Raw genomic sequence first — 55992 nt, forward strand, 5'->3', positions numbered from 1 at the left:
GCGGGAAGACCTTGCCGGGATTCAAAAGATGGTTGGGATCGAAGGCGCATTTGACGCGCATCTGCTGGTCGAGGTCGATCTGGTTGAACATCTCCGGCATCAGGTCGCGCTTTTCGACGCCCACGCCGTGTTCGCCGGTGAGCACGCCGCCGACCTTGACGCAGAGCCGCAAAATGTCGGCGCCGAAGCTTTCGGCCTTGTCGAGTTCGCCCGGCACATTGGCATCGTAGAGGATCAGCGGATGCAGATTGCCGTCGCCGGCATGGAAGACATTGGCGACGCCGAGACCGTATTTCTCCGACAGCTCACGCATGCCGGCAAGTACGCGCGGCAGCTCCTTGCGCGGGATGGTGCCGTCCATGCAGTAATAGTCGGGCGAGATGCGGCCAACCGCCGGAAATGCCGCCTTGCGGCCGGCCCAGAAGCTCAACCGCTCCTGCTCCGACTGCGAGATGCGGCAGGTGGTCGAACCGTTCTTGTAGGCGATAGCTTCGACAAGGCCGATCAGGTGATCGACCTCGACGCTCGGCCCGTCGAGTTCGACGATCAGCAGCGCCTCGACATCCAGCGGATAGCCGGCATGGACGAAATCTTCCGCGGCGTGGATCGCCGGGCGGTCCATCATTTCCATGCCGCCCGGAATGATGCCGGCGCCGATGATGTCGGCGACGCACTGGCCACCCTGCTCGCTGGTCGGAAAGCCGATCAGCAGGGCGCGTGCGGTCTCCGGCTTCTTGAGGATGCGCACGGTGACTTCGGTGACGACACCGAGCAGGCCTTCGGAGCCGGTCATGACGCCGAGCAGGTCGTAACCTTCCGCATCGAGGTGACTGCCGCCGAGCCGCACCACCTCGCCATTCATCAGCACCATTTCGATGCCGAGCACATTGTTGGCGGTGAGGCCGTATTTCAGGCAGTGCACGCCGCCGGAATTTTCCGCGACATTGCCGCCGATCGAGCAGGCGATCTGGGAGGATGGATCGGGGGCGTAGTAGAAGCCCTCCTGCTCGACGGCGGTGGTGATGCCGAGATTGGTGACGCCCGGCTGGGCGACGACGACGCGGTTGGGGAAATCGATCGCAAGAATGCGATTGAAACGGCTCATGACCAGCAGCACCGCATCCTCGAGCGGCAGCGCGCCGCCGGACAGCGAGGTGCCGGAGCCGCGCGGCACGATGCGGATGTTGCGGTCATTGCAGTATTTCAGCACGCGGGAAACCTGCGCCACCGTTTGCGGCAGCACGACGACCAGCGGCAGCTGCCGATAGGCGGTCAGGCCATCGCTCTCAAACGCCCGCATGGAATTGGCGGCGTCGACGACGCCCTCGCCCGGCACGATGATACGCATGTCGGCGACGATCTCGTCGCGCCGGCGCATCGTGGCGTCGTCTGGTTTCGGCATGGCCAAGCCGGACATCAGCAGCCTCGTTTTGCTTGACTGGTCAAAATCTTTTACCAGTGAAGCGCGTTGGTTGCAAATCCGGCTTTGGTGGAGATTCCAAAGTCATGGTCAGACAGGCTTCCGCAGCGGCAATCTGCCGCTGCGGATACAGGCTATTCGCCCGCCAGCTTGCCGGGTTCGGAATGCATCCGACGCACGCGGCGAACGCCCCACCAGACCAGCACGATGGCGACCGGTACCGAAGCAGCGGTGACGACCTCCGGCGCGAAGGCATGGCCGAAGATCGAGGCGCCCTTGGCGACATAGCCGACGAGGCCGACCACATAATAGGAGACGGCGGCGACCGAGAGGCCTTCGACGGTCTGCTGCAGGCGCAGTTGCAGGCGGGCGCGGTTGTTCATCGACGCCAGCAGGTCGCGGTTCTGCTTTTCGACCTCGACATCGACCCAGGTGCGCAGCAGCGTCGTGGCGCGGGTCAGCTTGCGCGACAGATTGGCCTGGCGCTCCTCGACCGAGCGGCAGGTGCGCATGGCCGGCGCGACGCGGCGCTGCAGGAACCCACCCCAAGTGTCGTAACCAGGCACGGCTTCTTCCTCGAGTGCTTCCAGCCGCTCGCCGACGATGCCGTCATAGGCGCGGCTGGCGCCGAAGCGGTAGAGGCTCGACGCGGCGTCCGCCTCCAATTCGGCGGCAAGCTCGGTCAGGTCGGCCAGCAGCGTCTGGCTGTCGCGGGTTTCGGCGACCTTCATTTCCAGCGTGGTCTGCGCCAGCCTGTCTTCGATGCGGCGGGCGCGGCCGGACAAGGTCAGCGCCAGCGGCAGGCCAAGCATGCACAGTGTGCGGTAGGTTTCGATGTCGATCAGCCGTTGCGACAACGCACCGGTGCGCGCCGGCGTCAGGCCGCGGTCGAGCACCAGCATGCGGGTCATGCCGTCGCCATCCTGGCGGAAATCGGTGACGATGGCGGCATTGCCGCGTTCGACCAGCGAATAGCACAGGCTGGTAGGGTCAAAGGCGGCGATCAGCCGCTCGCTCGCTTGCGTCCACTTGCGGATTTCGAGCCTGATCCCCGAGATGACGGTGCCTGGTGGCGAAAACCCGTTGCCGAACGGCGAGTCCTCCTGCGCCCGGCCGCTTTCGGAGAGCGGCCCTTCCCACAGATAGGTCGAGAATTCTGTGTGCCGCTCCCAGCGCAGCGAGCCCTTGCCCCACTTCATGGCGTGGTGGCGGGCCTGGCGGTCGGGTGCTGCGATGCCGAGGCGCCGCGACAATTCGGACAGCACCGCATGGTCGACGCCGGAGCCGCCCTCGGTCATGAAGGCAAGTTGCACCAGCACGCGCGGCTTTTCGATCAGCGGATGCGGCCGGGCATGGACCTCGCCAAGCGCGCCGGGCCGGCCCTCATGCGCGGGAAAACCCATGACGCTGCCCTTGGCGCGCGGCTGGAACTCGAGATTGGACGGGTCGTCTGACACGGCTTGTCCCCCGGGGTTCTCTAGACCCTCTTACATTGCGTCCCTCTAGGGCCAATGGCCAGATGACGCAAACAGCAAAGTTTAGCCGAAGACGATATAGCGTCAGGCGGCAAAATCGACCCACTTCGACCAATTGGATAAATAATTTGACCAGTTGGCGACGCAGGCTTTATCCTGCGCGACACCGGTTCACCTTCCAGGCATTCTGTTGAGCGACATTTTTTCCAGGATCGAGCATTCGCGCACCGCCGACGAGGTGGTGCAGCAGATCGAGAGCCTCATCCTCGAAGGCGTGCTGCGCACCGGCGACCGGTTGCCGGGCGAGCGCGAGCTTGCACGCCAGTTCGACGTGTCGCGGCCGATCCTGCGCGATGCGCTGAAGGCGCTCGAAGGGCGCGGTCTTTTGACGACGCGGCCGGGCGGCGGTACGCATGTCGCCGACATCATCGGCCAGCTGTTCACCAAGCCGGTGGCGGACCTGATCTCGATGCATCGCAAGGCGGTGGCCGACTATCTGGAATACCGCCGCGAGATCGAAGGCGTGGCGGCCGAGTATGCGGCGCGACGCGCCACGCCCGAGGATCTGGCGCTGCTCGACCGCATCATGGCGCGCATGGATGAAGCGCACCGCACCGGCGATTTCGACGACGAAGCCGAAATCGATGTCGAGTTCCACCATGCGATCTGCGAGTGCGCGCACAACATCCTGCTCTTGCACACGCTGCGCTCCTGCTACCGGCTGTTGTCGGAAGGTGTGTTCCAGAACCGGCTGCTGGTGTTCACCGTGCCCGGTGCACGCGACGCCCTGCTTGCCCAGCACCGGGCGATCCATGCAGCGGTGAAGGCCGGCGACCCGGCGGCCGCGCGGCAAGCGGCGATGGACCACATGATCTATGTCGAGCGGTCGATGGCCGAGGCTGAGCGCAGCGGCGACTGGCAACGCGTCTCGCGGCTGAGGCTCAGGCAACGCTCTGACGCCGGCCAGATCGAACCCACACGCAGACGCTCCCAGGACTGATAAGCGGGGACCCTCATGAGCCAAATCCTTACCATCGCCGATCTCAAGGATCTCGCGCGCCGGCGCGTGCCAAAAATGTTCTTCGACTATGCCGATTCCGGCGCCTGGACCGAAAGCACCTACCGGGCCAACGAGGAGGACTTCGGCAAGATCAAATTCCGCCAGCGCGTGCTGGTCGACATGAGCGACCGCTCGCTGGAATCGACCATGATCGGCGAAAAGGTGGCGATGCCGGTGGCGCTGGCGCCAACCGGCCTGACCGGCATGCAGCACGCCGATGGCGAGATGCTGGCGGCGCAGGCGGCCGAGGAATTCGGCGTGCCGTTCACTTTGTCGACGATGAGCATCTGCTCGATCGAAGATGTCGCCTCGGTGACGAAGAAGCCGTTCTGGTTCCAGCTCTATGTGTTGCGCGACAAGGATTTCGTACTCAGCCTGATCGATCGGGCAAAGGCGGCAAAATGCTCGGCGCTGGTGCTGACGCTCGACCTGCAGATACTGGGCCAGCGCCACAAGGATGTCCGCAACGGACTTTCGGCGCCGCCCAAGATGACGCTGGCTAACCTTGTCGACATGGCGATCCGGCCGCGTTGGTGCCTGGGCATGGCCGGCACGCAGCGCCGCACCTTCCGCAACATTGTCGGCCACGCCAAGGGGGTCGGCGACGTCGCCTCGCTGGGTTCATGGACGACGGAGCAGTTCGACCCGCACCTGTCGTGGAAGGATGTCGCCTGGATCAAGGAACGCTGGGGCGGCAAGCTGATCCTCAAGGGCATTCTCGACAAGGAAGACGCGCTGATGGCGACCAAGACCGGCGCCGACGCGATCGTGGTTTCCAACCATGGCGGGCGGCAGCTTGACGGCGCGTCGTCTTCGATCATGGCACTTGAGGAAATCGCGGATGCGGTCGGCGACACCATCGAAGTCCATATGGATGGCGGCATCCGCTCCGGCCAGGACGTGCTGAAGGCGCTCTGCCTCGGCGCCAAGGGCACCTATATCGGCCGGCCATTTCTTTACGGTCTGGGTGCGCTTGGCAAGGAAGGGGTTACCAAAGCCTTGGAAATCATCCGCAAGGAGATGGACATCACGTTGGCACTGTGCGGAAAGCGTCTGGTCACCGACATGGGCAAGGACCAGCTCCGACGCTAGAGGTCCGTGACGGCCTGACCATGGAGACGGCGCAAAGTTGGCAGAACCCGGCATCCATTTTCTCGACGCGCATGGGCCGGAAGGGGTGCGTCTTTATGCGATTGGCGACGTGCATGGCCGGCTCGACCTGCTGGCCGCCATGCATCAACGCATCGAGGCCGAGATCGAGCAGGAGGCGCCTGCCGACTGGCGTGTCATCCATCTTGGCGACTATGTCGACCGTGGACCGGACTCCAAAGGCGTCATCGACTTCCTGATCGAGGCGCGAGAGCGCGACCCGCGCCATGTGATGCTGGCCGGCAACCACGACGTTGGCTTTCTCGACTTTCTCAAGAAGCCCGACCCGGAGGGGCTTTTCATCCGTTTCGGCGGCATCCAGACGGCGCTGTCCTACGGCGTGGCGATCAGTGAAGGCACCAGCATGTGGTTCGGCACAGCCGAGTCCGCCGTGCGCAAAGGACATCAATCCCTGGTCGAGGCGGTGCCGCAAACGCACATCGATTTTTTGCGATCGCTGCGGCTTTCGCTGACGCTGGGGGATTTCTTCTTCTGCCATGCCGGCATCAGGCCGGGCGTCGCGCTGGCAAGGCAAAACCCGCAGGACCTGATCTGGATCCGCGATGTCTTCCACAACTATCCCGGTCTGTTCCCGAAGATCGTCGTGCACGGCCACACGCCGGTGCCGGAGGCGGAGGTGATGGCCAACCGCGTCAATGTCGACACGCTTGCCTGGCAATCGGGGATGCTCACCGCACTCGTCGTCGACGGGCCGGACAAACGCATCCTGACGATCACGATCAAAGAGCCTGGGACGACAAAGGAAGCTTGAGCGCGGCGCGTCCGAGGACGCGAAAGACGCTTCGGCTTTAGCGAAGCGAGGCGGTGACGCCGTAGCCGTCGACGGCGTTGTGGTTGTTGGCGGCGTCGGCGGAATAGATGCCGAGACCGCACAGTACGATGGCGGACAACATGGCAAAGGACAGAAGCGCTGCTTTCACGGAGGTCATCTCTTGTTGAGCTTGCTGCATCTGTGCACCAGGCGGTTACCAATGGGTTGAAACGGAGAATTCGCTTCAAAGTTTCGACGATTTTGCGCTTCTAGGCATATTCTGTATCGGCGGTGTGTCGCGCGGGTCACACAAAAGGTTCAGCGCGGTTGCACAGCCGATGCAGAGCGCGCGCCTTCTAGGATGGCGGGCGGACACAAGCCAAGGATGAAAGGTGTTTTCCCAGACGGTTTCACCGCCGCGTGCCAATTATGTCACGCGGCAGGGCATCGAGGGGCGAACGCTCAGAGACTGTTTCGAAATTCGCTCTGGCGCGTCAGATGGTGGTGGTTTTGAGAACCGTAGCGCAGCGGACATTTGGTCCGTGAGCAACGGAAGCGCAGAAAACGCCATCAGATGGCCGCCAGAGTAGAATTTCGAAACAGTCTCTCAGATCGTCGCCACCCAGGCGCGAGCAATGGCGAGGCCGGCAGCATCTGCGTCAGGTCCGTTGCGGGCCATTTCGCCATCGAGCTTGCCGGCCCAGTCGGGATGGCGCGCGGCGATGGTCGGGGCAAAGGATGTGCTCCAGTCCTGCACCATCGGCCGGTCGGCCTCGAAATGGAACTGGAAGCCGTAGACGGCACGGCCGACGCGAAACGCCTGATTCTCGGCGACATCATTGCCGGCGAGCCGCACGGCGTTTTCAGGCAGCACGAACGTGTCGTCGTGCCACTGGAAGATCGGGAATTTTTCCGGCAGCGCGCCCAACACCGGATCGGCCTTGGCGTCCGGCGTCAGCGACACGCCGCGCCAGCCGAACTCGTTGGCGCCGCCAATGCGGTTCTCGCCGCCAAAGGCGCGGGCAACGAGCTGGCTGCCGAGGCAGATGCCGAGCACGGCGCGGTCCTTGTCGGCGAAATCGCGGGTCAGTTCGAGCAGTGCCGGGAAATAGGGATAGTCGTCGTCGGCCAGCGCATTCTGGCCGCCGCCGAGCACCACCATGGCATCGTGCCCGGCCGCGTCATCCGGCAGGTGATCGCCCTTGTAGGGCAAGCGCAGATCGAGATCGGCACCCGCTTCCGCAAGGGCCGCGCCAACCTGGCCAAGGCCGGTATTGTCGTAGTTCTGGACCACCAGTACCCGCATGAAAAACCCTGCTGACATGAAAATGATGTGACGAGCGATATCATGCAGCCAGCATTGCAGCCAAGATGCGTGTTGCGGGAGAAAGCTATGCCACTGCAGAACCGGGTCGATCCGTTCGGCGCCATCCATGCCGTGCCCGAGCGCGGGCTATTTACCGGCAATCGCGGCATCATCCACGATCCCGAGACAAAGACGCTTAAGAAAAAGCGCTGGGCGCTTCCGGCCTGGATCATCTGCGTCTGCAAATTCCGCAATGTGCGGCGCGAGCCGATGGGCCGCAACCGGAAGAGCGACGACCATTTGGGTGGCAAAGCGGGCTGGACCGAACTGTTCTTCCTCGACGAGGTGACGGCGCTGGCGGCCGGGCATCGCCCCTGCTTCTATTGCCAGCGCGAACGAGCCAAGGATTTCGTCGGCCGCTTCGGCGAAGCCTTCGGCATTGCCGAGCCGCGCGCACCGCAGGTCGACAAGCGGCTGCACAAGGAGCGGTTGGCCTCCGGTGGCAAGCCACCGATAGTGGCCCTTGAGGACCTTGCCGGTCTTCCCGAGGGTGCGATGGTTGCGGATGGCGGTAACGCCTATGCCTTGCGCGGCGGCAAGGCACTGTGCTGGTCGTTCGCCGGATATGGCCCACCCGCCGATGTCGGTCTGCTCGAAGGCAAGTCGCTTGCGCTGCTGACGCCGGCCACGACGCTGGCTGTCCTGCGGCACGGCTTTCGACCGGTGTGGCATCCATCCGCCGAGGCTTGACGCCGACGGCCGGCTCGCTCATTCCTCGGCCATGCGCCCCAATTACAAGATGCAACGCCTGTTCGTGCCTGACGATCTCGGGCCAGATGTCGAGTTTGATGCCGGTCAGCAGCAGAGCCACTATCTGCTGCATGTGCTGCGGCTTGGCGAGGGCGCCAAAATCCTGGTGTTCAACGGCCGCGACGGCGAATGGTCGGCGGCCATCGCCGCGAAATCAAAAAGGGCGGTGCGGCTTAAGGTGCTGGCGCTGCAACGGCCGCAGCCGCCGTTGCCCAATCTCATTTACTGCTTTGCGCCGCTGAAGCAGGGGCGGCTCGACTATCTCGTGCAGAAGGCGGTCGAGATGGGCGCCGGCGTCCTGCAGCCGGTCATCACCCAGCACACGCAAGTGGCAAAACCTTCCATCGATCGCTTGCGCGCCAATGTCGTCGAAGCCGCCGAACAATGCGGCATCCTGGCGGTGCCGGAGGTGCGCGAAGCCGAAAAGTTCGACCGCCTGCTGGCCGGCTGGGACAAGGAACGCCGGCTGATCTTCTGCGACGAGGACGCCGCTACCAACAATCCGCTGCCGGCTCTGCAGGCGGTCAAGGAAAAGAAGCTTGGGCTGCTGGTCGGGCCCGAAGGGGGCTTTTCCGACGACGAGCGCAAGATGCTGCGCGCCCTTCCCTTCGTGACAGCCATTCCGCTCGGACCGCGTATCCTGCGCGCCGATACGGCGGCGGTGGCCGCACTTGCGGTGATCCAGGCAACAGTCGGAGACTGGTGAGACTTCATTTCTTGCAAGGGACGACAGGGCGGTATCGTTCAATTCCTGTTGACCTGTGGCTCAGGATTTTTCGCTTGATCGACTACTGACATTTCGTCCATCTAGCGCCGGCGGTCGTCCGGCCGTCCTACAGCGCCGCACGTCCTTTCGGACGCGCAAAGGACGCTGTAGCATTTTGAAGGGGCACATGATCCTTTCCGAAAATCGAAAGCCGATTTTCGGGATCATGTGCGGAGGGCTTTATCATGGCGCGCGATACTACCGATTTCCGCCCGATCGAAGGCATCGATGAACTCGTCGAGCATCTGGCCGAAGGCAACAAGCCGCGCGACAAGTGGCGCATCGGCACCGAGCACGAGAAATTCCCCTTCTATGTCGACGGCAACGCGCCTGTGCCCTATGGCGGCGAGCGCGGCATCCGCGCCATCCTTGAAGGCATGCAGCAGAAACTCGGCTGGGATCCGATCATCGATGACGGCCGCATCATCGGCCTGGTCGAGCCAACCGGCCAGGGTGCGATTTCGCTGGAGCCGGGTGGCCAGTTCGAGTTGTCAGGCGCGCCGCTGGAGACGATCCACCAGACCTGCCGCGAGGGCAATGCCCATCTGGCGCAGGTGCGCGAGATCGCCGAGCCGATGGGCATCCGCTTCCTCGGCCTCGGCGGCAGTCCGAAATGGTCGCTGGCCGAGACGCCGAAAATGCCGAAGTCGCGCTACGAGATCATGACGCGCTATATGCCCAAGGTCGGCACCAAAGGCCTCGACATGATGTATCGCACCTGCACCATCCAGGTGAACCTCGACTTCGAGAGCGAAGCCGACATGCGCCGCAAGATGCAGGTGTCGCTGAAGCTGCAGCCGCTTTCGACGGCGCTGTTCGCCAACTCGCCATTCACTGACAGCCGGCCGAACGGATTGCAAAGCTGGCGCGGCGACATCTGGCGCGATACCGACAACCAGCGCTCGGGCCTGCTCGAATTCTGCTTCTCGCCGGAATTCGGTTTTGCCGACTATGTCGAATGGGCGCTCGACGTGCCGATGTATTTCGTCATCCGCGACGGCCACTATCACGACATGACGCACATCACCTTCCGCCAGTTCATGGCGGGGGCTGCCCGCAACGAAGTGCCGGACGGGCTGCCGACAATGGGCGACTGGGCGAACCATCTATCGACGCTGTTCCCGGACGTGCGGCTCAAGCGCTTCCTCGAAATGCGCGGCGCCGATGGCGGACCATGGCGGCGCATCTGCGCGCTGCCCGCCTTCTGGGTCGGGCTGCTCTATGACGAGGCCGCGCTCGATGCGGCGGAGGCTTTGACCTCCAGCTGGACGTACAAGGAAGTGCTGGCGATGCGCAACGCGGTGCCGGAACAAGGCATTTCCGCACCCTTCCGCAACACCACGCTGCGCGAGATCGCCCGCGACGTAATGGTCATCTCGCGCATGGGCCTGAAGAACCGTGGCCGCAAGAACCGCGACGGCTATGACGAGACCTCGTTCCTCAACACGCTCGATGAAGTCGTCGCACGCGGCACCACCAGCGCCGAGGAGATGCTCTCCGCGTATCATACGCGCTGGGGCGGCTCGATCGAGCCGGTTTTCATGGAATACGCCTATTAACCCTGCGGGTTTGGCGCGGCCAATTGATTGGCAAAAGCCACTTCAATCGGTCATCGAAACGAATTAGGCTCTCCACCCTAGGATTTCCCGGAGGAGAAGCCGATGCCTACCTTGTTCGATATGCTGGCGCAGGCCCAGAACGGCAACGGCATGCAGGCCCTTGCCCAACAATACGGGCTTTCGATGCAGCAGACACAGGCGGCCGTTGCCGCTCTGCTGCCGGCCTTTTCGCAGGGGCTGCAGCGCAACACTGCCGACCCCTATGGGCTCGGTGCCTTCATGACGGCAATGGCAAGCGGCCAGCATGCCAAGTATTTCGAGGACGCAACCCGAGCCTTCTCACCGCAAGGCGTCGATGAAGGCAACGGCATTCTCGGGCACCTGTTCGGCTCGAAGGATCTGTCGCGCGCCGTGGCCAGCCAGGCGGCGCAAGCGAGCGGCGTCAGCCAGCAGATCCTGCAGCAGATGCTGCCGGCCATCGCCTCGATGGTCATGGGCGGACTGTTCAAGCAGACGACAAACCAGATGCAGGCCGCAGGTGGTTTCGGGGGCGGCGGCAACAATCCGCTTGGCGAGATCATCGAGCAGATGATGCGACAAGGCGGCATGCAGGCCCCGGCCCCCCAGCCACGCCAGGCACCGCAGCCCCAGAATCCGATGGACAATCCGCTCGGCAAAGTGCTGCAGGACATGTTCGGCGGCGGTGCGCCGCAGCCGCAAAGCCAGCCGCAGCCGGCACCCAATCCCTATGGCGACAATCCGCTCGGCAAGGTGCTGCAGGACATGTTCGGCGGTGGGGCGCAGCAGCCGCAGCAATCGCAACCGCAGCAGACCCAGAGCCCCTATGGCAACAACCCGCTCGGCAAGATCTTCGAGGAGATGTTGCGGCAAGGCGGCGGTGGCGGCTTCGGCGGGGGTGGACAGCCGGCGCCGCAACAGCCACAGGCGCCACAGCAGCGTCAGGCGCCACAGGCGCCGCAACCGCAGGCCAATCCGAGCGGCCGGCCGAGGAACCCGTTCGACGACCTGTTCGGCAAGATGTTCGAGACCGGTGCCCAGCAGCGTGACGAGTACCAGAAGGGCGTGGAAACGATCTTTGACCAGTTCAAGCGGGACATGGACAGGCGATAGCACCGATCGGCGCTTCAAAAGAAAAGCCCGGTCCTGGGAGGACCGGGCAGAGTGCAGGCGGGCCGGCGGGGATCCGGCAGGGAGTGGGGCCTGCATACTCGTCAGTCGCCTCGAACCTTAAAAAGGTTCACGGCAACCGATACGACAAGCAACCAAGCCAGGCGATCAGGCGACCTTGCGTGCGAGATCCTCGATCGTTTCGACGCGATCGCTGGCGATTTCGCGCAAGATCGCCGTCGGGTCACGGCCAAACGGCACGTCGATGGCGACATGCAGGTCGGCGCGCGTCAAGCCGATATCGGCGAGTTCGGAATCCGACATCTCGCCAAGGCGATAGAAGGCGCGGCGGTTTTTCCAGGCGCGGTAGACATTGGAGACGGTGTTTGCCACGCGCGTCGCAACGGCCGGACGCGAGGTGATGCGCGAGGTCTCGGTGGCGAAATCAAACGTGGTCATGTCGGTCTCCTTCAGACTCGAACGGACAAAACCAGACGATCGGCGCTGGCGTCAGCGGCCGTTCCGGCTTCGATTCACTTCGGTGATGCATGTCGTTGTCCCAAAACCGGTGTCCACTTTTGGGCGACATGCATTGGCTTCATGTGGACAATGCCAATTTGCCATCAGCCGATTGATTAATCCAACGAATGTTTCTAATCTTTAGCATCAACACTAGTGATGGATCACGCCGATGAAAGCGCCGCTCGATCTCGATCAGTTGCAGACCTTCATCTCGATTGCCGATACCGGCAGCTTTACGCGGGCGGCCGAAGAGGTGCACCGCACCCAGTCGGCGGTATCGATGCAGATGCGGCGGCTGGAGGAACGGATCGGCAAGCCATTGTTCGAGAAGGACGGGCGCACCAACAGGCTGACCGAGGAAGGCGACAAGCTGCTCTCCTATGCGCGGCGGCTGCTCTATCTCAACCGCGAAACACTGGCCGCCTTCGACGACCGGCGGCTCGAAGGCACCATCCGCATCGGCACGCCCGACGACTATGCCGACCGCTTTCTGCCCGAGATCATGGCGCGGTTCACGCGCTCTAATCCGCGCGTCGAACTGACCGTCATCTGCGAACCGACCCCAGGGCTGGTCGAGCATATCAAGCGCGGCAATCTCGACCTGGCGCTGGTGACGCACAACGACACGCGCGGCCAGTCGGAGGTGGTGCGGCGCGAGCCGCTGCTGTGGGTCACCTCCGCCAACCATGCGACGCACGAGCAGCAGACGCTGCCGATGGCCTTTGGCCGGCCGAATTGCATCTGGCGGCGCGCCGCCGTCGATGTGCTCGATCAGCAGAACCGCGACTATCGCATCCTGTTCACCAGTTTCTCGGCCACCGTCATCACCGCAGCGGTGCTTTCCGGCCTGGCGATCTCGGTGCTGCCGGAATGCGCGCTGAGGCCCGGCATGCGGGTGCTGGGCGAAGCCGACGGCTTTGGCGCCCTGCCCGATTGCCGCATCGGCATCATGCGCGGCCAGACGTCGCGACCGGAGATCGTCGATGCGCTTGCGCGCCATATTTCGGAAAGCCTGGACAATATTTCCGTGCCGATCAGCGAAGAGACCGGGACATTCGACTTCGCAGCACTCGCTTTCGCCAAGATGAGGCGAACCAAGCCGAACCAGATCCTGCCGGGCTGGTAGGCAGGCCGCGCGCAACGTTATGAGTGGCTGGGCTGAGACGCGTACCTTGACGTGGAACGCTAGCCGTTCCCCAATCGGCCGATGAGCGAGTCAGCATCCGAATCACGCACCAACGCCACCGAATACACGGTGAGCGAGATTTCCGGCGCGCTGAAGCGCACGGTCGAGGACGTGTTCGGCAATGTTCGGGTGCGCGGCGAAATATCCGGCTATCGCGGGCCGCATTCGTCCGGTCATGCCTATTTCGCGCTGAAGGACGATCGTGCCCGGCTCGACGCCGTGGTGTGGAAAGGCACGATGAGCCGGCTGAAATTCCGCCCCGAGGAGGGGATGGAGGTGATCGCCACCGGCAAGCTCACCACTTATCCCGGCAAGTCCAACTACCAGATCGTCATCGACAATCTGGAGCCCGCCGGCGCCGGCGCCCTGATGGCGCTGCTGGAAGAGCGCAAGCGCCGGCTGCAGGCCGAGGGCCTGTTCGACACCGGCCGCAAGCGGTTGCTGCCGTTCATGCCGCGCGTCATCGGCGTCGTCACCTCGCCGACTGGCTCCGTCATCCGCGACATCATCCACCGCATCAAGGACCGCTTTCCTTTGCATGTGCTGGTCTGGCCGGTGCGCGTGCAGGGCGAGACGGCGGGAGCGGAAGTGACCGCGGCGGTCAATGGCTTCAACGCGCTGGCCTGGGATGGCCTCATCCAGCGCCCCGATCTGCTGATCGTGGCGCGCGGTGGCGGCAGCCTCGAAGATCTCTGGGGCTTCAACGACGAAGCGCTGGCGCGTGCCGTTGCCGCGTCCGGCATTCCAGTGATCTCGGCCGTCGGCCACGAGACCGACTGGACGCTGATCGACCTCGTCGCGGATGTGCGGGCGCCAACGCCGACAGGTGCCGCTGAAATAGCCGTGCCGGTCAAGGCCGACCTCGAAGCGACGCTTGCCAGCCTTGGCGCGCGGCTCAAGGCGGCGGTCTTGCGCAATTTCGAGCGCAAGCGGCAGGCCGCCCGTGCGGCCGCTCGCGCGCTGCCCTCGCCCGATCAATTGCTGGCGCTGCCACGCCGCCGCCTCGACGAAGCGACAAGCCGGCTCGGCCGGGCGCTGTCCGTCAGCGTCGACCGCAAGCGGGCACGGCTTCAGGGCCAAAGGCTGACGCCGGCCACCCTGTCGCGGCGCATGAATGAAGCCCGCACGCTGACTGGCCGCGACCTCGCCCGCGCGCAAGCGGCGTTTTTTGCCATCGTGCGCGAACGTCGCGCGCGATTTTCGCGCACCGCGACGCGTCTGTCGCCCGCACCGATCGCGCGACGCCAGAAACTGCAAGGGGACGCGCTGGCAGCACTGGCGCGCCGCCAGGATCGGGTGATCTCCGTCCGGCTCGAGCGCCTGCGCGGACAATTGAGCCAGGCCGACCGCCTGCTGACCACGCTTTCGCACAAGGCCGTCCTGGCGCGCGGCTTCGTCCTGGTGAAGGACGCCGATGGGGCGGTGATCAAACATGCGGCTGAGGTGGCGTCGGGAATGGCGCTTTCGCTGGAGTTCGCCGACGGCACCGCCGATGCGATTGCCACCAGCGGCACGGCAAGACCGAAAGCCGTAGCCAAGCCGGCGGCCAAGGCCAAAGAGCCCGGCAACCAGGGATCGCTGTTCTGAGACCATGACCGACAATCCGCACCATCTGGCAACGCCTTCCGGCAAGCCGCGCGCGCGACGTTTCGGCATCGGTTTCGACGGGACACCCGGTCCGTTCAACGCGATCACCGATGTGCCCGGCGTTGCGGTCGGTTACGCGACGCTGATTTCAGGCGACGGCGCGCTCGTCGTCGGCCAGGGACCAGTGCGCACCGGCGTGACCGCTATCCTGCCCAGGCCGCGCGCCGATCTGGCGACGCCGGTCTTTGCCGGCATCTTCAGCCAGAACGGCAATGGCGAGCTGACCGGCTCGCACATCGTCGAGGAAACCGGCGCTTTCAACTTCCCGATCACCATCACCAACACGCATTCCTGCGGCGTCTCACGCGACGGCACGCTGCGCTGGATGCAACGCGTGCTGCCGGCGGCACTCGACAGCGGCTGGGGCCTGCCGGTGGCGGCGGAGACCTATGACGGCTTCCTCAACGACATCAACGGCCACCATTTGACATCAGAGCATGTTGCCCAGGCACTTGACGGTGCGGCCAGCGGACCGATCGAGGAAGGCAGCGTTGGCGGCGGCACCGGTATGATCACTTTTGGCTTCAAGGCCGGATCCGGGACAGCGTCACGCATTGTGGAATGGCAAGGCCGCGCCTACACGGTCGGCGCCTTCGTGCAGTCGAATTTCGGCAAGCGGCACAATTTTGCGGTTCGCGGCCTGCGCGCCGGGCCGGAACTTGCCGAGCCAGCGATCCGGCAGGGCACGCCGCGCGCCGAAAAGGGCTCGATCATCGCCGTCATCGCCACCGACGCGCCGTTCCTGCCGCACCAGATGAAGCGGCTGGCTCGCCGCGTGCCGCTTGGTGTCGCCATGACAGGCGGCTTCGGCTATCACAGTTCAGGCGACATTTTTATCGCCTTTTCGACCGCCAATGCGAGCGCGGCGCTGGCACCATCCGGCCGCATCGCCAGCGCCGATTTTGTTCCGGACACCGACATCGATCCGTTTTTCGATGCGGTGATCCAGAGCATCGAGGAATCGATCCTCAACGCCCTGGTCGCCAATGACGACATGAGCGGGCGCGATGGCAATTTCGTGCCGGCGTTGCCGAAGGCGTGGTTGAGAGAGAAGTTTGGCTGAGGGATAGCTGATACGAAGACGCGGGCCGAACAGCCCGCGTTTCAGACAGTTTTCCTGGAATTGCTCTATGCGGCTATTCCGCGGCTTTGGGGGCCTGCTGCTGCTCGTCGGCCTCGGCCGCTTCCTCGAGCCGGGAGGCGATCAGTTCCTGAATGTCGCCGACTTCTTCCTGGATATCCTCCAGAGGGATGCCGACTTCTGCCGCCTTGGCAGCGCACTCCCTGGCCAGAGTCTCGGCCTGCTTGTCGATCCTGGCCTGGGATGACTGGCAGTGGACCTTTTCGCCAATCCATCCCCGCAAGAACTCGATCGCGTGTTCACTCATACTGCTGTTCCCTGGCGGCAAAGCCGGTTGGTAATCATAAACGCCGACATCCCGCAAAGGATGCATGTCCCCATACGAGCCGAGTCGTCGCCAACCGGCAAGCCGATCTTGTCCAAGGTCCACAGAGCCAAAGGAAATCGAGGGGGCAAGAGCATTTTCTGTTTCTGAGGGGTCGGTACCGTTGGCTGGGATCACGCCCAGCTTTGCGCCACTGTTTCTATTTGCTTTTTTCCGGTTTTCGAGCCGATTTTCGTCACAATAGATGGCGCAATCCGTAACACATTTACAATCGCTTCGGGGGCGCAGCCGTTTGGCGCGCGGGTCGAAGCCGCCGGTATATAGTGACATCCTCACGCAATGTCGACTCTGCGCGCCATCCTGCTTCTTTCCGCCGCGCCAAAGGGCTCCGCGAGACGGAAAGCAGGCGAGGACGCAGCAAGGTTTCGGCACCGCCCGGAGCGGGCCCGGGGCGGAACGCTCAGACGTGCACGGCGACCACCGCCGCGCAGTCGCCGGTCTTGACCAGGCCCGGGAAATGCCGCGCCGCCAGCATGCCCGACATTTTTGCCCTGATTTCCTGCGGGGCGATGCCAGTGCGGCCGACTGAATGGATGCGGGCCAGCACCGCGCCTTCTTCGACAGGTTCGCCAAGATCGACCATGGTTTCGATCATGCCGTCGTCCTCGGCGAAGGAGAAACAGTCGCCGGACGGCATGTCGAGCCATTGAGTTGGAGCCCTCTCGACCGCACCATCCACAATGCCGGCATGACGCAACACGTTGAGCACGCCGCGCCGCGCGATCCGCACGGTATGCGCGCGCGAGGTGCCGCCACCGCCGAGTTCGGTGGTGATGAACAGTTTCCCCATCTCCTCGGCGGCGGTATCGAACATGCCGACAGCATCTATCTCCAGCATCTTCATCGACCAAGGTGCGGAAAACGCTTCGACCGCAGCGAACCCTTGCGCCTCCAGCCCCTTGTCGGGCCGGATATGCGCCGCGCAGAAGGGCACGAAGTCGAGTGTCCTGCCGCCGGAATGGAAATCGAGCGCGATGTCCGAGAGGGGCAGCAATTCGCGCTGGAAATAGTCGGCGATCTTCTCGGTCACCGTGCCGTCCGGCCGACCGGGGAAGCTGCGGTTCATGTTGCCCTTGTCGATCGGCGATGTGCGCGTGCCGGCGCGAAAGGCGGGATAGTTCATCGCCGGCACGATGATGACAGTGCCGTTGACATCTTTCGGGTCGAGCGTGCGGGCGAGTTCGTAAAGCGCCAGCGGCCCTTCATACTCGTCGCCATGGTTGCCGCCGGAAAGCAGCGCTGTCGGTCCCGTGCCATTACGGATGACGCAGATCGGGATCATCACCGAGCCCCACGCGGAATCGTCACGGCTGTAAGGCAAGCGCAGGAAACCATGCTGGACGCCGTCGCGGTCGAAATCGACGGTCGGCGCGATCGGCGACGGGCGGAGACTGGACATCGGTTTCAATCCTTCACCACCAGCTTGCGCGGCACATTGGCCAGGCACTCGACACCGGTTTCGCTGATCAGGATGGACTCGGTTATCTCCAGCCCCATCGTTTCCAGCCACAGGCCGGTCATGAAATGGAAGGTCATGCCGGGCTTGAGCTCAGTGCGATCGCCGGGACGCAGGCTCATCGTGCGCTCACCCCAATCCGGCGGATAGGACAGGCCGATCGGGTAACCGGTGCGGTTGTCCTTGACGATACCGTATTTCTTCAGCACGGCGAAGAAGCCGTTGGCGATGTCCTCGCAGGTGTTACCGGGCTTGGCCGCCGCCAGGCCCGCTTCCATGCCTTCCAGCGTCGCCTTCTCGGCATCGAGGAATTCCTGCGTCGGCTTGCCGAGGAAGACGGTGCGCGACAGCGGGCAGTGATAGCGGTTATAGCAGCCGGCGATTTCGAAGAAGGTGCCCTCGCCCCGCTTCATCGGTTTGTCGTCCCAGGTCAGATGCGGCGCCGAGGCGTCGGTGCCCGACGGCAGCAGCGGCACGATCGCCGGATAGTCGCCGCCAATACCGTCAACGCCGCGTGTGCCGGCATCATAGATCTCAGCGACGAGATCGCATTTGCGCATGCCAACTTCGATCTTGTCGAAGATGCGCTGATGCATCGCCTCGACGATGCGGGCGGCCTTGCGCATATAGTCGATCTCGGTCGGGCTCTTGACCGCACGCTGCCAGTTGACCAGCGCGGTGGCATCGACAAAGCGGGCATTGGGCAAATGCTTCTGCAATGACGCGAAGGCGGCGGCCGAGAACCAGTAATTGTCCATCTCGACGCCGATGCTGAGCTTGCCCCAGCCGCGATCGGCAAGCACGCTGGACAGGAAGTCCATCGGATGGCACTCGGTCGACTGCACATAGTGGTCGGCATAGCCGACGATGTTGTCATGCGCGAGATAGGCGGTGCGTTTGGCGCCGTTGGCGTCCTGGCCGCGGCCATACCAGACCGGTTCGCCCGATGGCGGCACGATAACCGCCTGGTGCACATAGAACGACCAGCCGTCATAGCCGGTCAGCCAGGCCATGTTGGAGGGATCGCTGACGATCAAAAGATCGACGCCCTTGGCCTCCATGGCTTGCCGAGTCTTGGCGAGGCGATCCGCATATTCGCCGCGCGAGAATTTCAGGTTCGGCATCATTCTTTTGCTTCCTCGTTTGTTGGGCCTTGGAACCCGCTTCAACTTCGTTGAATCTGGCTCCAGGTAATTTTTTGTTTGAGCATGATCTCCTCGGAAAACCGGTTCCCACTTTTCCGGATCATGCTCTTGCGGCCAGCATCAGCTTTCGAAAATGGTTCCGGCATTGGCCGCCCGCGCCCGGTCGCGGGCCAGCGTGGCAATCGCCGTGTCCTGCACACCGGTGCCGGTGAGATCGGCGATGGTGATGTCGCTGGCCGAGCGCCGCCCGTGTTTTGCGCCGGCGATGATCTGGCCGAGTTCAGTCACCTCCGCATCGGCGGCCATCACGCCCGCCGCGACGGCGTGATGCAGTTCACCCAGCCGTCTTGTCTGGCTGGCGCTGTCGGCGACATAGAGATCGGCCATGCGCAGGATCGCCGGTGCGATTTCGTTCTTGTGCTCGGCGTCCGAGCCCATGGCGGTGATGTGCTGGCCGGCGGAGACGAAGCCGGCCTTGATCAGCGGCTCGGTCGACGGCGTGGTGGTGACGACGATGTCGGAGCCGGCAACCGCGTTTGCCGCATCGGGCTCGGCGCGCACGATGATGCCGAGCTTTTCGCGCAAGGCGCCAGCGGTCAACTCTGCCTTGACGGCATCGCGCGCCCAGATGCGCGCCTCGGCGATCGGCCGCACCAGCATGAGCGCTTCGAGCTGCAATCCGGCCTGCACGCCGGCGCCAAAGATGGCGGCAACCGAGGACTCTGGCCGAGACAAATGTTTCGCCGCGACCGCGCCGGCCGCAGCCGTGCGGACATCAGTGAGATAGCCATTGTCGAGCAGCAGCGCTTCGACCAGGCCTGTCTTGGCCGACAGCAGCACCATCATGCCGTTGACGCTGGGCAGGCCGAGTTTCGGATTGTCGAAGAAGCCGGGGCTGATCTTTATGGCGAAGCCGTCGATACCAGGTACATAGGCGGTCTTCACATCGACCTCGCCGCGGTGCTCGGGAATGTCCAGCCGCAGGATCGGCGGCATCGCCACCGGCAGGGTGGCGAGCGCGCGGAAAGCGTTTTCGATGCAGGTGACGGCATCGAGATCGAGCGTCACGATCGTGCGTAGTTCTGCTTCGGTGAGGATCGTCATCCGGCTCATGCGGCGTGCTCCTTCAGCGATCGCGCCTCGCCGCAGACGATTTTGCGGTGGGCATTCATATCGATGTTGCGTCCCGAAAGAAGCACAACCACCGGCCCGTTCGCCTTGACCTTGCCGGCGAGCAGCGCCGCGATGCCGACCGCGCCGGCGCCCTCGACGATCTCGCGTTCTCGTTCGTAGGCATGGCGGATGCCGGCGGCGATCTCGTCCTCACCGAGCAAAATGACATCGTCGAGTAGGTCGCGGCACATGGCGAAGGTCAGCCGGTTGTCGAGGCCGATGCCGCCGCCGAGCGAATCCGCCAGCGTCGGCAGTTCTTCCACCGGCACCGGGCGGCCGGCGTCGAGGCTTGCCTTCATCGCCGCACCGCGCGCCATCGAAACGCCGATGATTCTTGTCCTCGGGCTGACGCCCTTGACGGCTGCGGCAACGCCCGCCGCCAGCCCGCCGCCGGACAGCGGCACCAGAACCAGCGCAGCATCCGGGACCTGCTCGATCATCTCCAGCCCGAGCGTGCCTTGCCCTGCGATGATATCGGGATGGTCGAAAGGCGGCAGCATGACCAGCCCCTCCTCAGCCACCAGCCGATCGACTTCCTGCTGCGCATCGTCCTGGCTGTTGCCGACGATGCGCACCTCGGCGCCAAGCCGGCGGATCTCGTCGAGCTTGTTGCCCGGCACCAGATGCGACATGCAGATCACCGCGCGCACGCCTTCGAGCTTCGCCGCATGGGCAAGTGCCCGGCCATGATTGCCGGTCGACGCCGCGACCACGCCACGTGCCTTCTCCGCTGCGCTCAGCGAAGCGACAGCATTCGAGGCGCCGCGCAATTTGAAGCTGCCGGTCGTCTGCCGGTGTTCAAGCTTGAGGTGAACCTGTGCGCCCAGCTGTTCGGAAAGACTCAGGGAAAGCGCGGTCGGCGTACACTCGACCTTGCCGGCAATCCGCTCACGCGCGGCGCGAATGTGCTGGGAGGTAACCTGTGTCATGATCATCAGTCGCGCGGCAATGGCAGCGTCATCAGACGGCCGAACTCAGGATGGACTGTCGCGTCACCGCAAAGCCGCAGGCAGTTCCAGGCGGTCGCCTGATTGCTGGTGACAACGGGACGGCCGATCGCCTGTTCCATGCCGGTCACCGCGAGCGCACCGCGCAGCGCCGTGCAGGACACGAACAACGCATCGGCACTCGCGTGCATCGCCTCGCGCGCGAGATCGACAAGCGCTGCCGGTGCGATGCGCGCCATCTCGCGGTCGTCCTCGAAGCCGAGACAGGTGAAATTGGCGATGTCGAACCCGCACGCGGCGAAGTAGGCCGCCATCGGCCGGCTGGTCTCGACCGTGTAGGGCGTGAGAATGCTGATCCTGCTTGCGCCCAGCACACGCAGCCCGCGCACGCCGGCCATTGGCGGCGTGACGACTGAAACACCGGGCTTGGCGGCCCGGATCGCCGCCTCGATCTCGGCATCGCCGATCACCACCGAGGCCGAAGTGCAGGAATAGCAGATGGCGTCGAGCGGCTCGTCCGGCAGGATAAGGGCCGCACCCGCCGTCAGCGCCGGCTGCATCTTGCGCAGATTTTCCGGCGTCGTCGGGTTGGCATAGGGAATGCGCGCGACATAGACCCCGATCCGCTCACTCGCCACCATGCGGCGGAAATCCGGTTCGGTTGTATGGTCGGTGGCAAGGATGATCAGGCCGACGCGCCGTTCCAGCGGGCGGTCGTCGAGCGCCGGCCGATTGGGCGCAACCTTGATCTCGGGCAAGGGTTTCACGAACTACCTCTCGATCTTGCCGTAGCGGCGTTCCAGCCAGCGCACCAGCACGACCGAACAAAGGCTGATGGCAAGGAAGAAAGCACCCACCAGCGTGATCGGCTCGATATAGCGATAGTAGGTGTTGGCGACGCTTTTCGCCTGGTTCATCAGTTCCAGCACGGTGATCGCCGACAGCAGCGGCGTTTCCTTGAACATGGCGATGAAATAATTGGCGAGCGCCGGGATCATCGGTGGGATGGCTTGCGGAATGATGATGTGGGTCCAGGTCTGCCTGGCGTTCAGATTGCACGCCTTGGCCGCCTCCCACTGACCGCGTGGCACATTCTCGATGCCGGCGCGATAGACTTCCGCTGTGTAGGTGCCGTAGTGCAGCCCAAGCCCGATGACACCGGCGACCAGCGGCGGCAAAAGGATGCCGATGTCGGGCAGCACGTAGAAGATGAAATAGAGCTGCACCAGGAGCGGCGTGCCGCGGATGAACTCGGCGAGGAAACCGACAGTGCGCGACAAGGCCTTGTTGGGCGAGCGGCGCGCCAGCGCGATGCCCAGCCCGACGATTGCCGCCAGCACCGAGCCGAGCAGCGTTGCCAGGATGGTGATCTTCACCCCCTGGATCAGCGTCGGCATGATTTCCCGGACGAAATTCCAATCCCATTCCATCAGCAGACTCCGACCATCAGACGCGCACTCCGTCGAGGCCGCGCGCCATGCGGCGTTCCAGCGAGCGCACGCCCCACGAGATTAGCAGGGCGAGGATGAAATAGATGATCAGGATGGTGGTGAACGGAACCATGGTGTTGCCGGTCTGCGAGCGCACCACCTGCGCCTGGAAGGTCAGATCCGCCAGTGAGATCAGCGAGACGACGGCGGTCGCCTTGAGCAGTTCGATGGCATTGTTGCCGAACGTCGGCAGCATCACCAGCAGCGCCTGCGGCAGGATGACGTGGCGCATGCCTTGCCAGCGGCCGAGATTGAGTGCGATGCAGGCCTCGTATTGCTCACGGCCGATCGACTGGATGGCGCCGCGCACCACTTCGGCGGCATAGGCGCCGACATTGAGGCCAAGCGCCAGCACGCCGGCCTGCAACGGCGTCAGCGATATGCCGGCCAAGGGCAGCACGAAATACGCAAAGAACAGCTGCACGAAGATCGAGGTGCCGCGAAAGAATTCGATATAGACGGTGGCCAGCGCCCGCAGCACGAAGAAGCGCGACAGCCGCCCCATGCCGGCGAGAAAGGCCATGATCAGGGCAAGCACCGACCCCATCAGCGTCAGCTCGATGGTGACAAGCGCTCCCTGCAATATCAGGCCGAAATAGCCGGACCACTGGGTCATAAATTCGAAGTTCCAACGTTGGTTTTAGGCTCCTTCTCCCCGTTCACGGGGAGAAGACGCCGGCAGGCAGATGAGGGGCAGCGCGAACCAACCAAAGTGTGGTGCTGCCCCTCATCCGTCACTTCGTGACACCTTCTCCCCGTGAACGGGGAGAAGGAAAAGGAGCGCCTACTTCGCTGCGCAGAGCTTGTCGCGCGTCGTCGACATCGCCGCTGCCGCCGAGAAGCCATAGGGCTCGATGATCTTGGCGAATTCGCCCGACTTCTTCAGCTTGGCCAGCTCGACGTCGAAGGCGTCGCGCAGCGCCTCGTCACCTTTCTTGAAGGCGGCGCCGTCGCAATAGACCGGTGCGCCCTGCACGGGAGCGATGACTTCGAGGTTCGGATCGGCGGCTTTCTTGACCAGGTCATTGATCGACAGGACCGGCAGCGAATAGGCGTCGATGCGGCCGTCCTGCAGCATCTTCACGCCACTCTGGCCATCCGGCACGACGATGACGCGTTCGCGCGGCACGCCGGCATTGAGCGCCAGTTTCTCCTCGGTGCCGCCGCCCGGTGCGCCGATCGTGGCGGTCGCATCCTTGGCGACATCCTCATAGCTCTTGAAGCCTTTCGGATTGCCCTTCTTGACCAGCATCGCCTCGGCGTCACACAGAACCGGCTCCGAATAGGCGACGGCGGCGCAACGCTCCGGCTTCATGAACAGGCCGGCGGTGACGACGTCGAAGCGGCCGGCCTGCAGGCCGGGGATCATGGCGCCATACTCGGAGATCGAGGCGACGATGTCGGCGACGCCGAGCCGCTTGAAGATCTCGCGCGCCACATCCGGCGCCGCGCCCGAAACCTTGCCGTCGGCGGCGACCGCCGTATAGGGCGGCTCGTTGGCGATGGCGACGCGGGCAAAGCCCTGCGCCTTCAATTGTTCGAGCTTGCTGTCGTCGGCCGAACCGACGCTCGAGGCGCCCAGCACCGCCGTCAGTGCAAGGCCGGCGACGCCAGCCAGAATGCCAAGTTTCTTCATTGTTCCCAACTCCTTGTTTCGTGTCTTGCTTTTGTTGTGGGCGGCGTTTCCGCCCTTGAGGACGGCGTTGCCGCCGGTTTCTGGTTTACTTACGGGACGGCTTCGCCGCCCCGGGGGGCATGACGGTCAGACGCGATGTCCGGCCGCGATGATCTTCTTCAGGAAGCCTTGCGTGCGCTCCTGCTTGGGATTGCGGAAAATCTCGTCGGGCTTGCCTTCCTCGACTATCCGGCCGCGATCGAAGAACAGCACCCGGTCGGCGAAATCGTGGGCAAAACCCATCTCGTGGGTGACCAGCAGCATGGTCATGTCGGTCTCGGCGCAGAGCCGCCACAAGACGTTGAGCACCTCCTCGACCAATTCCGGGTCGAGCGCCGATGTCACCTCGTCGAACAGCATGATTTTCGGCTGCAAGGCGAGTGCGCGAGCGATCGCCACGCGCTGCTTCTGGCCGCCGGACAGCTGCGCCGGCATCGCCTTGGCCTTGTCGGCCATGCCGACCATGTCGAGCAGTTCCATCGCCCGCTTCTCGGCGGCGGCGCGCGGCATGCCCTTGGTCAGCATCGGCGCCAGCGTGACGTTGTCGATGACGCTCTTGTGCGGAAACAGGTTGAACAGCTGGAAGACCATGCCGATCTTCTGGCGCATCCTGGCCAGGTGCCGCTCGTCGGCGGGCAACAGCTGGCCATTGCGCTCCATGTGGTATAGCTGCTCGCCATCGACCTGGATGTGGCCGGCATCGATGCGCTCGAGCGTCATCAGGATGCGCAGGATCGTCGTCTTGCCCGAGCCGGACGGGCCGATCAGCGCCAGCTTCTCGCGCGGCATGACCTGCATCGACAGGCCGTCCAGCACCTTGAAGCTGCCGAAGCTCTTCGAGATGCCGTCGATCTTGATGATGGGCGCTGATGCGGACAAATGAATTTCCCCGTGCTGGAGAAGCCTGTGCCATTAACGATGCGGAACCCGCCAAATCATGTCAATTGGAAAAATAATATCATGACAATATTTATGATTCCGCACAATTTGGGAGCACTCCCGGCTGGCTGTGCATGCCGTTATCCCAAAACCGCTTCGCACTTTTGGGCGGCATTCTCATATCGCGAGCAGCAGATGCTCCGGGTCGCCAAGCAAAAGCTTGGTGACAACGCCGAGGCCGGCGCGCAGTTCCCCCTCGGTGGTCGAGCCCAGCGAGATGCGCACCGCCGGATGCCATGGTGCGTTGGAGATACGGAAGGAGGTGCCCGGCGCGATCGCCACGCCTTGCAAGCGGGCCTGGGCGACAAAACTGTCCTCGGCGCGGTCGGCGGGCAGTTGCAGCCAGACATGCAGCCCGTCGCGCCGGGCGCGATAGTCGACACCTGCCAGCACCTCCGCCGCGATATCCTGCCGCCGCCGCAATGCCGCGCGTTGCCAGTGGACGAGTTCCATCGCCGTGCCGTCGGTGACCCATTTGGTGGCGATCTCGGCCACCAGCGGCGTCGCCATCCAGTTCGAGACCAGATGCCGGTTGGCGACGGCGGCGACATAGCGGTCAGGCGCGGCGAGATAGCCGATGCGCAGGCCGGGCACGGTGATCTTGGTGAAGGAGGTGACGTAAAGCGTGCGCTCCGGCGCAAAGGCAGCGACCGGCGGCGGCCGGTCCTCGACAAGGGGCCCGAGCACATCGTTCTCGATGATGGCGATGTCGTGCTTGCGCGCCACCGCTGCGATCTGCTCGCGCCGTGTGGCATCCATCAGCGTCGCGGTCGGGTTGATCACCGAGGGTTGCACGAAGACGGCGCGGATGTCGGAAAGCCGGCAGGCCTCGTCCAGCGCTTCCGGTATCAGGCCGTTGCCGTCGATCGGCAGGCCTTCGAGGTTGAAGCCGAGATAGCGGGCGAGCGGCACCAGCGTGTGGTGGCCGATCGCTTCGGTGGCGACCGTCGAGCCGGGCGGCGCCACGCTCATCAGCGCCACCGTCATGCCGGCGGTGGCGCCATTGGTCAGGCTGATGTTTTGCGCGGAGGTATCGAGCCCGCACAGCTTCAGCCATTCCACAGCCACCGCGCGGTGGCGCGGAAACACCATGTTGGGCCGGAACGACAGCGCCGAACTCGGCGGCAGGTTTTCGGCCAGCCAGCCCAGCGCCTGCTTCAGCCGCTCGAGATGCATCGGTTCGCAGACCGGCTTCAGGATGGAGAGGTCGATGACCTCGCCAAGACGCTCCGGCAGGTACGGCGGCTCCGGCTCGCGGCGCTGCGTCTGGACGAAGCTTCCGCGGCCGATCTCGCCCGAAATCAAGCCGCGCCGGATCAGTTCCTCATAGGCGCGGCTGACCGTCTGCACCGAAAGCTTGAGGTCGTCGGCCAGCCGGCGATGGGTCGGCAGCCGCGCGCCATTGGCCAGGCGTCCGTCATGGATGGCGCGCGCGAACTGGTCGGCCAGCGACTGATAGGCCGGCCGCCGGATGAGCGCGGGATCGGGTTGCCACAATGTCATGACTTATTAGAGATCGAAATCAGTGCAATTGACAATCGAAATAATGCACCGTCATGGTGACGTCGACGAAAAAGTGGACGCTGATGACCGCTGCGAAACTCGACCCGATCGACCTGAAAATCCTCGACGCCATCCAGCGCGACGGACGCATCACCAAGCTGGCGCTGGCCGAACAGGTCGGGCTGTCGCCGACACCGTGCTGGATGCGGCTGCGCAAACTGGAAAAGGCCGGCATCGTCTCGGGCTATCACGCCAGGATCGCCATGCGTGTCGTGGCGCCAGTCGCCACCGTGCTGATGGAGGTGACGCTGGCCAGCCACCGCCAGGCCGATTTCGACCGCTTCGAGCGTGTCATCCGCGACATTCCCGAGATCGTCGCCTGCTGGTCGGTGGGCGGTGGCGTCGACTATGTGCTGAAGGTGATGGCGCGCGACATCGACGCCTATCAGCGGCTGGTCGATGGCTTGCTTGACCGCGAAATCGGCATCGACCGCTACTTCACCTACATCGTCATCAAGACGGTGAAGGACGAGATCGCGCTGCCCATAGCCGACCTGTTGCCGGCGTCGCCTTAGAGCAATTCTAGGAAAAGTGTGTAGCGGTTTTCCGTCCGGAATTGCGTCAAAGCAAAGAGATAGAGCGGTTCGGCGTTTCCGTGAAACGATGAACCGATCTAGAGCCGGAGAGATCGCCTGCCGGGGCGGCACAATTGAGAGAGTCTCTCTACGGGCCGGCATCCAAACAGCCTCTCTGTCTGCATAGGGCGGATAGTCTTCCCGCATCAGTCCGAACCGGGAGGCATCGATCATGTCCGCGCATTTCGCTCGCTCGCATCGCCACGAAGCGCTCGATCGCTTGGCCGACCGCCGGCTGCTGCGCGAACTCGCCTATGTCGATGGTCACTGGACGGCGAGCGAGGCGGCGGAAAGTTTCGAGGTCACCGACCCGGCCACCGGCGCCACTGTCGCTTTCGTCGCCGCGCTCGATAGCAAGCAGACGACAAGAGCGATCGATGCCGCCGCGCGCGCCTTTCCGGCCTGGCGGGCGCTGTTGCCGCAGGAGCGCGCAAAAATCCTGCGAAAATGGTTCGAACTGATCATCGCCGCGAAGGACGACCTCGCTCTGCTGATGACGCTGGAACAGGGCAAACCGCTGCAGGAGTCACTAGGCGAGATCGACTACGCCGCCTCCTTCGTCGAATGGTATGCGGAAGAAACAAAACGCCTGAACGCCGAGAGCGTCACCAGCCATCTGCCGGGTGCGGAAATGATGGTGCGGCGTGAGCCGCTCGGTGTCGTCGGTGTCGTCACGCCATGGAATTTTCCGTCGGCGATGCTGACCCGCAAGGCGGCCGCCGCCCTTGCCGCCGGCTGCACCATCGTCGCGCATCCGTCCTCGGAAACACCGCTGTCGGCGCTGGCGCTGGCCGAACTCGGCGAGCGCGCCGGCCTGCCCGCCGGCGTCTTCAACATCGTCACCGGCAAGGCCGCGACGATCGTCGGCCGGATGTGCGAAGACCCGCGCGTCCGCGCCATGAGCTTCACCGGCTCGACCGAGATCGGCAGGCTGATTGCCGCGCAGAGTGCGCCGACGATGAAGCGGCTGGTGATGGAGCTTGGCGGCCATGCGCCGCTGATCGTCTTTGCCGACGCCGATCTCGACAGAGCGGTGAGCATTGCCATCGATGCAAAATTCGCCACGTCGGGCCAGGACTGCCTCGCCGCCAACCGCATCTATGTCCAGCGCCCGATCTACGATCGCTTCTGCGCGGCTTTTGTTAGGCGCATCGCGGCGCTGCGGACCGGCAATGGCCTTGCTCAGGAAATCGACATCGGGCCACTGATGCATGAGCGGGCGATCAAGAAGATCGAGGAACAGGTCGCAGACGCGCTCGCCCACGGCGCGCGCTGCCTCACGGGTGGCGGGCGGCATCAAGCCGGCCCTTTGTTCTACCAGCCGACGCTGCTGGCCGATGTCACTGACGAGGCGCTGATCATGCGTGAGGAGACCTTTGGCCCAGTCGCCGCCGTGACGCCGTTCGACAGCGAGGACGAGGTGATCGCCCGCGCGAACGCCACCGAATATGGCTTGGTCGCCTATGTCGTGACCGAGAACGGCGCCCGCCAGCAGCGCATGGGCCGCGCGCTCGACTACGGCATGGTTGCCATCAACCGCGTCAAGATCACCGGCGCGCCGATCCCGTTCGGCGGCGTCAAGCAGTCTGGCATCGGCCGCGAAGGCTCGCGCCACGGGCTCGAAGCCTTCACCGATCTGAAGTATCTCTGCCTGGACATCGCATAGATCCGTCCGGCCATCCTCAAGGAGTCAAAAATGCTCGACCAGTCCAACGAACTCGCCGCCTGGGATCGCGACCACTTCTTCCATCCCTCGACGCATATGGGCACGCACGCACGCGGTGAGAGCCCGACACGCATCATGGCCGGCGGGGAAGGCGTCACAGTCTGGGACAACAATGGCAAGAAGAGCATCGATGCCTTCGCCGGCCTCTATTGCGTCAATGTCGGCTATGGCCGCCAGAAGATATCAGACGCCATCGCCGCCCAGGCGAAGAACCTCGCCTATTACCACGCCTATGTCGGTCACGGCACCGAGGCCTCGATCACGCTGGCCAAGATGATCATCGACCGCGCGCCGCAGGGCATGTCGCGGGTCTATTTCGGCCTCTCCGGCTCCGACGCCAACGAGACCAACATCAAGCTGATCTGGTACTACAACAACGTGCTCGGCCGGCCGGAGAAGAAGAAGATCATCTCGCGCTGGCGTGGCTATCATGGCTCGGGCGTGATGACCGGTTCGCTGACCGGGCTCGACCTCTTCCACAACGCCTTCGACCTGCCGCGCGCACCGATCCTGCACACCGAGGCGCCCTATTATTTCCGTCGCGCAGACCGCTCGATGGGCGAGGAGCAGTTCTCGCAGCATTGCGCCGACAGGCTCGAGGAAATGATCCTGGCCGAAGGGCCGGAAACCGTCGCCGCTTTCATCGGCGAGCCGATCCTCGGCACCGGCGGCATCGTGCCGCCGCCCGCCGGCTATTGGGAGAAGATCCAGGCGGTGCTGAAGAAATATGACGTGCTGCTGGTCGCCGACGAAGTGGTGACGGGCTTCGGCCGGTTGGGCACCATGTTCGGTTCCGACCACTACGGCATCAAGCCGGACCTGATCACCATCGCCAAGGGCCTGACCTCGGCCTATGCGCCGCTGTCGGGCGTCATTGTCGCCGACAAGATGTGGCAGGTGCTGGTGCAGGGTTCCGACAAGCTCGGCTCGCTCGGCCATGGCTGGACCTATTCGGCGCATCCGATCTGCGTTGCCGCCGGTGTGGCCAATCTCGAACTGATCGACGAGATGGACCTGGTGACAAATGCCCGTGAGACCGGTGCCTATTTCCGTGCCGAACTGGCCAAGGCCGTAGGCGGCCACAAGAATGTCGGTGACGTGCGCGGCGACGGTATGCTGGCAGCGATCGAATTTGTCGCCGACAGGGACGACCGGGTGTTCTTCGACGCCTCGCGGAAGATCGGGCCACAAGTGGCGACAGCACTTGCCGCGAGCGGCGTCATCGGCCGCGCCATGCCGCAAGGCGACATTCTCGGTTTCGCACCGCCGCTCTGCCTGACGCGCGAGGAAGCCCACATCGTCGTGTCGAAGACGGCGGATGCGGTGAAGAGCGTGTTTGCCAATCTCTGAAATCGACTTGTGAACGCCATGACCAAAACCCTCCCCGCCACCATGGCCGCCGTGCTGCTCACCGGGCACGGCGGACCGGAAAAACTCGTCTACCGCAGCGATGTGAAAGTGCCCTCACCCGCATCAGGTGAAGTGCTGGTCAAGGTCAGCGCGTGCGGCATGAACAACACCGATGTCTGGGTCCGCCAGGGCGCCTATGGCACGGAAGAGGACGCGGCGGCGGTGTCGACCTGGCGGCGCCAGGGCAACACGCTGAGCTTCCCGCGCATCCAGGGCACCGACACGGTCGGCACCATTGTTGCCGTCGGCGAGGGCATAGCGGATGCCCGCATCGGCGAACGGGTGATGGTCGATTTTTCCATCTACAACCGCGACGACGATTCCCTCGCAGACATCGACTATATGGGCCATGGCCGCGACGGCGGCTACGCCGAATACCAGGCCGTGCCGGCCGAGAACGCGCATGTCGTCGACACCGAAATGAGCGACATCGAGCTTGCCACCTTCTGTTGCGCCTACCTCACCGGCGAGCAGATGCTGGAACGTGCCGCACTCAAGGCCGGCGAGCGCGTGCTGGTCACCGGTGCCTCGGGCGGCGTCGGTTCCGGCATTGTGCAACTGGCACGGGCGCGCGGCGCCATTCCCTATGCCGTCGTCGGCAAGGGCAAGGAGCAGGCGGTGCTCGACATCGGCGCCGAGGCTGTCATTACCCGCGGCGTCGCCGACTTGCCGCAAGCGGTGGCCGAGGTGACCGGCGGCCAACCGATCGACGTGGTGGCCGACCTCGTCGGCGGCGCCATCTTCAACGACCTGTTGCGCATCCTGCGACCCGAAGGCCGCTACACCACGGCCGGCGCGATCGCCGGCCCGGTCGTCCAGCTCGATCTCAGGACCATGTATCTCAAGCAGTTGCAGTTGCATGGCTCGAGCCAGGGCACGCGAACGGATTTTCGCCGCATCGTTGGATACATCGAGGCGAAAAAAATCCGGCCGCTGGTCGGTGGCGTCTACAAGCTCTCCGATTTCCACCATGCGCAAGCGGATTTCATCGCCAAGGATTTCGTCGGCAAGCTGGTGGTGGTGCCGGACGCCATGTGGAAGAACGGGGCGGCGCCGGAGAGCGCCCGATAGGGATTGCGCCGATCACGGCGATGGCTGGCTGCCAGATCGACCTGGAGCTGCCATCGTCGCGTCAACGCGCTCTGTTTGGCGTCCACTTCGGTGGCCACGGCCCACCCCTATCTTCCCGGACGCGAAGCCCCATATCCATGGTACGATCCACGCTCTTGCTGAGCCCTGCCGGGGCAAGGAAAAGTGCGAACGACAGGGACTCTACCGGATGCCCTTTGGGATCGACCAGGCGACGATCACCGCCTATCTGGAAGTCATCACCATCAATCTCGTTCTGTCAGGCGACAATGTCGTGGTGATCGGCATGGCCGCCGCCGGCCTGGCAGAGGCGCTGCGCCAGAAGGCGATCATCGCCGGCATCGCCGCAGCTTCTGTCATCCGCATCGTCTTTGCCGTGGTTGCGGTGCAATTGCTGGAAATCCCGGGCATCATGCTTGTCGGCGGCCTGCTGCTGTTCTGGGTCTGCTGGAACATGTTCGGGGAATTGCGATCCGCCGGCGATGCCGATGACTGGGATGGTGCAGACGCCGATCCCTCCACGGCTACTCTTGCGGCGAAACGACCGGCCAAGGCGCTGCGCACCGCGATCCTGCAGATCGTCGTCGCCGACGTTTCGATGTCGCTCGACAATGTGCTCGCCGTGGCGGGTGCTGCCAGCGACGACATGGATGCGCTGGTCTTCGGTCTCATCCTGTCGGTGGTCCTGATGGCGGTCGCCTCGACGCTGGTGGCGGCGCTGCTGGCCAGATATCGCTGGATCGGCTGGCTCGGCCTTGCGGTCATTGTCTATGTTGCGGGCAGCATGGTGCTGGATGGCGTTGAGCAGTTGAAAGCGGTCGATTACGGAAGCCTTTTTTCGAGGGCGTCGAGCTAAAGTATCCGTGCCGGCCAAGGAATGAGCGGAACCCATCCTCCTGGGCAACGCCCTCAAGGAATTCCGGCGACCCGCACGATGAGCTTGCCGAAATTCTTGCCCTCGAGAAGGCCAAGGAAGGCCTGCGGCGCGTTCTCTATGCCATCGACGATATCCTCCCGGTATCGAACCTGCCCGGATGCTATCCAGTCGGCCATATCGCGGTAGAAGGCCGGACGCTGGTCGACAAATTCACGCTGGATGAACCCTCGGATCGTCAGGCTGCGGCGGAGGACTTGCTGCATCAGCGTCGGCAACCGGTCGATGCCGGAATCCGCGATAACGTTGTATTGTGCGATCAGCCCACAGACCGGCACGCGGGCAAAATCGTTCAACAATGGAAACACCGCATCCCAGACAGGACCGCCGACGTTTTCGAAATAGATGTCGATGCCATCGGGGCAGGCCGCCTGCAACTGCTCGGCAAAATCATCTGCCCGGTGATCGACGACCGCATCGAAGCCGAGTTCGTCTCGCACGAAAGCGCATTTTTGGGCGCCGCCAGCAATGCCGACCGCACGCGCGCCCTTGATGCGGGCGATCTGGCCAACCGCTGATCCGACCGCGCCGCTGGCCGCCGCCACGACGACCGTCTCTCCAGGCTTTGGCTGTCCGATCGTGAGCAAGCCGGCATAGGCGGTGAAGCCCGGCATGCCGAGCACGCCGAGTGCCGTCGTCACGGGCACCGCCGCGGGGTCGAGCTTGCGCAGCCCGACACCGTCGGACAGCGCGAAACTCTGCCATCCGGAGTGGGACAGGACGATATCGCCTTCAGCAAACTCCGGGTGGCGGGATCTGACGACGCGCGCAACGGTGCCGCCTTCCATCACAGCGTCGATCTCGACCGGCTTGGCATAGGATTTGGTGGCGTTCATGCGCCCGCGCATATACGGATCAAGCGACAGATAGAGCATCTGCAGCAGCAGTTCGCCCTCACCCGGCTGGACAATTTCAACCGTCTCAATGCGAAAATCGCCGGGCTTCGGCCGGCCTTGTGGCCGCGCCGCGAGCACGATACGGGTGTTTGCCTGGGTCGACATTGGAGACCTCGCTGCGAAGAACGCTCTACTCGAAAAACCGGTTGGGCGGCCGCTTCAGGCCAAGATTCTCGCGCAATGTCGATCCCTCATATTGCCGCCTGAAGATGCCTCGCCGCTGCAACTCAGGCACGACCTTCTCGACAAAGTCGTCAAGCCCGGCAGGCAAATGGGGAAACATGATGTTGAACCCGTCTGAGCCCTCGGTGACCAGCCATTCCTCCATCTCGTCGGCGATTGTTTCAGGCGTGCCGACGAAAGCAAGGCCGGAATAGCCGCCCAGCCTCTGTGCAAGCTGCCTGACGACCAGGTTCTCCTTGCGCGCCAGTTCGATGACACGCTCGCGGCCGCTTTTGCTGGCGTTGGTTTCGGGGATTTCGGGCAACGGCGCGTCAGGGTCAAAACCGGATGCGTCATGCCCGATCGCGATCGACAGCGAGGCAATGCCGCTCTCGTAGTAGACGAGGCTGTCGAGCTTGGCCCGCTTCTCCTGCGCGTCCGCGACGCTGTCACCGACGACGACGAAGGCGCCGGGCAGGATCTTGATGTCGTCACGCGAGCGGCCGAGCTTTTGCGCACGACCCTTGACGTCGGCAAAGAAACGCTGGCCCGCCGCGAGATCGGCATGCGCGGCGAAAATCACTTCCGCCGTTTCCGCCGCCAGTTGCCGCCCCGCCTCCGACGCGCCGGCCTGGACGATGACCGGCCAGCCCTGAATCGGCCGGGCGATGTTGAGCGGCCCGCGCACCGAGAGGTGCTCGCCCTTGTGATCGAGCACATGCAACCTGGCCGGATCGAAATAGAGCCCGCTTTCGGCATCGCGGATAAAAGCATCGTCGGCAAAGCTGTCCCACAGCCCAGTGACGACGTCGTAGAATTCCCGCGCCCGTCGGTAGCGCTCGTCATGCTCGACATGCTCGTCGAGGCCGAAGTTCAGCGCCGCATCGGGGTTGGATGTGGTGACGATGTTCCAGCCGGCGCGGCCGCCGCTGATATGGTCCAGCGAGGCGAAGCGGCGCGCGATGTGATAGGGCGCGTCGAACGTCGTCGATGCAGTCGCGACCAATCCGATATGATCGGTGACGGCGGCCAGCGCCGACAGCAGCGTGAACGGCTCGAACGACGTGACCGTATGGCTGCGCCGCAGCGCCTCGATCGGCATGTTGAGAACGGCCAGATGGTCGGCCATGAAGAAGGCGTCGAACTTCGCCGCCTCCAGGGTCTGGGCGAAGCGCTTCAGATGCGCGAAATTGAAATTGGCGTCGGGATAGGCGCCCGGATAGCGCCAGGCGCCGGTGTGCAGGCTGACGGGGCGCATGAAGGCGCCAAGCCGCAATTGTTTCTGTGTCATGAAAGTCGTTCCGACTGATCGATATTATCGAGCGCCATCGCTCGAATCCTGGTCTCTAGGATCGGACGGGCCGCCCAACTCGGGAAGGTATTCTGTTGCGCCGCGCCCGGCTTTTGCAGCATTCCGTTTTGCGCCGCCCTGGACCACAGCACAAAAAATGGCCGGGCGCGAATGCGGCCCGGCCAAAAGAAGGTTCAAACCTTCAGAGGGGAACACCGCTCAGCGGAATGGGAGGAGACCACCGAACGATTTTACCTGTTTGAGCTTATTTCAGCGGCTTGGCGACGAATGACGTTCCAAAGAACGGGCAAAACGGCGAAAATCTGTTCGGCATTGCGCTAATTTTTTGTTTTTATGCATGTCGTTCTCCCAAAACCGGGACCACTTTTGGGCGACATGCATAAGGCTTCACGGCCGCACCGCTGCGGTCTGGAGAAGATCGGTATAGTGGCGGCGCGCCACGTCGGGATGTGAACGCAGACGACTTTTCAGGACATTGGTGCCGACATCGCGAAACAATGGGTTGTCCGGATCGCTTGCCGGTCCGCGTGCCTCCGCCGCCAGTTCCTCCGGCAAGTTCAGCAGCGGTATGGTCGCATCCAGCCGCGCGCTGAAGAAGAAGGGAACGGAAATCCGCTCGACGCCGGCAGGCGGCGTCACGACGCGGTGAACGGTTGCGCGCAGATAGCCATTCGATGCCAGTTCGAGCAGTTCGCCAATGTTGACGACCAGCGTTCCGGGGATCGGGTCCACATTCACCCAGCTGCCGTCATATTCAACCTGCAGCCCCTTGTTGTCGTCCTGCAGCAGCAGGGTCAGGAAGCCGCCATCCTTGTGTGCGCCGACACCCTGGTCGCCATCCGTCGCGTGACGCCCGGGATAACGCACGATCTTCATCCGATGGTTGGGCGAGTCCCTATAGATCGCGTCGAAGGCGTCCTCGGGCTGATCAAGCGAAAGCGCGAAGGCTTTCAGCAGCCGGATCGCCACCGCCGTAGCCCTGGTCTGCCATGCCAGCAGCGCCGGCTTGAGGTCGGGCAGTGCCGAGGGCCATTGGTTCGGTCCTTGCAGCCGTGTCCAAGGCGCAATTCCCGGCCCTTGCGGTATGGGCTGGCGCTCGACGCCGATGTCGAGTTGCTCACGCCAGTCGGCGGCGCCCCTGGTCAGCTCACCGCCGGCGCGCGTGTAGCCGCGAAACTGCGAGGACTTGACCATTTCGATCGCCAGCTTGTCGGCCTCCGGCAACGCGAAGAACCGGCGCGAGGCATCGAGCACTTCATCGGTCTCCGAGGCCGAAATTCCGTGGCCGCTGAGATAGAAGAAGCCGACGTCCCGGGCCGCCGTGCGCAGGTCCAGGAGAAAGGTGCGATGCTCGGACGCTCCTTGTTCGAGACGGCTCAGATCAAGCACCGGGACAATTCTGGGCATGGTCAGGTTCCTTCTTTTCCCCGCCCTTGCCTAGGAGAAGTAGAAGCGACCATTGGCAAGCATCCCGGGCACGGATCGTGCATCCAAGGTGACACGCAGGGCCTGCCGATCAAAGCAACGGACACTCCAATCTGGGCCGAATAGAAGAAAGCCAGCGCTGCATATTGTGGCCAGGAGGCAAATAATATCCCCAACGGATATTCTAAAATCGGAGGTGTTTGTACAACACGAGAAGCCCGCCCGATCGCTGCTCACGTCTCCAGAGATCGGCCGGTCTCGGGGTCGAACAGGTTCAACTTGGCAACCTCGGGTTCGACAAAAAGCGTTTCCCAAGGACGGGCGCTGATCTTCTCGCGAAACATGGCGACCGCCGGTTCGCCACGGATCGTGAGATGAACCTGGGTCTCCGAGCCCATCGGCGGCCCGGATAGGGTCGGGGCGCCTCGGGGAGCCTTGCGTCCGAAACCAACCATTCAGCCACGATCAGCCCGTGAGGCGCGCACGAAACAACGTGCAGCCGTCCGTCAGGCGCGACCTGGAGATATCCCGGAATCCAGCCTCGGTCATCCACGCGCGATACTGACCTTCAGTGTACGATTCGCCGTGGCGATAGAGGTTCAAGAAGGTGAGATTCAGAAAGACACCCTCAGACGGGCCGAGGCGGTCGTCATCGACGACACCCCACCCCGCAATTGCGATCTCGCCTCCGGGTGTGAGGCAACGCGCCGCGTTCAGGATCGAACTGCGCGCTTGATCCGGCGGAAGGACCTGGACGACGGCCTTCAGGATCGCCAGATCGTGCCGACCTGTCGATGGCGCGACAGTTATGTCCCCCTCTTCGACAACCACGTCGTCGGCGCCGTATTCTGACAGGATATCTGGCGCGACCGCTGCGACCGTTGGGAGTTCCATCAGCGTCGCCGCAATCTGCGGCCGCCGCTCGCGAAGTCCGACGAGAATGGTCCCGGGGCCCCCGCCGATGTCGATCACCGAACCGATCGCCGAGAGGTCCATCTCCCGGGCCAGATGTCGGCCGAAAATCACCCCGCCCGGTGCGAGCATGCGGCTGAAGGCCGCCGCGGCCTCAGGCCCCGCTTCCGAAAAGTCGTGCAGCGCAGCCGGCCGGTTCTGTCGCAGCGACTCTGCGGTCAGCAGGTCGGCTCCCCAGAGCTCGCGCAGGAGCGCATGATCGCCGCCGCGATAGGTCGGCTTGGACGCGTCGAGGAAGGCCGACGCTTCGGCTCCGTTGCGAAATTGACCATCCTTGACTTCGAGGAGACCGATGCTGGCGAGCGCGTAGAGGAGCCGCGACAGACGATCGGGCTCGACTTTGAGCGCGGCCCCAAGGCTGTCAGCGGTCACCGCGCTGCCACCGAGCCGGGTGAAGATGCCAAGGTCCAGCCCGGCGCGAAGCGCCAAGGCGGGGGGCACCGCTGCGATCAGCTTGTCGATCCGATCAGAATCCACCATGTCACATCCCGTTCCGCGATCCAGGACCGACTTTGAAGCAGATCCGCTGACATCGTCAAATCAGCTTACCAGCGCTCGCCCGCTCTCCGCGTCGAACAGGTTCAACTTGGCAACCTCGGGTTCGACAAAAAGCGTTTCTCCAGGACGGGCGCTGATCCTCTCGCGAAACACGGCGACCGCCGGTTCGCCACCGATCGTCAGATGAACCTGGGTCTCCGAGCCCATCGGCTCGACCACGCCAACCAATGCCGCGATACCCTCGCCCGGCGCGCAGACACTCAAATGCTCTGGCCGGAACCCGTATTGGACCTTCTTTCCGTCCGCCACGCTGAAGGCTGAAGCGACCGGCAACAGTGTTCCGTCGCCTGCCCGCACCGCCGGCGTGCCGTTGTCGCGTGCGACCGTGCCGTTGATGATGTTCATCGACGGCGAACCGATGAAGGTGGCGACGAACAGATTGACCGGGTGGTCGTAAAGATCGAGCGGCGTGCCGATCTGCTCCACCCGGCCGTTGTTCAACACAACGATCTGGTCGGCCATCGTCATGGCTTCGACCTGATCGTGCGTGACATAGACGGTGGTGGTGCGCAGGCGTTGATGCAGCGCCTTGATCTCGGCGCGCATTGCCACGCGCAATTTGGCGTCCAGGTTCGACAGCGGTTCGTCAAACAGGAAGACCTGTGGGTTGCGCACGATCGAGCGCCCCATGGCGACGCGCTGCCGCTGGCCGCCCGACAGCTGGCGCGGATAGCGATCGAGCAGCGGCGTCAGGCCGAGGATCTCCGCGGCCTTTGCCACCCGCTCGGCCTTTTCAGCCTTCGGCGCCTTGGCAAGCGTCATCGAGAACGCCATGTTTTCGGCGACCGTCATATGCGGATAGAGCGCATAATTCTGGAACACCATGGAGATGTCACGTTGCTTCGGCGGCAGGTCGTTGACCACCCTGTCACCAATGCTGATCGTTCCGCCCGAAATGTCCTCCAGTCCTGCGATCATGCGCAGCAGCGTGGACTTGCCGCAGCCCGACGGACCAACCAGCACGACAAACTGACCGTCCGGAATCTTGACCGAGACGCCGTGGAGCACTGCGTGCCCGGCGTAGGATTTGAGGACGTTGGCGATTTCGACTGAAGCCATCGGGATCTTTCCTGAGATTGTCGATGCGAGACGTTCAGGTCCCGCTCACATTCACCTTGTCGGTGGACAGAGCACCTTCCGCGATCAGCAGTCCGATGCCGCCATTGGTGAACGCCTCCGCGCTGGTGTCCTGCGCCTCAAGCACCACACCGCCGAAAAGCGCGCTGATGCGACTGCCCTTGACGGTCAGCGTCACCGGGATGGTCTTTTCGAAGACGAGATCGAAATTGGTCTCCGCCAGAACGAGCGTGTCGGCGTCCCTTGTGCGGACGATCTGCAGCTTGCCATCGCGGGTGGCGCGCACGGCGTAGTAGCGCCGCAGTCCCTGGACCCGCGCGCACACGCCACCGTAATTGCCAAGGTGAATGACGATATCGCTCGAGAGCTTGTAGTCGGTCCACTGTCGCGTGCCGTGAATGACGATACCCTCGTCGCGGCTTTGCGAAATGCGGAAGCTCGGTGGATAGCGTTTGGAGAAGAAGCTGACGCCATTGACCCAGGCCATGCGCCAGAAATCGCAGTCGCCGGCGGGGCGATGCAGCGTGAGTTCCGGCGCGCCGTCCCAGCGCAGATAGTCTAGCAGCACACGGCCGTCGGCGCGCTTGCCGATGCTGGTCAGCACGATGCCGATCTCGGCGATCGGCTGGCCGTCCAGATCCGGCAGGCGCCACGAAAGCACGCGGTCCTCGCCTGCATTCAAGGTGACGGCATCGCCGTCAATGTCGCGCAGACGATCATCGCCATCATAGGCACGGATGCGCAACTGGGCGGACACCGCGCCCTTGTTGTGACGATCGGCGACGAGGCGTGCCTTGACCACTTGCCCCGGATAGACCAGCGGCGTCGCCATCAGATCGTAGGTGCGCATCGACAGCACCTCGCGCGGCGAGAAGGTCGGCGTCGTGACCGCGGCACTCTGGCCCGGCCCCAGCGCCCCGTAGTTCACGGTCAGCGCCCGGGCGTTTTCGAATTCGACATTGCCGATGCGAACGCCGCTGGCGGAGCCGTGCCCCTCCACCGGCCGGAAGCCTTGCTGGCTGCCTGACAGCGAGAAGTGAAACTGCGCACCGCCCTTCGGCGCATCGAGCGGATTTCCGCCGGCGAGCGCCATGCCGAGGTTGGCGATGTAGTAAGCGGTGCGCACTGCGTCGTTGATCGAGTTGCCGCCGTCGGCCGACGAGATCAGCAGGCGGTCGGCGATCGGTCCGCGCCAGTCTGGGCCGGCCTCGATCCCGTCGAGGCCGAGCATCAGGGCGAGCAGGCAGCCGACATTGCCGGCGTTGCAATCAGTGTCCCAGCCGGAGGTGTTGACGATCATCTGCGCCTTCTGGAAATCGTCGGGCGCATAGAGCACGGCCATCACCATCAAGGCGTGGTTCGGCACGACATGGCAGTTGCCGGGATATTTGTCGTAGCCGTATTTGTCCTCGATCTTCTGGCGTGTGTCGTGCCAGTCGGGATGTTCTTTCACCCAGCCGCGGATGTCGGCAATGAGTTTTGCGATCAGGCTGTCGCGCGGGATGAGCGACAGGCCGGTATCGATGAGGTGGTCGATGTCATCTGACACGAAGGCTTCGGCCTCCATTGCCGCCCACAGCATGGCCGCATGGACGGATTCTCCGTCATGCGAAACCTTGCCGGCCTGCTCGGCAAGCTTCGCCGCCAGCTCCGGCTGGCCCGGCGCCACCATCGCCCAGCCATCGATGAATATCTGCGCGCCGATCTGCTCGGCGACGGTCAGGCCGTTGGTGGCGGTGGAGCCCGAATGCGGCGCCGGAATGCCCTTCTTGAGATTGAGCCACGCCGTGTGCTCGGTCGAATTGCCTGAGCCGCCCCACCACAGGATAGAGCGCTCCTCAACGATGTAGTTGAGCCAGGCCTTGCCGATCGCCTCGGCCGGCAAGTCAGGCGAGATGCCGTAGTCCTCGAGCGCGCGGATGAAGGTGAAGGTGCCGGCGACATCGTCGTCGGTCACCACCAGCGGCTGGTTCAGGCGCTCATGCACGTAATAGTCGATCGGCCCGAGCTCCTTCATGATCTTCTGGTAAGTCCAACCCTCGAACGGCCGGCCGAGATAGACACCGACCAGCTTGCCAAGCACGCCGGCATAGACCCGTTCCAGATAGTCGTTTGGAATCTGCATGTTCTGCTCCAGATAATCGAAAAATTTCAGCCCGAAAAAGGTCAACCCTTGACCGAGCCGCCCGCCATGCCTTCGATGAACCGCTTCTGCATGGCGACGAACAGCACCACCACCGGCACCACGATGATCAGCGCGGCGGCCATGATCTCACCCCAGTCGGAACTGTACTGCCCGCTGAGCAGGTAGAAGCCGATCACGGCAGTGACCTTGTCCGCCTTCTGCAGGAACGTCGCCGCGATCAGGAATTCGTTCCAGGAATTAAGCCCGATGATCAGCGCGACCGTCAGGATGCCCGGCGAGACGATGGGCAGCATGACCTTGGAAAACACCTGCCAGTGCGTGGCGCCATCGATCAGCGCGGCTTCCTCGAGTTCCTTCGGCACGGCGATGAAATACGTCCTCAACAGCATCACCGCAAAAGGGCTGTAGAGGGCGGTGTAGATCAGCGCGACGCCGAAGACATTGTTGATCAGCCCGAGTTTGGCGAAGCCGAAATAGAGCGGGAAGATATAAAGCTGGATCGGCGCCGTGGTCGTCGCCAGCAGATAGAACGTCCAGATTTTCCACGATGCGATTTTCCTGCGCGCCAGCACGTAGGCTGACAGCGAGGACGTCGAGCAGACGAGAACAATCGTCGTGCCTGAAAGCAGCAGCGAATTGACAAAGGTTTTCGAAAACTTGGCGTGGTTCCAGGCGTTGACGAAATTCTCCCAACGAATGGGGTTTGGCAGCGCCAGCGGGCTCTGCACGATCAGGGCCGCAGGCTTCAGCGAATTGAGCACCAGCAACGCGATCGGAAACAGCGCGATGAACGCACCGATGCCGAGCACGATGTAGGAGATCGTCAGCGTGGCCCGGCTTTCGACCATTCTCATTGCTCGCCCTCCTGCGTCTGCAGACGCACATAGAAGAACGTGCCGACGAGGCCAAACAGGCTGATGACCAGCGCCGCAGCGGCCGCCTGACCGACATTGAGGTCGTAGAAGGCGTGCCGGTAGGCAAGAGTCGACAGCACCTCGCTCGAAAACGCCGGTCCGCCCTGGGTCAGGATGTAGACGAAGTCGAAGGCAAGGAAGCTCCAGATCACCGTCATGATCATCATCAGCATGATGGTCGGCCGGATCGCGGGCAGCAGCACGTAGCGCATCATCTGCCCGTAATTGGCGCCCTCGATGCGCGCCGCTTCGATGTGTTCCTGCGGCACCTGCCGCAGTGCCGCAAAGAAAATCACGCAGAGAAAACCCCACCAATGCCAGAGGTCGACCGTCGCGACCCCGAACAGCGCGGTGGATGGCTGCGCCAGCGGATTGGCCAGCGGCAATCCCATGCGCGACAGCAGGCCGAAGAGCCCGGTGACCGGGCTGTAGATCATGCCTTGCCAGACCCGCGCCGTGATCACGGTGGCGATGACGACGGGCAGGAAATAGACGACCTGGAAGAAATTGCTGCCGCGCCTGACGATCAGCAGCATCGAGGCTGCAAGCAGGCCCATGGCGATGGGTACGACGAGGAAGATGCAGGTCCAGATAATGTTGTTGGTCAACGCCGACCAGAAGACGCCGTCGGCAAACAGCGCCCGGAAATTGTCCAGTCCTGAGAAGGTCGGCGTCGAAATGCCGTCCCAGTTGCAGAACGCCAGGGCGACCGTCAGCAATGCCGGAACGAGGACAATGACAAAATTGATGATCAGCGTCGGGACGAGATAGAGCCGGTGCATGGACGACTGCCCTAAGGGTTGGGAGGGCGCCGGTTTGGCGCCGCTCCGTCGCTGCGTTCAGATGGTACGCGGGTTGCCTATACCTGGCTAAACCCGCTTCGGAATCGCCGGCACCTTCCCGGCGTCCTCTTCCTGCTTGAACGTGTCGTCGAGTTTCTTGAGGTAGTCCTTCGAGGTGAGCTTCTTCAGCCAGACTTCCTCCATGCCGCTGACGAGATAGGTGTCGGTGGCCGGCGGCAGGAAGGTCCACGTCGTATAGCCGTACTGGCCGGCGCCGACGGCCGTCGACAGGTTCTTCATCGCCTCGGTGTAGAGCGGCAGCACCTTGTCGGAGAGTTTCACCGCCGACAGATCCTTCAGAGGCAGGTTCCACTCGCCCTGCCACACCGAGTTCATGGCGCTGTAGAACTTGTCCGAGAACATATAGTCGAGCACCGCCGCCGCACCGTCGGCATTCTCGGATTTCGCGTTGATCGAGAGTGTCGAGCCGATGCCGAGCGCATAAACCGGCGGGCCACTGGTGCTCGGAAACCCAACGAATGCCGCCTCGGCGTTGTTGGTCGGAAAATAGGTCGGGATGTTGGTGAAGCTCCAGGTGCCGGAGGGCGCCATGCCGGCCTGGCCCGTCGCCACCTGAGCGAATGCCTGCTCGAGCGTCAGTGAGAAATAGTTCGGGCCGAAATAGCCCTTCTGCCACCACTCATCGAGCTTATCGATGGCTGCCAGGATGGAAGGATCCGTCCACGGAATAGCGCCGGTCAGCGCCTTGTAGACATTCTCGGGGCCGGCCACCGAATTGAGCACGATCGAGACATGATGCTCGTTGGCAGGCCGCCAGTCGGCGTTGCCGGAGCCGAACGGGACCAGGCCCTTGCCTTTCATCTCATCGGCAAGCGCCTCAAGCTCGGCGATGGTGGTTGGCGCCTTCCAGCCGTTCTTGTCGAACAGCGTCTTGTTGTAGAACAGGCCGAGCGTCTCATAGGTCTTGGCCAGCGCATAGAGCTTGCCTTCATACTTGCCCAATTCCATGAACAGCGGCAACAGCCGGTCGTTCCAGCCGAGCTTTGCGGCATAGTCGTCGAGTGGCAGCAACTGCCCCGCTTGCGCCATCGAAGCGACATAGCTCGGACCGGCGGTAAAGACGACATCGGGGCCACTGCCCGAGAGCATGGCGATGCGCAATTGCTTGTCGAGATCGGAGCCGCGGAAGTCGATCGAAAGATCGTCTTGCGGATACGCCGCGTTGAACGGGTCGACCAGCAGGGTCTTGAGCTCGTCCTGGTTTTCCGGCGAGGCGGATTCGTACCAGAAGCCGACCGGCTTCTTGTCGTCGGCAAAGGCGAAGCGTGGGAGCAACGGCAGGGCGGCGAGGCCGAGGCCGGTCTTGAGCAGTGTACGGCGTTGCATGTTTTCTCCTCCGATGTTTCTCGTTTCTTGTTTCAGGTTGAGCCGCGTTGGATCAGGCTGAAGGGCATTTCGAGCGCGGTGCCCGCGCCGGGCTTGGAGCCGCGCAGCCTTTCCATCAGGATCTGTGCTGCCTTGACCCCGATGTCGCCCTGGAACTGGGCGACGGTGGTCAGCGACGGCGTGACCAGCCGTGCGGCCGAAATGTCATCGAAGCCGGCGACGGCGATCTCGCCGGGAATGGCGATGCCGCGATCCCGCAGCGCCTGCATCACCCCTATGGCCATGAGGTCATTGGCGGCGAAGATCGCCGTCGGTGCGTAGCCGCTGGCCAGCACCGTCTCCGTGGCCCGGGCGCCGCCGGTCTCGCTGAATTCCTCGTCGATAACCAGATATGGCGTGCCGCCGGCCTCGGTGAGCGCAGTACGGTAGCCCTCGACCCTAACGCCCTGAGGGCCACCCCGACCGGCGACCATGGCGATGCGGTGATGGCCGCGGCCAATGAGAAACTGCGTGACCGCAAGGGCGGCGGCGTAACTGTCGATGAAGATATCGTCGATGGCGATGTCGCCACCGCGTTTCTTGCTCGATTCGATGCGTACCACCGGCACGCCGGCATCGACCAGCGGCTTGAAGTCCCCGGCGCGCAGCGTGAAGAACACGCCGATCACACCGTCGACCCGTCCTTGCCGGGACCAGTCGAGAAAATGCTGCTCGCGCTCGGCGGAGCCGTCGGTGCTGACCGCGATCACGTCGTAGCCGAGTTTCTCGGCCACGGACTGGATGCCGCGCATCAACGCCGGATAGAAAGGGTTGGTGATGTCGGGCACGACACAGGCGATCGTCATCGTCCGATTGGTCTTCAGCGCTTGCGCGAAGCGATTTGGCATGTAGCCAAGCTGCGCCGCCGCGTTGGTTATCCGCTCCCAGGTCTCGGACGATATGGCCGGTGAGCCGCCGCCGCTCATCACCATGGAAACGCTCGCTTGCGACACGCCAGCCAGTCGCGCAACGTCTTTCTGTGTGGCTCGACCGGTCCTCAAGGCGATTTCCTTATACGTATCATTAATACGTATAAGGAAGATTCAAGGGCATTGAGTCAAGAGGTCTTTTCAATTTTTGGAGCGGCCGATCCACAGAGCCAGATTGCCGGCCCAAGGCTTTGGACCGACAGAGCGCTTGGTCACGCATGCGATCGCGCGATCGCTTGAGGGCTTCAAGCCAGCCCGAACTTCTCCACGGCGCGCATGATGCCGCGCAGTTCGGCGAGGCCTTTCAGCCGGCCGATCAGCGAGTAGCCGGGATTGATCCTGGTCTTGCCGATATCGTCGGCGAGCAGATGGCCGTGATCGGGGCGCATCGGAATGCGCCAGTCGGCACGGCCTTCCCTGCCGCGGCGTGCCTCCTCCTGCATCAGGGCGAGGATGACATGCGCCATGTCGGTGCCGCCCTCGAGATGCTCGGCTTCGTAGAACGAGCCGTCCTCCTCGATGGTGATGTTGCGCAGATGGGCGAAATGGATGCGGTCGGCGAATTCCTTGACCATGGCGACAATGTCATTGTCGGCGCGTGTCCCGTAGGAGCCCGTGCAGAAGGTCAGGCCATTGGCCGGACTGTCAACGGCGTTGAGGATAAAGCGCGCATCCTCGGCGGTCGATACTATGCGTGGCAGGCCATAGAGCGAGAAGGGCGGATCATCAGGATGGATGCACATGCGCACCCCCTCCTGCTCGGCCACCGGAATGATCTCGCGCAGGAACCAGGCCAAGTTGTCACGCAATTCCTTCGGCCCGATCGAATCGTAGTCCGCCAAGGCCTCGCGAAAACTGTCCCGGTCGTAGCTGCGCTCGGTCGCCGGCAGGCCGGCGATCAGGTTGCGCTCGATCCTGTCGATCTTCTCGTCGCTCAATTCCCTCAGTCGCGATTGCGCCTCGGCAATGCGGGCGGCACTGTAGCCGGCTTCGGCATTCCGGCGCTTCAGCACGAACAGGTCGTAGGCCGCGAAATCGATCGCATCGAAACGCAGGGCATAACCGGTCGTCGGCAGGCGGTAGGCCAGATCCGTGCGGGTCCAGTCGACCACGGGCATGAAATTGTAGCAGACCGTCGCGATGCCGGCCCTGGCAAGCGCGCGGATCGTGTCCTTGTACCAGCCGACATAGCGGAGCCTTTCCGCCGTGCCGATCTTGATCGAGTTGTGGACGGGAATGCTCTCGACGACCGACCAGGTCAGCCCTGCCGCTTCGATGATCCGCTTGCGCTCCAGAATGTTCTCGAGCGGCCAGGCGCGCCCGTCATAGATGTCGTGCAGGGCCGATACGATGCCCGTCGCGCCTGCCTGCCTGACATGATCGAGAGTCACCGGGTCGTCCGGTCCATACCAGCGCCAGCACTGTTCCATTGCCGCCTTCCTTCTGCGAGAGGACGGCAACCTATTGTTGGACGGCAATGAGTGTCAAACTAAGAGCCACCTTCGACAGCCAATGATGGAGTTCCCCCAATGAAGGATTTCGACGGCAAGGTCGCATTGGTGACCGGCACGACCGGGATTGGCCTCGCAACCGCCAGACGCCTTGCGGCAGGTGGTGCCGCCATCATCGCCTGCGGTATCGATCGCCCGGCCAACGCGGCGATGAAAGCGGAACTGGAAAGCTCCGGCGCCGGAGCGCTGGTCATAGACGCTGACGTCTCCGTGCCGGATCAGGTACGCGATGCCGTCGCCGCCGGTGTCGAACGGTTCGGCGGCCTCGATATCATCGTCAATTCGGCGGCGGTCCATCCATACGGAACCGCTGTCAGCACCGACTTCGAGACCTGGAACAGGGCGATGTCGGTCAATGTCGGCTCGATCTATCTGACCGCGCATTTCGGTATTCCGGAAATGATCCGGCGGGGTGGCGGCGCCATCGTCAACGTGGCCTCGGTACAGGGTCACGCTTGCCAGCAGAATGTCGCCGCCTATGCGACGACCAAGGGGGCGATCCATACGCTGACGCGCTCGCTGGCGCTCGACTACGCGCGCTCCGGTATCCGCGTCAATTCGGTCAGCCCGGGCTCGGTCCGCACCCCGATCCTGGAAAAGGCGGCACGCGGCGAGAACGGGACGGATGCCGATGTCGAGGCCGCCTACAAGCGCTTCGGCGAGGCGCACCCCATCGGGCGCATCGGCGAGCCGGAGGAGGTGGCGGAACTCATCGCCTTCCTGTGCTCGGCGAAAGCCGGGTTCTGCACCGGCGCGGACTACAAGATCGACGGCGGCCTGACCGCCGGCATCGGCGTGAAGTAGCATCTCCGACGCGACAGACTACGGCGCGGCCAACACCAAGTGGTTCGGAGATTTCTTCAAGGCTGCCTGCGGCGAGATCGTTTCCTCGGATGCCGTGGCCGTCGGCACGACCGATTTCCGTGCCATGCTGACCACGGCGAAGGCAGCGTCCCCCGACGCAGTCTATTTCGGTGGCGTCGTCCTGGTGCGCGGCGTTGAACTCGTGTCCTTCATCGCCGGGCTCGCAAATTCTTGGCGGAGCGCCCAGACCATGAATGATGAGGCCGGCCACCGCGCACGCCGACTAAAGTCAATTTTTGGTTTTGAACAGATTTAGCTCGGCATCTAGGCGCCTCGACCAACCGCTCTATTTCCTCATTGTCGCATTGATCAACGATGGAGATTGGCATGGATCGGCGATTATTTCTGACTGGACTGTTGGGATTGGCGGGCGCTGCGGCCGTGGTCACCGTAGCTCGCCCCGGTAGAGCAGTGGCTGGCATCCCTAGTACGGGGAACGGCATTCTCGATGAGCTGGACAAGCCGGCAGATGAACTTCTGGAGCCGGGTCCCGATATCCAGAATGGCGTCGAACCCGTGCAGTACTATCGATGGAGGCGGCGGCGTGGATGGCGGCGTGGATGGAGGCGGCGGCGTGGATGGCGAGTGGTTTGCCGTCGCTATTGGCGTCGAGGCCGCTGGCATCGGAGATGTTTCCGCCAATCCTACTGGATCCGCTTCTATTGAAATCCCGTAAACGCGAAGGCTCCGGCATCTTGTTGGAGCCTTCGCAAAGAATTTCAAAGCCGAGGGATAGGGCCTTCGGTTCAGTTCATTCCTTGGTGCCGGCTCTAACCGGCTGCGCTTGCGGCGGTGGCTCCCATCCAAAAACACTGCGTCCGCCCAGCATGTGCGACTGATCGAACTCCCCTGCCACGATTTCCTTCAGGCTGGGACCGGTGACATAGCGCTCGACCTGGCGTGACTGGTCGTCCAGCCGTCTCAATGCATCGATTTCCTCGGTGCGGCCGAGCTTCGCCTTGTGAACGGCCGATTTCAGCACGCCGATCGTCTCGTCATAGACTTTCAGCGGCACGGGGAACGGGTGTCTGTCCTTGCCGCCATGCGCCAGCGAGAACCGGCCGGGATCCGAGAATCGGCATGGCGCTCCATGCATGACCTCGGCCACCATCGCCAGTGCACGCACGGTGCGGGCACCGACGCCGGGCACCATGAGCAGCTCCGGGAAATCGGCAGGGCCGCGTTCGACGGCGGCAGCGATATTGCCGTGCAGGCGGCGCATGACGACGTCGCTTTCGCGGACGTCGTGATGGGCTGGCATGATCAGATGCGGCAGCAGGGGCTGCGCGGGAGCGGGTGGCGAGCCAGGCTCCAACAAGGCAAACTCTTTTACGATGCGATCGGGTCCCAGATCCCGCAGCAGCTCCAACTGGCCGTGACGCGAAGCATCGGCGCGCCGGTCGGTCAGATTGACGATCTCGCCCTGATTGGCGCCTTCGATCGCGGCATGCGGCTGGTCGACAAAGCTCGTCAGCCCCTCGGACAGCCAGTGGTAGCGACGCGCAACCATGCTGTCGCCATTCATGCCTTGTTGCACCACGACCCAGTCGCCATCGTCGGTGACTATAAAGCCATGAAGGTACAGATCGAAGCCGTCCTGGACGGCGGCGCTATCGACCTTGGCGACCAGCCGACTGGCGTTGGCCAGGCCGGTCCCGTCGAACCCGACACGCTCGCCGATCAATGCCAGTTCGTGCGGGGTCTTGCGCGAGTGCGCGCCACGCCCGCCGCAGACATGAATACCGAGTTCGCCGGAGAGTGGTGACAGGCCACGTTTCAGGGCGCCGACAACGCTTGTCGTGATGCCGGAGGAATGCCAGTCCATTCCCATGACCGCGCCGAAAGACTGGAACCAGAACGGGTGTGCCAGGCGGCGCAGCAATTCGGTTCGACCATAGTGATGGATGATCGCCTCGCACATCACCGCGCCAAGGCGCGTCATGCGATCACCGAGCCATTTGGGCACGCGACCGCCATGCAGTGGGAGATCAGCACTTCCCGATCGTTGCGCCAAATTGTGCGGCCCGTGTTGCTCGTTGGGTAGAGATAGGTGTTGCGAACCTGTCAGGGAAGCCTGCTGTCGCCCTTGGCCTGGCGGACGTCAAGCAACAGCGAGAGATGCCTAGCTGCGGCGCTTTCGATGATGAGCTCTTCCAATTGATGGTCGGACAAACTTGTACCGGCTCGCTTGCGAACCTCGTCAATGCTGCCGCGAATGGATATCGGGACGGAATGTGCCTGATCGTCAAGGTAGGCGCCGATCGCCAGCACCGCATCGGCATCGACGTTGCGTGGCAATGGCCGCATCGAGCTTCCTCCCCGGCTTAGTTTCCTTGAAGGCAAGCTCAGAGTCGAGATCGATGTCGTGGATGTACGATTTTGTACATTGGTCGCGTCTCATTGTGTTGAACGGCAAGCAACCGCCGAAACCGAAAGAGAACGTCATCAACCTGGCCGAGGTGCTGAAAAGAGCCTCAAACAGGAAGGGTTGGGGACGCCTGAAAAGAGCGCCTCGCCGAAACGCAAGACCGCTTAGCACCTGTCGTCCCTGGCGCGCCAACCGCCCCTACATCTGATCGAAGTGGGGATTGGAAACCCGCGCCAGGCTCAAGGCGGGCTCCGGGGCGAATGCGGCCACCGCGATATCCTTCGGTTGGTGAACGAGTTGATCGACAGCCGGGATTCAGGAAAGCAACATTCTCCCGGCAGTGATCGCCAGGAAGAATGCAAAGGCAAGTTTCAGATAACGCGGGTTTAGCGCGTGGGAGAGCCTTGCACCCAAGGGTGCGAACAGAAAGCTGATGGGCGCTATGACGGCAACGGCCGGCAGGCTGACGTAACCCAGACTAAGCGGAGGCCTGCCAGCAACCTCGAGACCCGACCAGATGAAGCCGGCCACCGCCGGAAGCGCGATAAGAAGGCCAAGCGCCGACGACGTGCCGACGGCCCGATGGACCGGAAAGGAAAAGCTGGAAAGCGTCGGTACCGACAGCGTGCCGCCGCCAATTCCCATGAGCGAAGAGACAAAGCCGATGACAGCGGCAATCGCACGGTTGATCCAGCCGCTTCGCGGCAGGTGATCGGAGAGCACGAGGTTCTTCGGCATCGCCATGTTGACGGCCACCAGCAGGCCGACGACGCCGAAAACCAGCCGCAGGCCGGCGCCGGGAATGAATTTCGACATGATGCCGCCGACGAGGGCACTGGCGAAAATGGCCGGCCCCCCTGAGCAGGGGTCGATCGACATTGCCGCGCTTGTTGTGCGACCGCATCGATGAGATCGAGGTCGGAATAATGACCGCAAGCGACGTCGCGACCGCCAGATGGCTGGTCACGGCCGGTGAAAAGTGAAACAGCGCAAGCACCCAGAACAGCACCGGGACGATGACGATTCCGCCGCCGACGCCCAGCATGCCGGCCAGCACACCGGACGCCACGCCGGTGATGGCCAGACCGGCGACCAGCATTGCAATCGTCAGCCCGTCGAATATCGACGTGTCGAATCCGAAGTTCACCATGATTTCCCCTTGAATGGCCGTCCAAGACACAGCCTGGCGGACACTTTTGGCCGCGCCCGTCCGCTGTTGCGACCCGATGCAAGGCGCCCAAGTGTGCAGTGGTTTTGGGACGCGACGGGCTATTTCTTTGTTTTGACGCAATTCCCAAGGGAAAGCGCTATGCGCTTTTCCCGGGAAAACCGTTTCACACTTTTCCTGGAATTGCTCTAGTGGCGCACCATCCCGGCGTCGACATTGAGCGTCTGGCCGGTGATCCAGCGCGCATCGTCGGAGGCCAGGAACGAAACCACATCGGCGATATGTTCCGGCTGCCCCTTGCCTTTCATCGCCTGAAGCATCTCGACGAAGCCGAACGCCTCGTTGTGTGGGCTCGACTTGACGCCGTCGCTCTCGATCAGGCCAGGCGTTACCGCATTGGCGGTGATGTTGTATTTGCCGAGCTCCGTGGCGAGCGCCCTGGTGAAGCCGATGACGCCGCCCTTGGCGGCGACATAGGCCGCCATGTTCGGTGTGCCGGCAAAGAAGGTGTTGGATGCGATGCTGATCACCCGTCCGGCCTTGCCTGCGGCACGCATCTGGTCCGTGCCGGCGCGGCTGACGATGAAGGTACCTGTCAGATTGACGTCGATGATCTTGCGCCAATGGTCGAGATCGACATCGTCCCAGGCGACGAACGGCACGATGCTGGCATTGTTGACCAGGATATCGATGCCCCCGGTCAGGGCCTGGATTTCAGCGAAGAGCGCCTTGACGGATGCCGGATCGGAAATGTCGGCGGCAATCGCCTTCGCCTTTCCACCGATCGACGCCGCCACCAGCTTGGCGCCTTCCGCGTTGATGTCGCTGACGATGACGGTCGCGCCGTCGACGGCCAACCGCACTGCGATCGCCTTGCCGATACCCTGCGCGGCGCCCGTAACCAAGGCCGTTTTTCCCGCAAGCCGTTCAGTCATGAAAATGCTCCCTCAATCCGTGATCTGGTGATGTCTGTTCATGCATCGGCATCGATCACGGCCAGCGCCGCGTCGATACCCTTGCCGACCATCAGCTTCTGGCCGGCCGCGTTCATGGCACCGCCAAGTGCCGTCAGCGCCGCGATCGCATAGATCGGCTGGGCGGTCGGACCCATGTGGCCGATACGTGTCAGCTTCCCCAATGTTTCGCCGCGGCCCGACGAAAACACCACACCGTAGCGGGCGCGCGCGGCCTGGCGAAGCGCCTTCTCGTCGACGCCTTCGGGCGTGCGGACAGCGGTCGTGGTCGGCGATGCGATCTTGTCGCTGGCGGCCCAGATCGACAGGCCCATCGCGGCGACGCCGGCGCGCATGGCCTTGGCCGTGAGCGCGTGGCGCGCCCACACCGCCTCCGGTCCCTCACCAAGGTAGAGGTCGAGCGCGACGTCGAGCCCGCTCATCTCGGAGACGGACGGCGTGAACGGAAACGGCTCGTCCCTCGACCACGCATTTTCCCAGTCGACGATGCTCAGCATCGAAGCGCGCGGCGCCAGGGGATTTGCCTTCATCTTGGCCCAGGCCCGCTCGCTGACACCCATCATCGTGAGCCCGGGAGGCGCGCCCAGGCATTTGTTCGGGCCGGTGACATAGATATCGGCCTTGCAATCCTGCGGATGCGTCTTCATGCCGCCGAAGGAGGAGACAGCGTCGACGATGAGATAACCGCCATGCGCCGAAACCAGCGCGCCGATGGCGTCGATGGGATTGATGGTGCCGGACGGCGTGTCGTGGTGGCAGACGGAAACGATGGTGATTTCCGGATGCGCTTTCAGCATCGCCGCAACCGCCTGCGGGTCGATCGCCTCGTTGTAGGGCACCTCGATCTCGAGCAGATGGGGCGAATAGCGCTTCGCCCAATAGCCAAACCCCTTGCCGTAAACGCCGGAGGCAAGGTTGAGCACGACATCGTCGGGCGCGATCAGGGAGGCCGCGGCGGCCTCGAGGCCCAGCACCGGCTCACCATGCAGAATGACCGGCTTGTTCGACAGCCGCATCGCCTTCTGCGCCTTGTCGACCACCTTCTCGTAGAAGAGCTGGAACGCCGGGTCGTAGTCGTAGAGCACCGTGCGGCCGAGGCCGCGTAGCACATCAGGATAGGCGTTCACCGGCCCCGAGGTGAGTGTGATGACCGGTTCGGCATGGTCAAAATAGCGCATGGTCTTGTCTCCGCATTGGTGACGGTCAGCCGTAGAATTGCGTGCCGGTCCTGTAGGTCTTGAAGTTGTCCATGTCGTGCGAATACATCAGCTCGGCGCCATGGTCCTCGGCCAGCTTCTTGACCTTGCGCATCGAATTGACGCCCGCCACCGGATCGATGTGAAAGGCCGCCTGGCACAATGTTTCAAGGCTCTTCTGTGTATAGGCGGCATCGATCGTGAACATGATCGGCTTGCGCTTGGGGAACTCCACCAGGAGGCTGTAGTGGCCGATCGAATGGCCAGGCGTCGCGATCAGCTTGACGCCCCTTGCAAGCTCGACGTCGCCGTCGATGCCCTCGAAGGTCGAGTTGGCGCGCGTCGTGCCCTCCAGCAACTGCGCGGTCGCGCCGCGCGCCTCCGCCGCTTCCGCCGAGAAGCTCAGATCGGAATAGCCGAGATGTTCAAAGGGCTGGGGATTGCACGCCTGCGGCACCTCGGTCCGGTGACAGATCTTCTTGGCATGCGCAAAATACTTGTTGCCGCCGCAATGGTCGAAATGGAAATGCGAATTGACGACGACGTCGATGTCCTTCGGTTCGAGGCCGAGCAGCGCCAGGGCGCCGGGGATGGTCTGGTGCTTTTCCTGGATCGGCTTTTCGAACGGCAGCACCTTCATCACGTGATCGTAGTCGTAGCCGGTGTCGATGAGAAACCGGCCCTCGGCATGCTCGATCAGGATCGAATAAACGGGGAAGCGCACTTCGCCGCCAGGGCCTCGGTTCCAGAACACATGATATCCGTCTAGAACGAGCGAGCCACCGTCGAGCAGGTAGACCTTGGTATCCGACATTCTTGCCTCCTGTTTGGCGCGGGTCCCGTCCGCGCTTGATTGTGATCAGCGCGCGCCGCGCTCGTATGGAATGCCGAGCGCTGCCGGCAGACTGGCGCGCCGGCCGAACAGCACCAGCATGATCATCACCGCCAGGAACGGCAGCATCTGGATAATGTCGGTCGGTATGTTGATGCCGGCCACCTGCATGGCCGTGGTCAGCGACAGGCAGATACCGAACAGCAACGCGCCGAACAGCACCCAGATCGGGCGGCCGCGCGCCAGCATGGCCAGCACGATGCCGAGAAAGCCCGCACCATTGGTGATGAAAGGAATGAACAGCCCGGCCCCGACATTGGCGAGATAGGCGCCGCCAAGCCCGGCCAGCGCTCCGGTCGTCAACACAGCGATGGTGCGGGTTCGCACCACGTCGATGCCGGCGACATCGAGCGCTGCCGGCTTGTCGCCCGCAGCCTGCAGGTTGAGGCCTAGCTGCGTGCGCCGGTAGACATAGCGCATGCCGAAAACCAGCGCGACCGCCAGATAGACGATCAGATGCTGTTTGAAGAACGCAGGGCCGATGACCGGAATGTCCGAAAGCAGCGGAATGACCGTCGCGTCCGCTGCCGGCAGGCGCGGATAGCTGCGCGAAAACTGGAAATGGTGGAGCAGTGCCGTCAGACCTTCCAGTCCCAGGGTCAGCGCGATACCAATGACGATCTGGTTCAGCCCGATGCGCACGCAGAGCAGCGCCATGACAAGCGCCACCGCTGTGCCGCCGGCGGCACCGGTGAGAAAGCCCAGCCACAGCGACCCGGAATAGAAGGCGCCGACAAAGCCGAGATAGGCGCCGGCCAGCATCATGCCTTCGATGCCTATATTGAGCACGCCCGCCTTCTCGGACATCTGCTCGCCGAGCCCGGCAAGCAGCAGCGGGATCGCCGCGGTGACGGCGCCGAACAGGAGCGCGCTGAGAAAGACTTCGCTGAAGAGCCCGGTCATGTCCTAAGCCCTCCGCGACTGGCTGTAGCGGTGATCGAAATATTCGGCGAGCGCCAGCACGACCAGCACGATGGAGACCAGCACCAGCGTGAAATGATTGGGTACGCCGAGCCGCCGTGCCGCACTCTCGCCACCGATCGAAAGCACCGAAAGCAGGAACACGAAACCGATGGCTGCAAAGCCGTTCATGCGGGCAAGAAACACCGCGGGAATTACGGCAAGCCCGTAGGCGGGATTCCAGTCGGCGCGGACATTGCCCTGGACGCCGATGATGTCGACGGCGCCGGCAAGGCCGGCCAGCCCGGCCGAAATGGCGAAGACGGCGATGGTCAGGCCGGGCACGCCGAGCCCCGAGTGAACAGCCGCGCGCGGATTGGCGCCGACGATCCTCAGCTTCAGCCCGAACGCCGTGCGCGTCATCACCAGATGCACGATGATGATCGCCGCCAGCCCAAGCAGCAGGCCGCTGGTGATGGTCGTTTCGAACAGACGCGGCAGCCGGTCTTCCACCGGCAGCGTACGGGTCTGCGGCACGGTCGTGCCTGGATCGCGAAACACCAGCTTGACCAGCACATTGGCAAGCGACGTCCCGAGGAACGTCATCATCAGCGTGGTGATGATCTCGTTGACGCCCTGATAAGCACGCAGCAGGGCCGGCACCAGCGACCAGATCATCGCCACCACCATGGCAATGAGGAACGAGCAGATCAGCGCCAACCAGGACGGCATGATCTGAATGAACACGGGAGCGCTGGCCGCCGCCGTCACCGCGCCGAGCAGGAACTGGCCGTCGCCGCCGAGATTCCACATGCCCGCGCGAAAGGCCACGATCAGGCCGGCGGCAAGAAAAAGCAGCGGCGCCATGCGCGTCAGCGTCTGCTGGATGCCGAGCGGCGAGAACAGACCTTTCTCCAGCACGTAGCCATAATAGGCGAATGGATCGACACCGACGGCAAGCAGGATACAGCCGGCTATGACGAGAGCGGCGAGGATCGGGCCGAGCGTCATCAGCAGCCGATGCAGGATGTCACGGCGCGTCGCCGCCCCGCTCGTGGCATCGAGCGCGGTAGCACTGACCGTGGGTGCGGTGTCGATGCTCATGCGGCAAG

56 protein-coding genes and 1 pseudogene (2 of these 57 only partly in view) are annotated in these 55992 nt (G+C 63.4%); 19 read left to right on the forward strand and 38 right to left on the reverse strand.

Features of this window, described 5'->3' with window-relative positions:
- Positions 1 to 1417 carry the 5' portion of an FAD-linked oxidase C-terminal domain-containing protein gene (locus ACFFNA_RS31330; protein WP_378923654.1) on the reverse strand. 80 nt of this gene lie to the left of the window's left edge, so 1417 of the gene's 1497 nt are visible here — the first part of the coding sequence; its start codon is at positions 1415 to 1417; its stop codon lies off the left edge, out of view.
- A gap of 137 nt (positions 1418 to 1554) precedes the next feature.
- Positions 1555 to 2877: a DUF3422 family protein gene (locus ACFFNA_RS31335; RefSeq protein WP_378923655.1), complete on the reverse strand. Its 1323-nt coding sequence runs from the start codon at positions 2875 to 2877 to the stop codon at positions 1555 to 1557.
- 208 nt (positions 2878 to 3085) lie between these two features.
- Between ACFFNA_RS31335 and ACFFNA_RS31340 the strand changes: the two genes are divergently transcribed.
- From ACFFNA_RS31340 to ACFFNA_RS31350, 3 genes are read left to right on the forward strand one after another with little or no spacing between them, the layout of a single operon-like run.
- Positions 3086 to 3895 carry a FadR/GntR family transcriptional regulator gene (locus ACFFNA_RS31340; RefSeq protein WP_378923656.1) on the forward strand — a complete coding sequence of 270 codons (810 nt, stop codon included), beginning with the start codon at positions 3086 to 3088 and terminating at the stop codon, positions 3893 to 3895.
- A 15-nt stretch (positions 3896 to 3910) separates the two neighbouring features.
- A complete protein-coding gene (locus ACFFNA_RS31345) occupies positions 3911 to 5047 on the forward strand; it encodes an alpha-hydroxy acid oxidase (RefSeq protein WP_378923657.1) in 1137 nt (378 codons plus the stop codon).
- 37 nt (positions 5048 to 5084) lie between these two features.
- A complete protein-coding gene (locus ACFFNA_RS31350; protein WP_378923658.1) occupies positions 5085 to 5876 on the forward strand; it encodes a metallophosphoesterase in 792 nt (263 codons plus the stop codon).
- A 37-nt stretch (positions 5877 to 5913) separates the two neighbouring features.
- On the opposite strand, the gene ACFFNA_RS31355 is transcribed toward ACFFNA_RS31350, so the two are convergent.
- Both ACFFNA_RS31355 and ACFFNA_RS31360 read right to left on the reverse strand, forming a co-directional pair.
- On the reverse strand, positions 5914 to 6045 hold the full coding sequence (locus ACFFNA_RS31355; protein WP_257784452.1) for a hypothetical protein: 132 nt from the start codon (positions 6043 to 6045) through the stop codon (positions 5914 to 5916).
- 438 nt (positions 6046 to 6483) lie between these two features.
- Complete coding sequence (locus ACFFNA_RS31360; RefSeq protein ID WP_378923659.1) at positions 6484 to 7182, reverse strand: type 1 glutamine amidotransferase; 699 nt, start codon at positions 7180 to 7182, stop codon at positions 6484 to 6486.
- A gap of 87 nt (positions 7183 to 7269) precedes the next feature.
- On the opposite strand from ACFFNA_RS31360, the gene ACFFNA_RS31365 reads away from it, so the two are divergent.
- The 4 genes from ACFFNA_RS31365 (at position 7270) to ACFFNA_RS31380 (ending at position 11448) form a co-directional block, all read left to right on the forward strand.
- Positions 7270 to 7932, forward strand: a complete 663-nt coding sequence (locus ACFFNA_RS31365; RefSeq protein ID WP_378923660.1) for a hypothetical protein — start codon at positions 7270 to 7272, stop codon at positions 7930 to 7932.
- Between the two features lie 31 nt (positions 7933 to 7963).
- Complete coding sequence (locus ACFFNA_RS31370) at positions 7964 to 8698, forward strand: 16S rRNA (uracil(1498)-N(3))-methyltransferase (RefSeq protein WP_378923661.1); 735 nt, start codon at positions 7964 to 7966, stop codon at positions 8696 to 8698.
- A 245-nt stretch (positions 8699 to 8943) separates the two neighbouring features.
- Entirely contained in the window at positions 8944 to 10317 is a 1374-nt protein-coding gene (locus ACFFNA_RS31375; protein ID WP_111547835.1) for a glutamate--cysteine ligase, read from the forward strand.
- Between the two features lie 102 nt (positions 10318 to 10419).
- Positions 10420 to 11448, forward strand: coding sequence for a DUF937 domain-containing protein (locus ACFFNA_RS31380; RefSeq protein WP_378923662.1), 1029 nt, complete (start codon positions 10420 to 10422; stop codon positions 11446 to 11448).
- A 165-nt stretch (positions 11449 to 11613) separates the two neighbouring features.
- Here the strand turns inward: ACFFNA_RS31380 and ACFFNA_RS31385 are convergent, their stop codons facing one another.
- A complete protein-coding gene (locus ACFFNA_RS31385; RefSeq protein WP_111547833.1) occupies positions 11614 to 11904 on the reverse strand; it encodes a DUF1127 domain-containing protein in 291 nt (96 codons plus the stop codon).
- Between the two features lie 232 nt (positions 11905 to 12136).
- Here ACFFNA_RS31385 and ACFFNA_RS31390 point away from each other — a divergent pair, with 232 nt between their 5' ends.
- The 3 genes from ACFFNA_RS31390 to ACFFNA_RS31400 all read left to right on the forward strand — a co-directional run bounded on the left by ACFFNA_RS31390 (position 12137) and on the right by ACFFNA_RS31400 (position 15863).
- Positions 12137 to 13093: a LysR substrate-binding domain-containing protein gene (locus ACFFNA_RS31390; RefSeq protein ID WP_111547832.1), complete on the forward strand. Its 957-nt coding sequence runs from the start codon at positions 12137 to 12139 to the stop codon at positions 13091 to 13093.
- An 81-nt stretch (positions 13094 to 13174) separates the two neighbouring features.
- Positions 13175 to 14740, forward strand: a complete 1566-nt coding sequence (gene xseA / locus ACFFNA_RS31395) for an exodeoxyribonuclease VII large subunit (RefSeq protein ID WP_378923663.1) — start codon at positions 13175 to 13177, stop codon at positions 14738 to 14740.
- A 4-nt stretch (positions 14741 to 14744) separates the two neighbouring features.
- Entirely contained in the window at positions 14745 to 15863 is a 1119-nt protein-coding gene (locus ACFFNA_RS31400) for a DmpA family aminopeptidase (protein WP_378923664.1), read from the forward strand.
- Positions 15864 to 15936: 73 nt separating this feature from the next.
- On the opposite strand, the gene ACFFNA_RS31405 is transcribed toward ACFFNA_RS31400, so the two are convergent.
- From ACFFNA_RS31405 to ehuR, 11 genes are all read right to left on the reverse strand, one after another.
- On the reverse strand, positions 15937 to 16188 hold the full coding sequence (locus tag ACFFNA_RS31405; protein ID WP_378923665.1) for a hypothetical protein: 252 nt from the start codon (positions 16186 to 16188) through the stop codon (positions 15937 to 15939).
- A 478-nt stretch (positions 16189 to 16666) separates the two neighbouring features.
- Positions 16667 to 17665 (reverse strand): N(2)-acetyl-L-2,4-diaminobutanoate deacetylase DoeB, encoded by a 999-nt coding sequence (gene doeB / locus ACFFNA_RS31410; protein ID WP_378923666.1) that lies wholly within the window; start codon positions 17663 to 17665, stop codon positions 16667 to 16669.
- Positions 17666 to 17670: 5 nt separating this feature from the next.
- Positions 17671 to 18849, reverse strand: a complete 1179-nt coding sequence (doeA, locus tag ACFFNA_RS31415) for an ectoine hydrolase DoeA (protein WP_378923667.1) — start codon at positions 18847 to 18849, stop codon at positions 17671 to 17673.
- Positions 18850 to 18987: 138 nt separating this feature from the next.
- Entirely contained in the window at positions 18988 to 19980 is a 993-nt protein-coding gene (locus tag ACFFNA_RS31420; RefSeq protein WP_378923668.1) for a cyclodeaminase, read from the reverse strand.
- Positions 19977 to 20969, reverse strand: a complete 993-nt coding sequence (gene eutB / locus ACFFNA_RS31425) for a hydroxyectoine utilization dehydratase EutB (RefSeq protein WP_378923669.1) — start codon at positions 20967 to 20969, stop codon at positions 19977 to 19979. The genes ACFFNA_RS31420 and eutB overlap by 4 nt, the downstream gene beginning before the upstream one ends.
- Positions 20970 to 20974: 5 nt before the next feature.
- Complete coding sequence (gene eutA / locus ACFFNA_RS31430) at positions 20975 to 21754, reverse strand: ectoine utilization protein EutA (protein ID WP_378923670.1); 780 nt, start codon at positions 21752 to 21754, stop codon at positions 20975 to 20977.
- Positions 21755 to 21757: 3 nt separating this feature from the next.
- On the reverse strand, positions 21758 to 22417 hold the full coding sequence (gene ehuD / locus ACFFNA_RS31435) for an ectoine/hydroxyectoine ABC transporter permease subunit EhuD (protein WP_378923671.1): 660 nt from the start codon (positions 22415 to 22417) through the stop codon (positions 21758 to 21760).
- Positions 22418 to 22433: 16 nt separating this feature from the next.
- Entirely contained in the window at positions 22434 to 23093 is a 660-nt protein-coding gene (ehuC, locus tag ACFFNA_RS31440) for an ectoine/hydroxyectoine ABC transporter permease subunit EhuC (protein ID WP_378923672.1), read from the reverse strand.
- 168 nt (positions 23094 to 23261) lie between these two features.
- Positions 23262 to 24113: an ectoine/hydroxyectoine ABC transporter substrate-binding protein EhuB gene (gene ehuB, locus ACFFNA_RS31445; protein ID WP_378923673.1), complete on the reverse strand. Its 852-nt coding sequence runs from the start codon at positions 24111 to 24113 to the stop codon at positions 23262 to 23264.
- Between the two features lie 126 nt (positions 24114 to 24239).
- Entirely contained in the window at positions 24240 to 25031 is a 792-nt protein-coding gene (gene ehuA, locus ACFFNA_RS31450) for an ectoine/hydroxyectoine ABC transporter ATP-binding protein EhuA (RefSeq protein ID WP_378923674.1), read from the reverse strand.
- Between the two features lie 177 nt (positions 25032 to 25208).
- Positions 25209 to 26594: a MocR-like ectoine utilization transcription factor EhuR gene (gene ehuR / locus ACFFNA_RS31455; RefSeq protein ID WP_378923675.1), complete on the reverse strand. Its 1386-nt coding sequence runs from the start codon at positions 26592 to 26594 to the stop codon at positions 25209 to 25211.
- A gap of 83 nt (positions 26595 to 26677) precedes the next feature.
- Here ehuR and ACFFNA_RS31460 point away from each other — a divergent pair, with 83 nt between their 5' ends.
- From ACFFNA_RS31460 to ACFFNA_RS31480, 5 genes are all read left to right on the forward strand, one after another.
- On the forward strand, positions 26678 to 27169 hold the full coding sequence (locus ACFFNA_RS31460; protein ID WP_378923676.1) for an Lrp/AsnC family transcriptional regulator: 492 nt from the start codon (positions 26678 to 26680) through the stop codon (positions 27167 to 27169).
- Positions 27170 to 27401: 232 nt separating this feature from the next.
- Positions 27402 to 28895, forward strand: coding sequence for an NAD-dependent succinate-semialdehyde dehydrogenase (locus ACFFNA_RS31465; protein WP_378923677.1), 1494 nt, complete (start codon positions 27402 to 27404; stop codon positions 28893 to 28895).
- Between the two features lie 30 nt (positions 28896 to 28925).
- Entirely contained in the window at positions 28926 to 30305 is a 1380-nt protein-coding gene (locus ACFFNA_RS31470) for an aspartate aminotransferase family protein (RefSeq protein ID WP_378923678.1), read from the forward strand.
- A gap of 18 nt (positions 30306 to 30323) precedes the next feature.
- Positions 30324 to 31436, forward strand: a complete 1113-nt coding sequence (locus ACFFNA_RS31475; RefSeq protein ID WP_378923679.1) for an alcohol dehydrogenase family protein — start codon at positions 30324 to 30326, stop codon at positions 31434 to 31436.
- A gap of 208 nt (positions 31437 to 31644) precedes the next feature.
- Positions 31645 to 32310 carry a YjbE family putative metal transport protein gene (locus ACFFNA_RS31480; RefSeq protein WP_378923680.1) on the forward strand — a complete coding sequence of 222 codons (666 nt, stop codon included), beginning with the start codon at positions 31645 to 31647 and terminating at the stop codon, positions 32308 to 32310.
- A gap of 53 nt (positions 32311 to 32363) precedes the next feature.
- On the opposite strand, the gene curA is transcribed toward ACFFNA_RS31480, so the two are convergent.
- The 12 genes from curA to uxuA form a co-directional block, all read right to left on the reverse strand.
- Positions 32364 to 33389 carry an NADPH-dependent curcumin/dihydrocurcumin reductase gene (gene curA / locus ACFFNA_RS31485; protein ID WP_378923681.1) on the reverse strand — a complete coding sequence of 342 codons (1026 nt, stop codon included), beginning with the start codon at positions 33387 to 33389 and terminating at the stop codon, positions 32364 to 32366.
- Positions 33390 to 33414: 25 nt separating this feature from the next.
- Positions 33415 to 34737 carry an LLM class flavin-dependent oxidoreductase gene (locus ACFFNA_RS31490; protein WP_378923682.1) on the reverse strand — a complete coding sequence of 441 codons (1323 nt, stop codon included), beginning with the start codon at positions 34735 to 34737 and terminating at the stop codon, positions 33415 to 33417.
- 408 nt (positions 34738 to 35145) lie between these two features.
- Positions 35146 to 36165: an isopenicillin N synthase family dioxygenase gene (locus tag ACFFNA_RS31495; protein ID WP_378923683.1), complete on the reverse strand. Its 1020-nt coding sequence runs from the start codon at positions 36163 to 36165 to the stop codon at positions 35146 to 35148.
- A 251-nt stretch (positions 36166 to 36416) separates the two neighbouring features.
- The gene (locus tag ACFFNA_RS31500; RefSeq protein ID WP_378923684.1) at positions 36417 to 36581 is read right to left on the reverse strand and encodes a hypothetical protein; all 165 of its coding nucleotides are present in this window, start codon (positions 36579 to 36581) and stop codon (positions 36417 to 36419) included.
- Between the two features lie 67 nt (positions 36582 to 36648).
- A complete protein-coding gene (locus tag ACFFNA_RS31505; protein ID WP_378923685.1) occupies positions 36649 to 37635 on the reverse strand; it encodes a methyltransferase in 987 nt (328 codons plus the stop codon).
- Positions 37636 to 37695: 60 nt separating this feature from the next.
- Positions 37696 to 38772 carry an ABC transporter ATP-binding protein gene (locus ACFFNA_RS31510; protein ID WP_378923686.1) on the reverse strand — a complete coding sequence of 359 codons (1077 nt, stop codon included), beginning with the start codon at positions 38770 to 38772 and terminating at the stop codon, positions 37696 to 37698.
- Positions 38773 to 38806: 34 nt separating this feature from the next.
- Positions 38807 to 40915 (reverse strand): ADP-ribosylglycohydrolase family protein, encoded by a 2109-nt coding sequence (locus tag ACFFNA_RS31515; RefSeq protein ID WP_378923687.1) that lies wholly within the window; start codon positions 40913 to 40915, stop codon positions 38807 to 38809.
- Positions 40916 to 40956: 41 nt separating this feature from the next.
- Entirely contained in the window at positions 40957 to 41790 is an 834-nt protein-coding gene (locus tag ACFFNA_RS31520; RefSeq protein ID WP_378923688.1) for a carbohydrate ABC transporter permease, read from the reverse strand.
- The gene (locus ACFFNA_RS31525) at positions 41787 to 42632 is read right to left on the reverse strand and encodes a carbohydrate ABC transporter permease (RefSeq protein ID WP_378923689.1); all 846 of its coding nucleotides are present in this window, start codon (positions 42630 to 42632) and stop codon (positions 41787 to 41789) included. Before ACFFNA_RS31525 ends, ACFFNA_RS31520 begins: the two co-directional genes overlap by 4 nt.
- Before the next feature lie 87 nt (positions 42633 to 42719).
- Positions 42720 to 44039, reverse strand: coding sequence for an ABC transporter substrate-binding protein (locus ACFFNA_RS31530; protein ID WP_378923690.1), 1320 nt, complete (start codon positions 44037 to 44039; stop codon positions 42720 to 42722).
- Positions 44040 to 44071: 32 nt separating this feature from the next.
- A complete protein-coding gene (locus ACFFNA_RS31535) occupies positions 44072 to 45079 on the reverse strand; it encodes a LacI family DNA-binding transcriptional regulator (protein ID WP_378923691.1) in 1008 nt (335 codons plus the stop codon).
- Positions 45080 to 45252: 173 nt separating this feature from the next.
- The gene (gene uxuA / locus ACFFNA_RS31540) at positions 45253 to 46437 is read right to left on the reverse strand and encodes a mannonate dehydratase (RefSeq protein WP_378923692.1); all 1185 of its coding nucleotides are present in this window, start codon (positions 46435 to 46437) and stop codon (positions 45253 to 45255) included.
- A 99-nt stretch (positions 46438 to 46536) separates the two neighbouring features.
- On the opposite strand from uxuA, the gene ACFFNA_RS31545 reads away from it, so the two are divergent.
- The 3 genes from ACFFNA_RS31545 (at position 46537) to ACFFNA_RS31555 (ending at position 48058) form a co-directional block, all read left to right on the forward strand.
- Positions 46537 to 47322 (forward strand): SDR family NAD(P)-dependent oxidoreductase, encoded by a 786-nt coding sequence (locus tag ACFFNA_RS31545; RefSeq protein WP_378923693.1) that lies wholly within the window; start codon positions 46537 to 46539, stop codon positions 47320 to 47322.
- A 94-nt stretch (positions 47323 to 47416) separates the two neighbouring features.
- On the forward strand, positions 47417 to 47638 hold the full coding sequence (locus ACFFNA_RS31550; RefSeq protein ID WP_378923694.1) for a hypothetical protein: 222 nt from the start codon (positions 47417 to 47419) through the stop codon (positions 47636 to 47638).
- A 192-nt stretch (positions 47639 to 47830) separates the two neighbouring features.
- Entirely contained in the window at positions 47831 to 48058 is a 228-nt protein-coding gene (locus ACFFNA_RS31555; RefSeq protein ID WP_378923695.1) for a hypothetical protein, read from the forward strand.
- Between the two features lie 75 nt (positions 48059 to 48133).
- Here ACFFNA_RS31555 and ACFFNA_RS31560 read toward each other — a convergent pair whose 3' ends face one another.
- The 4 genes and pseudogenes from ACFFNA_RS31560 to ACFFNA_RS31575 form a co-directional block, all read right to left on the reverse strand.
- Positions 48134 to 49396 carry a DUF763 domain-containing protein gene (locus ACFFNA_RS31560; RefSeq protein WP_378923696.1) on the reverse strand — a complete coding sequence of 421 codons (1263 nt, stop codon included), beginning with the start codon at positions 49394 to 49396 and terminating at the stop codon, positions 48134 to 48136.
- A 50-nt stretch (positions 49397 to 49446) separates the two neighbouring features.
- A complete protein-coding gene (locus tag ACFFNA_RS31565; RefSeq protein ID WP_378923697.1) occupies positions 49447 to 49689 on the reverse strand; it encodes a hypothetical protein in 243 nt (80 codons plus the stop codon).
- Between the two features lie 376 nt (positions 49690 to 50065).
- Positions 50066 to 50629 (reverse strand): sulfite exporter TauE/SafE family protein, encoded by a 564-nt coding sequence (locus ACFFNA_RS31570; RefSeq protein ID WP_378923698.1) that lies wholly within the window; start codon positions 50627 to 50629, stop codon positions 50066 to 50068.
- Between the two features lie 37 nt (positions 50630 to 50666).
- Positions 50667 to 50774: pseudogene (locus tag ACFFNA_RS31575) on the reverse strand (sulfite exporter TauE/SafE family protein); the annotation flags it as partial.
- Here ACFFNA_RS31575 and ACFFNA_RS31580 point away from each other — a divergent pair.
- Positions 50730 to 51110, forward strand: a complete 381-nt coding sequence (locus ACFFNA_RS31580) for a hypothetical protein (protein WP_378923699.1) — start codon at positions 50730 to 50732, stop codon at positions 51108 to 51110. The pseudogene ACFFNA_RS31575 and the gene ACFFNA_RS31580 sit on opposite strands and share 45 nt — an antisense overlap.
- On the opposite strand, the gene pldH is transcribed toward ACFFNA_RS31580, so the two are convergent.
- The 6 genes in view from pldH to ACFFNA_RS31610 are tightly spaced (at most 45 nt apart) and all read right to left on the reverse strand, a layout consistent with a single transcriptional unit that may run on beyond the window.
- Positions 51107 to 51853: a pyridoxal 4-dehydrogenase, SDR-type gene (gene pldH, locus ACFFNA_RS31585; protein ID WP_111546122.1), complete on the reverse strand. Its 747-nt coding sequence runs from the start codon at positions 51851 to 51853 to the stop codon at positions 51107 to 51109. The genes ACFFNA_RS31580 and pldH overlap by 4 nt on opposite strands.
- Before the next feature lie 38 nt (positions 51854 to 51891).
- The gene (gene ppaT / locus ACFFNA_RS31590) at positions 51892 to 53070 is read right to left on the reverse strand and encodes a pyridoxamine--pyruvate transaminase (protein WP_378923700.1); all 1179 of its coding nucleotides are present in this window, start codon (positions 53068 to 53070) and stop codon (positions 51892 to 51894) included.
- 25 nt (positions 53071 to 53095) lie between these two features.
- A complete protein-coding gene (pldA, locus tag ACFFNA_RS31595) occupies positions 53096 to 53902 on the reverse strand; it encodes a 4-pyridoxolactonase (RefSeq protein WP_378923701.1) in 807 nt (268 codons plus the stop codon).
- Positions 53903 to 53947: 45 nt separating this feature from the next.
- Positions 53948 to 54883 carry a putative B6 ABC transporter permease subunit 1 gene (locus ACFFNA_RS31600; RefSeq protein WP_378923702.1) on the reverse strand — a complete coding sequence of 312 codons (936 nt, stop codon included), beginning with the start codon at positions 54881 to 54883 and terminating at the stop codon, positions 53948 to 53950.
- A 3-nt stretch (positions 54884 to 54886) separates the two neighbouring features.
- Positions 54887 to 55984: a putative B6 ABC transporter permease subunit 2 gene (locus ACFFNA_RS31605; protein ID WP_378923703.1), complete on the reverse strand. Its 1098-nt coding sequence runs from the start codon at positions 55982 to 55984 to the stop codon at positions 54887 to 54889.
- Positions 55981 to 55992: the final stretch of a putative B6 ABC transporter ATP-binding protein gene (locus tag ACFFNA_RS31610; protein WP_378923704.1), read on the reverse strand. It continues 1557 nt past the right edge of the window; 12 of the gene's 1569 nt are visible here — the last part of the coding sequence; its start codon lies off the right edge, out of view — the gene reads right to left on this strand; its stop codon occupies positions 55981 to 55983. The genes ACFFNA_RS31605 and ACFFNA_RS31610 overlap by 4 nt, the downstream gene beginning before the upstream one ends.

Source organism: Mesorhizobium kowhaii (assembly GCF_042431665.1).
In the GTDB taxonomy this organism is placed as follows: Bacteria; Pseudomonadota; Alphaproteobacteria; order Rhizobiales; family Rhizobiaceae; genus Mesorhizobium; species Mesorhizobium kowhaii.

Excerpts from the sequence above, each read along its gene's own strand:
- ACFFNA_RS31345 (WP_378923657.1), top strand. The coding sequence starts at position 3,911 with ATGAGCCAAATCCTTACCATCGCCGATCTCAAGGATCTCGCGCGCCGG.
- ACFFNA_RS31360 (WP_378923659.1), bottom strand. The coding sequence starts at position 7,182 with ATGCGGGTACTGGTGGTCCAGAACTACGACAATACCGGCCTTGGCCAG.
- ACFFNA_RS31365 (WP_378923660.1), top strand. The coding sequence starts at position 7,270 with ATGCCACTGCAGAACCGGGTCGATCCGTTCGGCGCCATCCATGCCGTG.
- ACFFNA_RS31370 (WP_378923661.1), top strand. The coding sequence starts at position 7,964 with ATGCGCCCCAATTACAAGATGCAACGCCTGTTCGTGCCTGACGATCTC.
- ACFFNA_RS31375 (WP_111547835.1), top strand. The coding sequence starts at position 8,944 with ATGGCGCGCGATACTACCGATTTCCGCCCGATCGAAGGCATCGATGAA.
- ACFFNA_RS31380 (WP_378923662.1), top strand. The coding sequence starts at position 10,420 with ATGCCTACCTTGTTCGATATGCTGGCGCAGGCCCAGAACGGCAACGGC.
- ACFFNA_RS31385 (WP_111547833.1), bottom strand. The coding sequence starts at position 11,904 with ATGACCACGTTTGATTTCGCCACCGAGACCTCGCGCATCACCTCGCGT.
- ACFFNA_RS31390 (WP_111547832.1), top strand. The coding sequence starts at position 12,137 with ATGAAAGCGCCGCTCGATCTCGATCAGTTGCAGACCTTCATCTCGATT.
- xseA (WP_378923663.1), top strand. The coding sequence starts at position 13,175 with ATGAGCGAGTCAGCATCCGAATCACGCACCAACGCCACCGAATACACG.
- ACFFNA_RS31400 (WP_378923664.1), top strand. The coding sequence starts at position 14,745 with ATGACCGACAATCCGCACCATCTGGCAACGCCTTCCGGCAAGCCGCGC.
- ACFFNA_RS31405 (WP_378923665.1), bottom strand. The coding sequence starts at position 16,188 with ATGAGTGAACACGCGATCGAGTTCTTGCGGGGATGGATTGGCGAAAAG.
- doeB (WP_378923666.1), bottom strand. The coding sequence starts at position 17,665 with ATGTCCAGTCTCCGCCCGTCGCCGATCGCGCCGACCGTCGATTTCGAC.
- doeA (WP_378923667.1), bottom strand. The coding sequence starts at position 18,849 with ATGATGCCGAACCTGAAATTCTCGCGCGGCGAATATGCGGATCGCCTC.
- ACFFNA_RS31420 (WP_378923668.1), bottom strand. The coding sequence starts at position 19,980 with ATGAGCCGGATGACGATCCTCACCGAAGCAGAACTACGCACGATCGTG.
- eutB (WP_378923669.1), bottom strand. The coding sequence starts at position 20,969 with ATGACACAGGTTACCTCCCAGCACATTCGCGCCGCGCGTGAGCGGATT.
- ehuD (WP_378923671.1), bottom strand. The coding sequence starts at position 22,417 with ATGGAATGGGATTGGAATTTCGTCCGGGAAATCATGCCGACGCTGATC.
- ehuC (WP_378923672.1), bottom strand. The coding sequence starts at position 23,093 with ATGACCCAGTGGTCCGGCTATTTCGGCCTGATATTGCAGGGAGCGCTT.
- ehuB (WP_378923673.1), bottom strand. The coding sequence starts at position 24,113 with ATGAAGAAACTTGGCATTCTGGCTGGCGTCGCCGGCCTTGCACTGACG.
- ehuR (WP_378923675.1), bottom strand. The coding sequence starts at position 26,594 with ATGACATTGTGGCAACCCGATCCCGCGCTCATCCGGCGGCCGGCCTAT.
- ACFFNA_RS31460 (WP_378923676.1), top strand. The coding sequence starts at position 26,678 with ATGACCGCTGCGAAACTCGACCCGATCGACCTGAAAATCCTCGACGCC.
- ACFFNA_RS31465 (WP_378923677.1), top strand. The coding sequence starts at position 27,402 with ATGTCCGCGCATTTCGCTCGCTCGCATCGCCACGAAGCGCTCGATCGC.
- ACFFNA_RS31470 (WP_378923678.1), top strand. The coding sequence starts at position 28,926 with ATGCTCGACCAGTCCAACGAACTCGCCGCCTGGGATCGCGACCACTTC.
- ACFFNA_RS31475 (WP_378923679.1), top strand. The coding sequence starts at position 30,324 with ATGACCAAAACCCTCCCCGCCACCATGGCCGCCGTGCTGCTCACCGGG.
- ACFFNA_RS31480 (WP_378923680.1), top strand. The coding sequence starts at position 31,645 with ATGCCCTTTGGGATCGACCAGGCGACGATCACCGCCTATCTGGAAGTC.
- curA (WP_378923681.1), bottom strand. The coding sequence starts at position 33,389 with ATGTCGACCCAGGCAAACACCCGTATCGTGCTCGCGGCGCGGCCACAA.
- ACFFNA_RS31490 (WP_378923682.1), bottom strand. The coding sequence starts at position 34,737 with ATGACACAGAAACAATTGCGGCTTGGCGCCTTCATGCGCCCCGTCAGC.
- ACFFNA_RS31495 (WP_378923683.1), bottom strand. The coding sequence starts at position 36,165 with ATGCCCAGAATTGTCCCGGTGCTTGATCTGAGCCGTCTCGAACAAGGA.
- ACFFNA_RS31500 (WP_378923684.1), bottom strand. The coding sequence starts at position 36,581 with ATGGGCTCGGAGACCCAGGTTCATCTCACGATCCGTGGCGAACCGGCG.
- ACFFNA_RS31505 (WP_378923685.1), bottom strand. The coding sequence starts at position 37,635 with ATGGTGGATTCTGATCGGATCGACAAGCTGATCGCAGCGGTGCCCCCC.
- ACFFNA_RS31510 (WP_378923686.1), bottom strand. The coding sequence starts at position 38,772 with ATGGCTTCAGTCGAAATCGCCAACGTCCTCAAATCCTACGCCGGGCAC.
- ACFFNA_RS31515 (WP_378923687.1), bottom strand. The coding sequence starts at position 40,915 with ATGCAGATTCCAAACGACTATCTGGAACGGGTCTATGCCGGCGTGCTT.
- ACFFNA_RS31520 (WP_378923688.1), bottom strand. The coding sequence starts at position 41,790 with ATGAGAATGGTCGAAAGCCGGGCCACGCTGACGATCTCCTACATCGTG.
- ACFFNA_RS31525 (WP_378923689.1), bottom strand. The coding sequence starts at position 42,632 with ATGCACCGGCTCTATCTCGTCCCGACGCTGATCATCAATTTTGTCATT.
- ACFFNA_RS31530 (WP_378923690.1), bottom strand. The coding sequence starts at position 44,039 with ATGCAACGCCGTACACTGCTCAAGACCGGCCTCGGCCTCGCCGCCCTG.
- uxuA (WP_378923692.1), bottom strand. The coding sequence starts at position 46,437 with ATGGAACAGTGCTGGCGCTGGTATGGACCGGACGACCCGGTGACTCTC.
- ACFFNA_RS31545 (WP_378923693.1), top strand. The coding sequence starts at position 46,537 with ATGAAGGATTTCGACGGCAAGGTCGCATTGGTGACCGGCACGACCGGG.
- ACFFNA_RS31555 (WP_378923695.1), top strand. The coding sequence starts at position 47,831 with ATGAGCTGGACAAGCCGGCAGATGAACTTCTGGAGCCGGGTCCCGATA.
- ACFFNA_RS31565 (WP_378923697.1), bottom strand. The coding sequence starts at position 49,689 with ATGCGGCCATTGCCACGCAACGTCGATGCCGATGCGGTGCTGGCGATC.
- ACFFNA_RS31570 (WP_378923698.1), bottom strand. The coding sequence starts at position 50,629 with ATGTCGATCGACCCCTGCTCAGGGGGGCCGGCCATTTTCGCCAGTGCC.
- pldH (WP_111546122.1), bottom strand. The coding sequence starts at position 51,853 with ATGACTGAACGGCTTGCGGGAAAAACGGCCTTGGTTACGGGCGCCGCG.
- ppaT (WP_378923700.1), bottom strand. The coding sequence starts at position 53,070 with ATGCGCTATTTTGACCATGCCGAACCGGTCATCACACTCACCTCGGGG.
- pldA (WP_378923701.1), bottom strand. The coding sequence starts at position 53,902 with ATGTCGGATACCAAGGTCTACCTGCTCGACGGTGGCTCGCTCGTTCTA.
- ACFFNA_RS31600 (WP_378923702.1), bottom strand. The coding sequence starts at position 54,883 with ATGACCGGGCTCTTCAGCGAAGTCTTTCTCAGCGCGCTCCTGTTCGGC.
- ACFFNA_RS31605 (WP_378923703.1), bottom strand. The coding sequence starts at position 55,984 with ATGAGCATCGACACCGCACCCACGGTCAGTGCTACCGCGCTCGATGCC.